The sequence below is a fragment of the Vibrio sp. 2092 genome (genome assembly GCF_033339635.1).
Lineage (GTDB): Bacteria > Pseudomonadota > Gammaproteobacteria > Enterobacterales > Vibrionaceae > Vibrio > Vibrio alginolyticus.
In genome coordinates this window covers 1-57,671 of record NZ_JAWOUY010000009.1, presented here as the reverse complement: position 1 = coordinate 57,671, position 57,671 = coordinate 1, and the positions used below count along the sequence as shown (strand labels likewise).

The following is a 57,671-nucleotide window of genomic DNA, read 5'->3' as shown; positions in this document are numbered from 1 at the left end:
GTAAACGATTTCAGCGCAAATGCACCAACGTAACCGCTACTGCCTGAAGAGCTCATCATGTTGAAGCCATTCTCTGCACTTGGCGTCCCCGTAAAGTTAGGCTCGCTACAGAGACTACTTTCTGCACCGTCACAAACAGGAACATCACCAGTGTTGTACGTATAGCCTGCCATTGGGAAAATTTGGAAGCCTGCTGGCTCAATCCCGAAATAACTTAGCGGCATAAAGGTACCAACGCTGTAGTTGGTTTGATCCGCGCCGTTTACATATTCATTTTTACCGAAGTTGAAGTTCACGATACCGACCGGAAACAACCACGAGCCACCAATACGCCACTCGCTCGCATCATCATTGATACGCAGGTTAATTTTGCGCGCTTGGTCAAGCGCAAGTGAGCCCGAGAATGAGATGTTTTGATCATCAAAATCGTAGTTGTTTGCGTACGACGCGCCAAATTTCGTGATGACTTTTGTTGGGTCATCCGCCAACTTGTTTTTATTGTCTTTTACTCGATGCTCGGCACCATGAGCCAGCGTACTGACCAACAAAGTCGTACACACTAACGCTAGTTTGTTTTTCATTTTTTAGTCCTTTGAGATGTTGAATACCCGCACTTAGCTGCGCAGATATTTTTTGAATCATCACTCACTGGATGTGACAGAAGCGCCCTAACTACCTTAGATGGCGTGACAGCATCCAGTGCAGGTAGTTAGGGTGGAATGGCCTGTAAGGAAGGCGTTTTAGCGATTAGGAATGATTAGTTTTTCCAGTTGTAGCTCATGCTCATGAAGTAGAGAGCAGGCTCATCAAAGCCAGCTTGTAAGCGTGGCGTTTCCGACGATTCCATCAAGATCGCTTCCAACGCGAAACCAATTGAGTTTTCTGAATCCAATTTGTAATCAATGCCTGTACCAATGCGGTACGCCTTGCCAGTAGGAACGGTAATGTCACCGTTTGATTGGCTTTCATACATGCTGGTATCGAATGCAAAACCTGCATTCCACATCATTTTTTCATTCAGTTTGTACTGAGTACCCAATGCGATTTGGTAAGTGTCTTGTGTCTCTACGCCCAGCGTGGTTGTGTATTCGCTCCAGTCTTGCCAGTTCACGTTCCACATCACCGCTAGGTCATCATTCACTTCATGGTAAGCACTGAAGATCAGTTGTTGTGGAGCAATGGAGTTACTATTGTCGAATTCAAATTCGGTTTCAGAAGAGTAAGACAACCCAAGACGCGTGCCTGGTGTTGCCTCATAAAGCACACCTACTCGGCCGTTGAGCTGAGTATCTTGGTCTTCGTCATTGAAGTTCAGGGCTCCCTTCGTTTCCACTTCATACATACCGTACTGAATGCCAAGCGCCGCACCCACAGACCAGTGATCATTGATGCGGTAAGAAGCGGAAGGTTGAATGGTTAAGGCTTGCGTCGTTGCTGTAGGAATATCTAAATGATTATTCAAAAGACCTTCGTACTCGAGGCCAAGACCGTAGTTGCCATACAGACCAATACCCAGCGTCCATTTGTCGTTTACTTGTTGGCTGTAAAATGCCGACGCCATAGGAACAAAACCAATCACGTTGCCCGCATCGCCAGTCATCGTGTCTAGTTGCGCGTCACCGTAAAGGCCAATCAGGTTACCAGAGAAAGATTTACCAGAAACATTCGCCAGACCAGCCGGGTTTGCTGTCATTACTGAGGCATCTTGCGCACGAGCCGCCATACCAGCGGATGCCAAACCAATATCCGATGCTGTTGTTTCGTAAAGGTATAACCCACCCGCTTGCGCAGCAGCACACGTCAGTAGAGAGCTCGCTACGACGATTTTTGAAAGATTTTTCATGCTAAAACCTATTATTTTTTGGGGAACCCACGCTGCGACGGTGGTTGTATATCAATGAAAGGCATTGGCCAATCGCACACAGCGTGGGGGTGTTGTGGAGTCAGTCAGTTGAAATCAGCGTTATTGCTCGCTCACCTCAAGTTCAGTGGGTTTCTTTCGCTTAAACTTCTCGCGCAGAGATTGCATCATCACGAAGAACACTGGCGTCAGTAACGTGCCTACAAACGTAGAGAGAATCATGCCGCCGAATACTGCAAAGCCCAGCGAGTGACGAGATGCCGCACCGGCACCCGATGCAATCACCAACGGGAATACCCCCCAGATGAAGGCGAATGCGGTCATCTGTACTGCACGGAAACGGATTCGAGCAGCTTCTTTGGCAGAATCAATGATGGATAAGCCCTTTTCTTCTCGCAGAACTTTGGCAAATTCCACGATAAGAATCGCCACTTTGGCGGACATACCGATCAAGATGACCACACCAATCTGCACATACAAATCGAACGGTTGTCCCACCAGCAGTAGCGTGCCCATTGCGCCGAGAATCGCGACTGGAACCGCCATCATTACCGCAGCAGGAATGGTCCAACTTTCGTACTGAGCCACCAAGAACAAGTAGGTGAACAGCAAAGACAATGCGAACGCGATTGGTGCCATGTTGCCTGCTTTCATCTCTTGGTAAGTCATGCCGGACCACTCGTACGAGTAACCACTTGGCAAAGATTCTGCAGCCAGTTTTTCAATGGCTTTTACAACATCACCCGAGCTGTAGCCTGGCGCTGGCGCACCGTTCACGGTTGCAGAACTGAACATGTTGTAGTTCGACAAGGTATCAGGGCCGAAGATCGGCTTCACTTTCACTAGCGTCGCCAGTGACACCATTTTTCCAGAGCTAGAACGAACAAACAGATGGTCGATGTCGTCGATGTTGTCACGATATTGCTCTTCTGCTTGTACTTTCACTTGGTACGAACGACCAAACAAGTTGAAGTCAGAAATGTAGGCACCGCCCAACTGCGCTTGCAGTGTGCTGAAGATTTCATTCAACGGTACGCCCATCGAAATCGCTTTATCGCGATCAATATCGATGTAACGTTGCGGAATATTCGCACGGAAAATCGAGAACGCACGTGCCACTTCAGGCAGTTGGTTGATTTGGGCAACAAAATCAGCGGTTGTTTTTGCCAACTCTTGTGGAGAACGGCCCAAGTTGTCCTGCAGCACAAGGTTGAAACCATCCACCGCACCCATACCTTTGATTGCCGGCGTCGCGAAAACGAACGAAGCGGCATCTGGCGTTGAGTTCAGCATTTGGTTAACTTTATTCATCAATGCGCGTTGGTGTAGCTCAGGGTCTTTACGTTTGCTCCAGTTATCCAGTTTGATGATCAACATGCCCGAGTTTGGAATCGACGCCATGTTAATTACCGAGAAGCCCGCAACCGAAACCACGTTCTCCACACCTTCCATCTGTTTTAGCTCATCAACGTACTTCTTCATTAATGGTGCAGTACGCTGCAATGCTGCTGCGTCTGGCAAACGCATTTCGACCATGAACACGCCTTTATCTTCGTTTGGTACGAAAGAGGAAGGTATGGTCATGAACGCAAATGCCAGCACCGCAATAAGCGCGCCATACACACCGATACTCAGCACAATACGACGGCTCAAGAAGCCAACTAAACCTTGGTATTTGCGCGTTATTGCTTCAAAACCTCGATTAAACGCACGCAAAGGCGCAATAGGTTGCGAGTGAGTAGATTTCAACATCAACGCACAAAGCGCTGGCGTTAACGTTAATGCGTTGATCGCAGAGATCAGCACCGACACACAGATGGTGACTGCGAACTGGTTGAACATTCGACCGGAAATACCCGGCAATAGCGCAACCGGTACGAATACTGCCAACAAAATAAGCGTTGTTGCCAATACTGGCCCCGTCACTTCTTTCATAGCTTGGATCGTGGCCGGAATCGGGTCTAAATGCTCTTCATGGATAACCCGCTCCACGTTCTCTACCACGATGATCGCATCGTCCACCACGATACCGATGGCGAGGATCAAGCCAAACAACGAGATGGTGTTAATGGTCATGCCCATCACGCCCATGATTGCGAAAGTCGCAATGATGGAAACCGGAATCGCTAAGGTTGGAATGATGGTCGCTCGCCAGTTCTGCAAGAAAACGTACACAACGAAGGTGACAAGAAGTACCGCAATCACCAGCGTCTCGTACACTTCATCAATCGATGTCTCTACGTATTCGGTAGAGTCATACGCGATGTCATAGACCAAATCATCTGGGAACGATTTCTCGTACTCTTTCATGGCCTCTTTCACGCGTTCCATCACGTCTAGCGCATTCGCTGTCGGCAACTGGTACAAGGCCAGAACGGCGGCTGGTTCGTTATTCATACGACCATCAGCTTCGTAACCTTGTGCGCCAACTTCGACACGAGCCACATCTTTCAAGCGAATCAGAGAACCTTTCTTGCTCGCACGGATGATGATGTTCTCGAACTCTTCCGCAGAAGTGAGTCGACCTTTGGTTTGCAAAACATATTGATATTGCTGATCACCCGGAGCTGGCATACCACCGATCTTACCCGCCGCCACTTGGATGTTTTGCGTTTTAATTGCGCCAATAACATCGCTAGCAGAAAGCTTCAAGGTAGCCAGTTTATTTGGGTTCAACCAAATACGCATTGAGTAGTCTTTCTTACCCAGCAGCGTAATGTCACTCATACCTTCGATACGTTTTAGACGCTCGACAATATTGAGATCCGCGTAGTTAGAAAGGTAGATACTGTCGTGAGACTGTTTCGGAGAACGCAGTGTGATAACGCCCAGCATGTCGGAAGATTTCTTCTTAACCGTCACACCGATTTGGTTTACTTCTTGTGGTAGAGACGACGTCGCCTGTGCCACCAAGTTGTTCACACGAACCTGCGCCATATCGCCATCTGCGCCCACTCGGAAGTAAATACGCAATGTGTATGAGCCATCGTTACCAATCACAGAAGACATGTAAATCATGTCTTCAACGCCGTTGACTTTGGCTTCTATCGGTTGTGCTACGGTCTTTTTAACCACGTCCGCGTTTGCCCCCGGATACATGGTGCTCACCGTAATTACCGTTGGAGAGATTTGAGGATACTCAGAAATTGGCAAGACTTTCAGGGCGATCATACCCATCAATGTCATCGCCAGTGAGATCACCAAAGCAAACTTCGGCCGATGAATGAAAAATTTACTTAACATCAGTACTCACTCAGCCTTGTTCACTCTGTAGCTCAACGTCTTTCACCGTTGCACCCGGACGCACTTTTTGTAGACCATTGACGATGACTTTTTCGTTAGCCGCCAAACCAGTCAGCACAGCACGTTTCACACCGTAGGTCTGACCGAGTTCAACGTTACGACGAGACACCACGTGATCATCACCAACCACCATGACGTAGTCACCCGCTTGGTCTTGCTGAACAGCCGCCGATGGGATAAGCAAACCATCAATGGTTTTGTTGCGCAGCTTGATGGTCAAGTTGCCATATTCACCCGGCATAAGCGCGTAAGTTGGGTTATCGAATTGTGCTTCTGCTCGAATTGAGCCTGTTTCTAAATCGATCTTGTTGCCAACGGCGTAGATCTTGCCATCAAGTGGATACAATGAACCGTCTGAAAGCGTCAGTGTTAAATCAACATCCAGTTTGTCATCGTTACGATGAGCCACATCAATGGCACTTCTTACTCGGCGGTAGAGCTTCTCATCCACATCAAAGCCAAAGCGAATTGGGTCGATTTGAGTGATCGAAACAAGAGGAACGAGTTGAATTTTCGAAATACGGTCACCCACTCGGAAGTTGCTGAAACCCACGCGGCCAGAGAAAGGAGCACGCACAGAGCTAAACTCAAGATCGAGCCTTGCTGAAACCAGCGTCGCTTTCGCCTCTTCTACCGAAGCAATCGCTGCGGCGTGCGCAGCAATGGCGTCATCGTATTGCTGCTCACTGATGCTTTTATCTTTGATGAGTTTCTTCACACGTTCTGCATCACGCGTAGTTTGAACGAGTTGTGCTTTTGCTTTTTGCAACGACGCTTTTGCATACGCCAGTGCCGCTTTGTAAGGACGGTCGTCGATTTCAAACAGCAATTGGCCTTTTTCGACCATATCGCCATCTTTAAAATGAATCGCGGTTAATTCGCCACCGACTCGAGGCATAATATCAACGTCATTTACCGCTTCAGTTCGACCGATAAAAGTATGATAAGGAGTGATTTTTGTTTCGGTTAGGGTAACGGTTTCAACAGAGGGTGCTTGGGCAGTTTTCGTTGCGATATCGCCAGTTTTGCATCCTGATAGTAATGCAGAAGATATAGCAATAGATACCAACGCAAATTTATATTTGGCTTTCATGATAAACCTACTTTATGTAGAAAGTGCCCTAGCCTAAATATTTAAATATATGGATAAACACACTTTCTATTCTGGAAATAAACGAGGGAGTTAGAATTGGTAGTTAAATTCGATACGGTGATCACCATCACCGAAATTAACGTGCTCATTCCAGTTTGCAAAGTAACGAATATTTGCGCGAGGATTAATTTGATAAGACAACGCAAACTCATGAGTTAAGATATTATCTTCACCCGCGTAATAAGTATCTTTATATTGACTAGACCCTGACAATGTATGCATATACATTGGGTTGTAGTTAATCCAGATTTTATCGGTTAATTCAATTTTTGAGTACATACCGACAACGGTGAAAGTACCTGGAATTTCATAACCTTTGTCATCACCACTAAAATCATTAGCAATAGTGACACCCGCACCAGCTAAAGGAAATAGCTGCAACATACCAAACTTAGGTAGACCTTGAATAAAGCTATAAGATGCATCTAATTTATCGTTATCAACGTCGTAGTTTACATCTAATTGACGGCCTAGACCTTTTGCGACTTCTACTTGGAAATTACGTAGTCGGAAAGAGTCAATGCTGTCATCAACGTTGCCATATATTGGATCGTCATTGTCGCGAATGCCAAATAGCTCACCACCAATGCCTTTCATTTCAATGATGTTCATCGCCATGGTACCAGGCTGGCTAGATTGGTAAGTTTGACCGATTTTGATGTTCGCGCCTTTATCAGTAATACCAAAGCCAGCTTGGGTGTATACCGCAAGTGGGTCAGACATATCTTGTAGTTCTTCGTTATTGTTTGTCTGCGCATAGGCAGAAGACGCGAGTTGTAGGGCTGCAACCATAATGGCAACAGACGGTTTCACTAAATTCATAAAACTGTATCCATTTTAATGATTATAAAATTATTCACGTCATGAGGTCATCATAAATAGCAAGCAACACAACTCGCTTTGGATAACATAAATTATCAAAGCAAATTCAATAATGACGAAACATTCGACGTTTTAATTAAAATAAAATAAAGCATCGTAAAAGTTCAATCACCGCTACTTATATCTTATATAACTTGAAATTTGGTAATAACAATGAAGAAGGAAATATTAAAACTTATGAAAATTCAATTATCATTAGAACGAATGATTAATTAATTTTACCATATAAATAGAGAGTGCAATGGATTTAGGTGATCGCGATCAATGTTTCATTTCGATCGTACAACACTCTTCAGATTAATTAGAACATTATAATAATTTTAAAAACCTTAGTTTGATTAGCCTAGCATCAGATTAGAATAGTAGGCCTATAATAAATAAAAAGGGAATCACTCTCTGTGATTCCCTTTTATTATCGAGCGATAAGGCGCCGATGCGTTTCGATAACTAAAACGCAAACAATTCGCACTATTGCAGTTTCTCTATTCCCATATTGAACAGTGCAAAACTATAAATATCTGCATTTGTCTCAATTATTTTACGCGTTGGTGTGCCTGCACCATGTCCTGCATTGGTTTCGATGCGAATTAAGGTCGGATTTGAACCCGCTTGCTTCGATTGCAACTCAGCAGCAAATTTGTATGAGTGAGCAGGAACAACACGGTCATCATGATCACCGGTTGTAATCAATGTTGCTGGATATTCCACCCCTGCTTTTACATTGTGCACCGGCGAATAACTTTTCAGATATTGGAACATCTCTTTACTTTGCTCTGCCGTGCCGTAGTCATACGCCCAACCAGCACCTGCGGTAAAAGTATGGTAACGCAGCATATCCAGTACACCGACTGCTGGCAGCGCCACTTTAAACAGCTCTGGACGTTGCGTCATAACGGCCCCCACTAACAAGCCACCATTCGATCCACCGTTAATGGCTAACTTGCTTGATGACGTTACCTCTTCATCAATTAGGAATTCAGCCGCAGCAATAAAGTCATCAAACACATTTTGCTTTTGCATTTGAATGCCAGCGTTGTGCCACTCTTTACCATACTCCCCACCACCACGAATGTTCGCTACCGCGTAAACACCACCAAGCTCTAACCAAGCCGCACGTGTCGGGCTAAAAGATGGCGTGAGGCTAATGTTGAAACCGCCATAACCATATAGAATGGTTGGTGCGCTGCCGTCCATCGGAGTCCCCTTTTTATAGGTGATGATCATCGGCACTTTTGTTCCGTCTTTTGAGGTGTAAAACACCTGGCGAGATTCATATAAAGCTGGATCAAATGGCGCTTTAGATTTGTAGTACACCTCGCTATCACCATCTTTGATGTTCAGACGATAGGTAGTGCTTGGCATCTTGTAGTTGGTGAAAGAGTAGTAGACTTCGGTTTCTTCTTTTTTCCCCGAGAAACCGTATGCGCTGCCAATATCAGGCAATTTGATTTCTCGGATGAGTTTGCCGTTCATGTCGTATTGCTTCACCATCGAGATCGCATCAACAATATAGCTCGCAAACAAATTGCCACCCGCGGTAGAAACACGTAACACGTTCTTTGTTTCAGGAATCACATCTTTCCAGTTTTTGGGCTGCGGCTGACTTGCATCCACCGTCACGACGCGTTTGTTCGGCGCATTAAGGTTCGTAACCAAGTACAGTTTCGTGCCTTGGTTGTCTATCACCCAAGTATCAGAACTGGTGTTATCTAAAATGGTTTTCAGCGGGCTATTTGGCTTACTCAGGTCTTTAAAGAACAGTTTGTTGCCCGACGTCGATACGCTGGCTGAGATAAACAAGTAGCGTTCATCTTCCGACGTGTAACCCCCAACGTAGCGATACTTTTCGTCCTTTACACCACCGAAAATTAATTGGTCTTCACTTTGTTTCGTCCCTAGCTTATGAAAGTAGAGCTTGTGTTGATCTGTCTTCGCGGAGAGTTCACTCCCCTGTGGCTTGTCATAACTCGAGTAATAGAAACCTTGATTGCCGAGCCAACTGATGCCGCTGAACTTAATATCCACCAGCGTTTCACCGACGGGCTTTTTGGTTTCTGTGTCTAACACAATGACTTTGCGCCAATCGCTACCGCCTTCCGAAATACTGTATGCGACCAAAGAACCGTCTCGTGAAAAGCTCACTCCCGCTAACGATGTGGTGCCATCCTCACTAAAAGTATTTGGATCGAGGAAAATTTCTGCGTCACCATCACCTAACTGCCGATAAAGCACATCTTGGTTTTGTAACCCGTCATTTTTGTAGAAATAAGTGAACTTACCCTCTTTGAACGGTTGGCTTTGCTTTTCGTAGTCCATGAGCTTAGTGATGCGCTCTTCAATCTGCTCGCGGTAAGGGATTTTCGCCAGATAATCAAACGTCACTGCATTTTGTGCCTTCACCCATTCTGCGGTTTCTGGACTGAGATCGTCTTCCAACCAGCGATAAGGATCACCCACTTTTGTACCAAAGTAGTCATCGACAACATCCACTTTTTGTGTGGTTGGATACGTGATGGCTTTCGGGGTTACCTGTTCAACCGACGATTGCGCCGCTTCATTTGCATGCGCCACAGACAACACACTTCCGAGTGCGAGAGCCGTTGCGAACGCTAGGGTGTTCTTTTTCATGAAATTCCTTTTTATTTTTCTGTTGTCTTTTTGTGCAATACATCAGAACTCTACTATATATCGACAAAATGAATCTAATTTCATTAAACGAGTTGTGAAAGCCATCCTAACTCCCTCATTTCCTGCCAGTTCTACAAACTAGTAAGTGGAAGTGTAGAACTTGGGAACAACACTGAAGAGCTACGATGGCGTTTACTCTCTTTCGTCTAAGTTAGCTCGATTTGGCGCAAAACCCCAGACTCAGAAGCGAAATCTTGGTCGTGACTAATCAGAACAAATCCACCTTTGTATACATTTAACGCTTGACTAAGCATTATTTTTGACTCGAGATCGAGATGATTATCTGGTTCATCAAGCAGCAGCAAAGGCTGGGAGTGTTGATGGCTGACGATCAGCATTGCGAGCTTCATCTTCTCGCCACCGCTTAGTACGCATCCCAACCGAAACACAGCGTCTCGACGAAAACCGATCCCCGCCAGTAAGGTTCTCGCTTCACTTTCCGTCATCTCTTGGCAGGTCTCCATTACGTTCTCAAGTAACGAAAGATTTGGATTCACTGCGCCAAAGTGTTGGTCGAGATAATACAAGGGTGTATTCACTTGCAGCTCACCACTCAGCAACGACAACTCGCCAAGCAACGTCTTTAACAAGGTTGACTTTCCGCAGCCATTTTTCCCTTTGAGATGGACTTTATCGTTCGCAAAAATCTGCAAAGTGATAGGAGTAGAATCCCCAAAAGGCAATATACCTTCTTGTATCGACAACACTTTTCTCGAACGGTTCGGATTATCTGCAAGATAAAACTTTTGCGCTTTGAGCTGCTCATGTCGCGATTGCAACGCCCGCTCTTTGGCTTGTAAATGCACTTGTCTGAGTTGCTCATTCTTATTGCGATTTGAGGCGCTGGCGGTCGCGCTATCCTTTTTGCCATCAAGCAAAATTTTGGGCTGACTGCCGTCTTTGCGCAGTTTGTTCCCTTGCGCGGCGCGTTGGTCTGCTTTTTCGCGATTTTTCTGGGCTTGCTCAGCTAACCGTTTTTTCTGTTTATCGACCTGTGCTAACTGCCTTTCGACCGCTTGTAGCTCAGCGCGTTTTTGCTCGGCATACACATCGTAATTTCCACCAAAAACTTGTAAGCCTAGGCCCGATAGTTCCCAAATTTCCTCCATCTCTCGTAGCAGCTCACGATCGTGACTGATGAGTAAAATCGCGCCACCGAAATGCCTCATAGACTCTATCAGCCATTGTTTCGCCTCGGTATCGAAGTGATTGGATGGCTCATCGAGAATCAAAAGCTCCGCTTCGTTTTCAAACAATTGCCATAACTGCAAACGCGCCAACTGCCCCCCACTGAGCCGAGCACAAGAGAAATCAGGGTCTTGCGGCAAGCCCATCGCAGCAAGCTGCTGTTTGAGTTTCTGTTCAATATCCCACTGTTCGCCAACCAGTTCGAACCAATGCTCAGAAACATCACCTTGTTCAATCTGCTTCAAAGCATGTAAGACCGAGTCTGTTCCCAGAAACTGGGCGATCGATTGCTGACCTGAAAGCAGATCAGACGGCTGCTGGCGATACATCATGAAAGAAGAGGGAGAAGTCACAACACCGCTGGCAGGCTGAGTTTCGCCCGCCAAAATGGAAGCCAAAAGCGACTTCCCGATGCCATTGCGCCCAACCAAACCAACACGTCGTTTAGTCATGGAACAAGAAATAGACTGAAATAGCGTCTCGCCATTATCAAACTGATGGCTAACATTAAAAGCTTGTAATACTGGCATAATTTGCCTCCTGTATGACAGGGACAACAACCGTAGCTATGATTTGAGATTGCAACAAAACGCGTGCACAAACGCATTAAGCTCTATGTAAAGCTCGACGATAAACGTCAAATCAAAAAGTCGTCTTGTTGCAAAGAAATATCGGAAAGTGAGCTACGCCTACTAACCCTGCAGATCCAAAAAATAAGTAAAAAATATGGATGACAGGTTTAGTTCTTCATGTTGGCGTAATCTCCTAGAGAAATGATGCGCAGAGTGTAGCGGCTTTTTTGTTCAAAAAGCAAGCTTTCTAACCAAATGAGTACAAAGAGAAAGTTTCACAGCAAGTTGTTATATCGTATTAACTTTTTAACAAAACTTTGAACAATTTCGAGATCTTATCAACACAATTTTTGCCCAAGCCATACTATGCTTAGGGTAAAGATAATCCACATAAGGGCGTGGTTATGAAATACAAACATATCCTTGTTGCACTCGAACTGTCAGATGAAAGCACCGTGCTTATCGACAGAGCGGTATCAATGGCAAACTATCTCGACTCCGATATCTCCTTTATCCACATTGATGGTACGCACGGAGAAATCTATCGTGAGCTTGTAGACATTAAAGAGAACCCGGATCAAAGGCCGTTGAATGAGCATTCAATGGAATGTTTAAGAACATTCAGTGATTACATGGACTACCCACTTAAACACTTCTTTGTAGGTACGGGTGATTTGGCTGATAAACTGGAAGTCACCATTAAAGAACAAGAAGTGGATCTGTTGATTTGTGGTCACCACCAAGATTTCTGGAGCAAGATTATTTCTTACTCGAGACACTTAATTAACAAGTCACCGGTGGATATTCTAGTCGTCCCTATTCATGATTAGTAAAACGTAACGCTTCCCAAAACCACCAATTTATTTGGTGGTTTTTTATTGATATTGAAACAGCTTAAACAGTTTTCCAAACTAGCTTGGCGATCATTTATGAGTTACATTTTCTAACCAACCCGCGCTCCTACTGGGCATGGTTATTTAGATAGCAAGGATCCCTATGGCAAATAAAAAAGTACTCATTCTCTTTGCTCATCCTTCCCAGCATCGTTCAGAAGTGAATACTCCACTTTTCAAAGAAGCTCAAAAAATTGAAGGCGTGACATGTGTTGATCTCTATGGCGAATACCCTCGTTTCGATATTAATATCGACCGTGAGCAGCAACGCTTACGTGAGCATGACGTGGTGATTTTCCAATTTCCACTATATTGGTATTCAACGCCTGCGATTTTAAAAGAGTGGCAAGATCTGGTTTTGGAATATGGCTTTGCTTACGGTACAGATGGCACAGCACTGCAAGATAAGACCATGCTTTGTGTGCTGTCTGCAGGGGGTAAAGAAGAAGCTTATAAGGCAGAGGGCTACAACCACTTTACGATTCGTCAACTGCTTGCGCCTATTGAACAAATGTCCGCACTGACCGGCATGAACTACATTGCCCCTCTCGCGATGTTTGGCGCACGTACAGCAGATGAAGAAGGGCGAATCCCTCGTCATGTCGAGCGGTACAAGAGCCTGCTAACAGCTTTAGTCGAAGATAGGTTGGATGTTGAAGCTGCGGCGTCATTAATCAAGCTTAACAGCGCATTGCCAGAGCTCATTAAGGAGGCTTCATGACAGGGATATTCTTACAAGCCTTCGTATATTTGATTGCTGCTGTAATTGCAGTCCCACTTGCTAAGCGTTTGGGACTTGGGTCCGTTTTAGGCTATCTCATCGCAGGTGTGGTCATTGGCCCAATTATCGGTTTAGTCGGTGAAGAAACAACAACAATCCAGCACTTTGCCGAGTTTGGCGTGGTGATGATGCTGTTTCTCGTTGGCTTAGAGCTCGAACCCAAAATGTTGTGGGCGATGCGCAATCGCTTAATGGGCTTAGGAGGTCTGCAAGTCGGCGGTACCGTCGCGGCGATTATGGGTATTGCCTTGTATTTTGACCAGCCTTGGACCATAGCCTTAGCCATAGGTTTGATCTTCGCCCTCTCTTCTACTGCGATTGTTTTGCAAACTTTTAGCGAAAAAGGATTAACGAAGACGGAAGGTGGACAAAACGCTTTCTCCGTGTTGCTTTTTCAAGATATTGCAGTGATACCAATGTTGGCGTTCATTCCTCTATTGGCCTTACCTGAATTAATTGAACAGGCACAGTCCGCGGCTCAAACAGCCGCAGCGCACCATGAAGAATTAAGCCTCGTTGCGGGGTTGCCCGGCTGGGCATACGGCATCGTAATCACAGCATCGATTGCAATCGTCGTCGTTGGTGGACACTTTTTAAGTCGACCTCTGCTCAATTATGTGGCTAGCTCTGGTTTGCGAGAAATCTTTACCGCAACTGCACTCATGCTGGTCATTGGTATCGCTGCACTGATGAGTTTAGTGGGCTTATCTCCTGCCTTAGGAACCTTCTTGGCTGGCGTTGTATTGGCGAACAGTGAATTCCGCCACGAGTTAGAATCCAATATCGAACCATTTAAAGGCCTATTGTTAGGTCTGTTCTTTATTACCGTTGGCGCAGGGATCAACTTCTCGGTCCTTTTTGGTGATTTCTGGTTGGTCATGGCATTGACCATTGGCGTGATGGTTTTGAAAGCCTTGGTGCTGTTTATTCTTGCACTGATATTTAGGGTGAAAGGCAGCAACCGCTGGCTGTTTACCCTAAGCTTGGCTCAAGCAGGTGAATTCGGCTTTGTGCTTCTAAGCTTTTCAGTGCAAAACCACGTCATCCCATTTGAACTTTCACAAACTCTTGCGTTAGTGGTTGCGATTTCGATGTTCCTGACACCAGGTTTGTTTATTCTGTTTGATAGAGTGATTCTGCCGCGCTTTGAAAGCCAGTCAAATGAACGCGAAAGCGATACGATTGAGGAAACAGGCACGGTGATCATCGCCGGCATCGGCCGCTTTGGACAAATAGTGAATCGCCTATTGGTATCAAACGGCGTGACTACCGTGGTACTTGACCATCAATCTGACCAAGTCGATAACATGCGCCAGATTGGCACTCGCGCCTATTTTGGCGACGCGACTCGACCAGATATGCTACATACAGCCGGCATTGAGCACGCCGCTGCGTTGGTTGTGGCGATTGATAACCAAGAATCGAGTGTAGAACTGGTGAAGTACGTTAAGCACACGTACCCAAAAGTAACAGTGATTGCACGTGCCTTTGACCGTGGACATGGCTATCTTTTGCGTCAAGCGGGGGCTGATATTATTGAATCAGAGACCTACCATTCTGCATTGGAGATGGGCGGTCACACAATGAAAGCCCTTGGCATTCACCCCTTCTTTGTTGAACAACAGAAGGCGACATATAAGCGTGTTGAAGCACGTAAGTCAGAAATACTTTACAAAGCTTGGGAGGATGATTCTGAAGGTGAACGCTATGACAACAATTTCCGACAACTGTTTATTCAGTTAGAGGAGAAAATGGCGGAAGAGATGCAAAAAGATCGTCATGACAAACTATCGCGGTCAGAACGTGGTTGGACACCGCCACCTAAAGGTTACGCCGATGATTTTAATGAAGATAACGTCCAAGAGCTAACACCACCAAGAGAAGAGCCTATCCAACGATAACGCACTCCATATTAAAACCTCCCACTTGGGAGGTTTTTATTTTTTCAGTACAGAGCCACACGCCGTGCAGGATAAAATGATCTTCTCGATATTACATAAGATCATTCATTAAAATCTCATACTCTTCGTTTGCTTCTTCCACTAAATGAGAAAGCTCTAACGCATCAGTAACTGCAAGATTGAACTGCCACGGAGTTGTGTCTTCTTTACCACAGATTCGAGTTTCACACCCACGACTCTCAAAAGACAAATCATCAAACTCTGTGGTGTGGCGCTCTTGAAGTTCAACAATCTCAACTTCTAATTTACCAACAGGGTTGACTTTAACGTGGGCATGTAAATCCGAACTGTTAGACAAACAATAAGCTCTATGAACCGCAATCATGGCCGCCTCCTTGGTCTGCCAACTGACAACTCAACATTGAGTGTAGACGAGGGATTTTGAACGTGGCGTGAAATAATAATGAAGATTGATCTGTCTCATTAGAACAGACAATTGTTGTCATGAAGGCATTAGCCAGCATGAATCTCATCTGATTTAAATTGTTCTGAGATCGTAATAGTTGGCATTTACCGAGACTTTCCCTATTATCGAAACAAAATTACTGTGGTCATTCTTTAGAGGTCAGTATGGAGCTTGAAGCCGTTGCTAAAGCACTAAAAGAGTTAGGGCATCCGACTCGTTTAAGTATTTACAAAGAAGTCGTCAAAGCGGGATACAAAGGTATCGCGGTAGGCGGCGTACAAGAAAAGCTTGGCATTCCAGCATCCACTCTCTCTCATCATATCTCGAGCCTTGCTTCAGCTGGTCTTCTCACCCAGCGCCGCGAGGGTAGAACCCTTTTTTGTGTTGCAGAGTATCAGTGCTTAGATGACGTCATTGGTTTTTTAAAAGCAGAATGTTGCGTTAACGAGTGCTCATAAATTTCTAGCAAAAACGAGAGAGTTTGAGTTTCTATTGAACTTCAGCAGAACGTGAATGACGATGAAAAACATACACACCGAAGTTGCTAAGCTCGGTGTGTACATCTTCTAGTTCGCGACAAGTAACATCGACGACTTAGATGGTACGATTAACTTACCGTCAGTTGGAATGATTTGTTCTGTCATCAAATCAACCCAATTGCCATCCGTTTTTAATGTCAAAGACTGTTGACGCTGTGATTTATTAAGCACCACAATACCTTTGTCACCTCGCTTAAGTACGAGCATGTCATCGTTACCTTCAAGAACACTCATCGGCTCGCCATGCGTCATATTATGGAACTGGATCATTTTTGCCATTCTCGGGTCGCTCCATGCACCTTGCCACCTTGGCTGACCATTTTTACCTTTAATACCGCTGGTGTTTAAGTCGGTATAAATCAACGGCACACCGCCATCTCGGCCTAGAATATAGGCATAAGCTAACCATTCGTTTTCCTCGTCCATGATGAGATCAAGAAAGACATCATTGTTAGGAATATCATGTGTGATAGCAAATGTAATCGCACGACCGGGGGACAAAGCCTGACCAAAACAATAGGGATCAATCAGAGACTTGAAGCTGCCCTTTTTAGCAAACGCCTTAAACATGGTTGAGAACAAAGGGAAATCGTACGCACCTAGGCGAGTTTCCTGTAGATACGGCTCAAGAAACAGCTGATACTCTTCTTCCGTCGCACCGCCATCGGTAATAATTTCACCAAATATATGCACATCCCGCGTGATGTCGTCTGTCCAAACACGCTTAAGATGCTCTAACGTCATGTGTTTCGCAGCGTCAATACGAAAACCTTTCACACCAATAGCTTTCAGCGCCTTTAGGTACGCTCGCTGCTGCTCAACGACATGGTCACAAACACGAAGAGTTGGCAAGCCAGGATCGGTTGGTCCACCTGTGATACGTCCGTTTTGAACCTGCCACTTATCTTTCCAGTCTTTGATGCCGAATGCTTCAACAAAGTCCTCTTCATCAAAAAGTGGTTGAGATAGATCGCCAAACAACGCTAGCGACTGATATTTCTGCTTGTTGTTCTGGTATTCCTCCAAGACCTCTTGTCTTGGGTACTGAAGGTCTCTGCGAAGGTGGGCCTCATTTGCCATATGGTTAAACACTACGTCGGCATAAACCCACACACCAACTTGCTCCAGTTCACGAACCATATGAATAAAATCTTTGGTATCACCCAAGGCATTGTCGATAACACGATAATCTTGTGGTTGATAACGCTGCCACCAGCGCTCATCGTGTGCGCTTTTCATTGGTGGCGAAACCAACACAGAGCCATAACCAAGCTTGCGGATTTCTTTTGCTCGTTGGGCAATGTCAGCATACTTCCAATCAAACGCATGTAAGATAACGTTTGCACCGAATGATTGTGTTTCCTGTGAGCCACTCATGTTGTTCTCCTGCTCGTTTCCACTCACGATTACTTGTTTGCATTTTTTTGTGAGTGAATTCAATAATCGAAATTATAAAAGCTATTCATCAGAGGCACTCACCCTTTTAGCACTAACTCAAGGCTGAAATCGAAGGCGTAGCGACTCATCCATTGCACAGCGATAAATCGTTCTGAGTGAATAACGGGCACACAACATACACCCCAAACAGCCCAGAACAAACCTAAGACATTGTTTTATTTAGCAAAAATATCAATCAAAAAAGATGCAACATAAGACCTACGTACGCCCTAAAATAGGCCCAAAGGATAAAAATAGCCAAGCCAACCCGTTGAGTAATCAATTGTTAATAAAACGAAACTGGCAGATGGATCACGTTTGGCGCGTTTCAAAAATCCAGTAAATCACCATACCTAGCGTTAAAAGACTAAAGATTTCTGTTTGTATCTGTCCCGAAATGACTTCAAAATGCGAAACTTAGCTTGTCTCTATGGGGTATGCTCTACCTTGGAGGATAATAATGAATATCAAAGAATTTTCTGACCTCGTCGGGCTATCTGCTCATACACTTCGATACTATGAAAAAATCGGTTTACTTAAACATGTCCATAGAAACGCGAGTGGACATCGAATGTATAGTTCGAAAGATCTAAACTGGATAAGCTTTGTTAAGCGTTTAAAAGAAACTGCAATGCCACTTGAAGAGATTCTAGAGTATGCCAAATTAAGGGAAGTCGGCTCTCAATCTGTACCACAACGTCAAGCCCTGTTAGAACAACACCAAGAAAACCTCAAACGCCACATTGAGCAACAGAAAAAGCACTTATCGGCTCTAGAAGAAAAAATTGCCTTGTATAAAAGCGGAAAAGTTCGTTGACTTAGAGTTAACTCTAACGATTAAGGTGTGTTTACGTTTATTCACTAGGAACATACCGATGGAACAATCACGCTTTAACAAAGGATTAGAACTACTCTCTCAAATTGATGGCGACGCTGGTCATAATGTCATCGAAACCTTACAAGATATTTGTCCAGATTTAGCTCAGTACACCATTGAGTATCCGTTTGGCGATATTTATGCTCGCCCGGGCTTAGACCTAAAATCGAGAGAAATCGCAACCGTCGCCGCGCTAACGGCAATGGGGAATTGCGCGCCGCAACTAAAAGTGCACTTAAATGCAGCGCTGAATGTAGGCTGTAGCGAGGATGAGATTAAAGAGATCATTTTGCAGATGTCCGTCTACGCAGGTTTTCCCGCGGCATTAAACGGCATGTTTGCATTCAAAGAAGTGCTAGCGGAAAGAGCAGAGTAATAACGACGTTGCAATCAATTTAACCGCAATTAAAAACGGCCCTTGGGGTTCGGGCCGTGATTAAAACAACGAGTGAATTAGCGCTCAGGAGTTTCAAGCAGTTTAACCGCGCAATCTACCGCGTTGTTAATCCCTTGACTGCTCTCCAACTTGCCTGAACTTGCAGGACCAAGGGCACAAGAATACAAAGCCAGCTGCTTATCGAACGGCAGATCCAACTGTTCATAGAGATTTTGTCGGATTCTTGCATGTTGTTCTGGTTCTTGGTTAGCAAGGCTAATCAACGTTTCATAAATAAGCGTTTTCATGTCTTTCCCTTTTCACTTTATTGCACGGGGTGCATATATATTGTATCCATTTGGGAAGCACAAATCAGAAGCTAGGTCACAGAACGCGTCGCTAAAAAAGTTTATGTGCGCGGTAAATTGCAATACAAATCTAAAGCCGTTTAGAAAAAGGGCAACTGATAACTCGATAAACCAGCCGATTAACTAGCATTCGCCGCTGTTTGTTTATAATCGTGTCCGATATAAACAAAAACGTCGCTGTATCAGCGACGTTTTATCTCGACTTTAGTTAATCGAACCTATTTAGTTGAAGTGCACTAGCATTTCAACGTCATCGCCTTGCTCTGGAGCCTGAAGAGCGAAATGCACGTACCCTGCTTCAGTAACAGGAATCGCAAGGTATTCATTGCTGCCTGCATAGTTGGACGCATACTCGTGCTGCTCTACTGTAGGCCAATGCTCCCTACTCGCGTATAGATCGACATTACCAGTTTGAGAGTGAGCCGTTAGCCATACACGAACCTCTTCAACACCTTCAGGCACATAAACTGCTGCATAACGCTGCTTGTGAACGGTAAGCATTTTGGCTTCACCAGACTCTAATACCACAGGTGCTAAATCATCTTGCACTTGGGTTGGCGGTGTTTGCGCTTCCACTTCTAACGCAGCCACAAGATTCACTGAGTCATAGCTATCACGTCCAGTTAAGCTGATGTAGTAACGACCCGCTTTAACGTAACCATCTTGCTCTGGTTCAAACACAATCTCTTCATTGCTGCCATCAGCATAATGACTCATTTCGAAATCATAGTAATGCGCGACTTTGTTGTAGCTCATGTAAAGATCCGCATCACCCGCACCCTCAATAGATACATTGAAGTTAACGGTGTTGGCTGGAACATCAACGTAGAACAGTTTTTCGCTGTATGCTTCGCCACTGAGCTGAAGGCTTTGGTTCGCCGTCAATTCAGTCACTTGTGCTTCAGGGCTTGTTGGTTCTGTTGGCTCTTCTGGGTCTGTATCAGGTTGCTCAGGTTCCACTTTTAATGTGTCCAACCAACGTTCAAACTCAGCATCGTATTGTTGACCTAAAGACGTCACCTGCTGTGCCCATTGTTCGAACTGGCCAGAGCGCGACAATGCCAACAAGCTTTCGACGTCTTGTGGATGATTTTCTAACATGAATCGAACAGCTAGATAACCCCAACGATAGATACGATTGGTATCGTGAGAGTACGTGGTATCAAACACAGTGGAAAGGCTCAGTTTACCATCTGCAATCAGCTCAATCGCAGCTTGGTAACCTTGCTTGTAATGCATGTATTCAGCAAAACCTTCTAGCCACCAAACAATATGACCATGAGCCAAGTTATCGCTGAACGAACCGTATTGGTTAAATCGTGCATCTAAATAGTGCGTGTATTCATGTTCTAGGTTCAAGATAGAGAGATCTTCACCATTCGCGTAGCGATAAGCGACGAAACGCGCAGTATTGTCCGCTTTTGAAGGGTCACCTTCTAGGTACTGACCACCGTTGTCCGTTGTATTACCAAATAGGAATGAAGAGTAATCAACGTAACTAGTGTTACTCGCGAATACCGCCACTTCAACACGATCATTCAAATCATCAGCGACAGGTTGATTACCCGTATTCGCAACTCGATGGAAGTCGGCTTCTTTTGCCGCTAGCACTTCACACGCTTTCGCTGCTTGAGCATCGGTCAGATCCTCAGAGCGAATAATGGCAGGTCCCTGACATTCAAAACGATTTGGCATTACACGTGCAGCTAAATCTTGCTTGGCTTGCTCAATATTCAGACCATTTAGGCCTTCTGGTGCGTAGTAGCTCATCATTTCAACGGCAGCAAGCCATAGTTTGTCATGCTCACTACCCAGTGGATAACGCTGCATCACCTGTTGCATTACTGCCAATGCTTTGCGTTTGGTCTCCTGATCTGGGCTCGCGAGCAAACGACCAGTTTCACGTAATGCATTGAAAACGATAAAGCTTGCATCCGTATCTAATGCCCAAGCATTATCAGATGCGAATTTCACCAACGTATCAATATGGTGTGTATTGTTTGCCATGTATCGGTAGAACGCATCGTTCGCCGCATGGCCTGCCATAGAGCGGAACAAGTTGTTTAAACCATCGACCCATTGCGTGTCCTGCGCGGTTTCACGATTAAAGTGCATCAACGCGGCCATCATGCTATCCATGGTCAGCGGCAACTGCTTAACGTTATCAACCATCAAAGTCAGGCTCTTCATTGCACCAACTTGTTCACGACCTTGATCCAAAGCATGAGGGTTGTTTAGGAATAGGTTCGTCGACTGAGCAAAACGCTGACTCAACGCTTGCGAAAACTCGGGTGTACCAGTACCAGCGTTGTAGCGAACGTAGTAGGCCGCTCGAATAAATTCGCCTAGGTTCTCTAGAATACGAGCTTGATCTGCTTCACCACGATAGCGAGCGATTTCTTGATCCAGCGCGACTTGGATACGGCTTAGGCTCGCTTCACTATAGATATCATTCAGCGTTTCTGAAGGTGCTGAAAACCAAGCGTGGTAGCAATCATACTCAGCACCAGAAACGGCAGTAGCCAGATCTCGCGATTGTTGTAAATCAGCAACAGCACACTGATTTTGTGCAAAAGAGAAGCCAGACACACTCGCTAGCATACAAGCAAGCGCCAAACGATGGCGCGGGAAAAAACGGATATGAGACATAACAACACTCATTGATTATTAACATACATTGAGTGGGGGTTTATATTCTTTACAGCTCAAACAGTGAAATCAGTGTCATAAAATTTATGAAACCGCTCCCAAAAATAGGTCTTTTACTCTAATTAAATGGGAGCAATCCCACTCCCAAAAAACTCACAATTATCAATAAAAACATTAATTTACCTTTTTCTAAATAACGACTTTATGAGGAAAATTGCCCTTAAACGCCCCCCTTAACTCTTCCAGATAGAGTTCACGACAATCAAAGGTTCTAAATTAAATTTTGATGCTTGATACCATCTATTTTTATTTGTGACTCATTCCCAATAAGTCATAGAGTGCATATCAAAAGGTTGGCATTAATGGTAAATTCTCCGCCAAATCAAACACATTTACTCCTCCAGTCATTGATGAGTGAATAAAGCAGATATTTGGCTAGGGATAATACATGTCACTTTGGGGATTTTTGGGAGCGGGGATTGCCTACTTCATGACAACGTTTGCCTTTGTTTTTGGCGGCATTTTTTGGTTATGTGCTGAAGGTAATACATTAAGAGAAACAAAGCGCCAATCATCAATAATGTCCGGGGTTATTGCTTGTACTATTGGAACTTGGGTGCTTGCTTTTGGTGTTTACGTTTACGGTTACTTTTGGGATAACTCTTCTCACTATTATTTTTATTTGCTCGCTCCATGGGGACTTGCCATTTTTGGGGTAAAACTTCGTAACCGCTGGGTTAAGCAATACGCGCGTGTAAAACACGCAAAAGAAGAACAGTGGCAAAAGCGCTGGCGAGAATTATTAGGGGAAGATACTGAAGAGCTTCAACCATATACACATGATTACGAGCTCTACTCGGGCATTTGGCAAGCCAATGAAGCGCTCCAAGAACAGTGTTTTGCAGCCCTTCCTCACGGGAAAGCAGTCTACGAGAGAGTGAAAGCCTTCCAAACGATGGCCTCCCACGCTGGTGACATAAACAATCAAGTTTTGCTGAGTAAACTCGATCAACTAGAGGATGAAATCATTCAAGTTCTTGAGCAACACTCGCAAAAGAAAGTAAGCATTGAAACTGGCGCTGGTACTTTACGCAAAGAGTCAAAACGCAATGTTTATCACCATGAGAATGGCCCAACAGAAGAGCAACTGTACGACTCAATCAACCTCCAACATGATTTGGATCGAGAGCTACGCAACATTATCTATGATCGGCTCGGTTACGATGGCGAAGATGAGTACTTTTTCCTCCAAGCGCCACTCGAAGAGCTTACCGAGAATGAAACCGCAATCAACTGGATGCTCTGGGGGTTAGTAAGCGACCATTTTGCTGTTGACCCATACCAAACGGCGTTGGATCTCAGCCTAATGAATGCGGAACCAAGATGGGGGCAAAATGAACGGTTTGTAATGATTACGGCTCAATAAACGCAAGTACTAAGTCTAACTTTAATACAACCTATTCTGAGACCACCCTCGCGTTGGTTAACTTAGCCAATAAGCGGCCAACGCGATCGCGCATTTCACGTCTATCGACAATCATATCTAGCGCACCATGCGCTAGTAAAAATTCACTTCGCTGAAACTCGTCTGGTAACTTTTCACGTACCGTTTGCTCAATGACACGTCTTCCCGCAAAGCCAATACTTGCTTTAGGTTCACCAATATTGATGTCTCCTAACATGGCTAAACTCGCCGAGACGCCACCATAAGTTTGGTCCGTCAATACTGAGATATAGGGTAATCTGTGCTCAGATAAGTGGTTTAACGCGGCGCTGGTTTTTGACATTTGCATGAGTGCCACCAAAGACTCTTGCATGCGCGCCCCTCCGCAAGCGGAAAAACATACTAACCCAGATTTTGTATTAATTGCGCTTTCAACTGCTCGGACAAACTTCTCGCCAACCACTGCGCCCATCGAGCCTGCCATGAAAGAGAATTCGAATGCACACGCAACAACAGGCAGCCCCAATAACTTGCCCTCCATCACCACCAACGCATCTTTTTCTCCAGTCGTTTTCTGTGCTAAAGCAATTCGCTCTTTATATCGCTTTAAGTCTTTAAAACCCAAAATATCTTGTGGCTCCAACTCACTTGCCAACTCTTGTTGTGTTCCATGGTCCAGAAAAGAGATCAACCTTTGACGCGCAGCCATTCTCATGTGATATGAGCATTTAGGGCATACTTCCAAATTTTCTTTTAACGCGGCACGATAAAGTATTTGTTCACACTCAGGACACTTTGTCCAAACGCCCTCAGGGATAGACGCTTTGCGCGAACCTATTATATTTTTATTCTCAAATAACCGTTCTAACCAGCTCATAAATTCACCACTATTGATTACGTTCTAGCGCGATATCTCGTTGTTTGTTCGCTTAAACTTGTAAATAAAATTGTATGTAACTTAGTACAGGGATAAAGTGCGATATGCTGGCTTGATAATCCAATAAAGTGGGATAATGAAATGTTTGATAACGTTGACCAAATCTGGTTAAAAAGTTTTCACTGTGTTTATGAGAACAACAGCTTTAAGCGAGCCGCTGAGTGTTTGAATATACCAACATCAAATATCAGCCGACACATTGCCCTGCTTGAAGAAAAGTTAAACATTAGGTTGTTCAATAGAACAACAAGGCGAATGACGCCTACCGAGGCTGGAGAAGAGCTCTATAGCAGCACTCGTCCGTTATTGGAGCAACTCAACGCCGCACTAGAAACGGTAACGCGCCACTCGCACACGGTAACAGGGGAACTGCGAATTCTTATGCCAGACACACCTGTACTGGCCAAAGCGGTTGTCACCTTTTGCACGCAATACCCGTCAATCTCTTTGTCTTGCGATACAACGCTAAACCCTAAAGATGATGTTATTGACAGCTTTGATGTCATTTTGAGTTTTCATAGAGGGACTTTGTCAGACAGTAACTGGGTGGCGAGAGAGATAAAACGCTGGCCCAGTGCCATTTTAGCCGCGCCTCAACTAATTGAGAAATACGCCACCCCTTACAAAATTACGGATCTAAGTCATGTTCCCTGCATCACGACGCTTACCGCAGTAAATGGTGCACCATGGGTATTCAGAAACCCTGTTGGGGGCCATATTACTCAAACTGTGCAATCTTCATTCAAAGTAAACAGCGGTCATCTCGCCAGATATGGCGCGTTATTAGGGCTTGGATACGCAATATTGCCAATTGAGTCATGCCAAAATGAAATCAAAAATGGTGAGCTAGAAATCGTCACTCTAGAGTACGAACCTGAGGATTTAGTGCTTTACGCCTTTTACTCGTCTAGAAAACATGTAGCTAAGAAAATATCTATGTTTGTTGAACATTTAAAGCAAAACGCAAAACTCAACGCCTAGCTAAGCTTTACTCAACTAATTTATCGTATTCTGTTTTATCGTCTAGAAAGGACAAACACCGCTAAGCGATTTGAGACTCGATTTTTTCAAATAAAAAAGCCAGCAATTAACATTTACTGGCTTTTTATTAAAGAGGGTCAGTTGGCGTTTAGATTCTAAACGCTCCTACGTGACGATCGAGTGTTCGCGATAGCTCCGCGAGTTGTTGACTTGATGCTTCTAGTTGCTCACTCGCTGTTAGCGCACTTTTCACTGAGTGGCTGACGGTATCCATGTTCATATTAATTTCGTTTGCTACCGTTGATTGCTGTTCTGTTGCGGTTGCTACTTGAGTATTGATATCTGAAATAGTCGTCACTTGTGCAGCTATTGCTTCTAAAGCCTGTCGAGCTAACTCAGTTTCTGCCGTTCCTTCTTCAATAAGAGTCTTACTATTACTCATTGAATTCACCGCACTTTGAGCTTCAGTTTGTAGCTGATGAATCATATTGTCAATTTCATCGGTAGAATGAGCCGTTTTAGTCGCTAGGTTGCGAACTTCATCAGCGACTACTGCAAAACCTCGGCCGGCATCACCAGCGCGTGCCGCTTCGATAGCCGCATTGAGAGCCAATAGATTGGTTTGCTCCGAAATACCTCTAATCACCTCTAGAATACTACCAATCGACTGAGTATTTTCAGCAAGACTCACGATAATGTTGGAAGTGCTGTTCATCTCGTTTTCAAGATTAGTCATCGCCGTTTTGGTTCTTTCTAGCGTCGTGTAGCCATCTTGCGCTTCATTACTTGCTGCACTCGCAGCATTTGCCGCTCCGGCAGCATTGGAGGCAATTTCATTGACCGTCGCAATCATTTCGTTCATGGATGTGACAACCAGCATGGTTTGCTCGTTCTGCTCTTGCCCTCTTGTGAGCGCTTGTTGAGATTGCCCACGCAAAGCGACAGCTGAACTATTAAGCTCCACACCAGTATTTACAACTTGTGTAATAATCTCATGTACTTTCCCAACAAAAACGTTGAAAGCAGAAGAAATTTGCGCGACTTCGTCATTACCTTTCGCTGGCAAACGAACGGTTAAGTCTCCGTCTCCTTTTGAGATGTCTTGTAGAGCGTCTTTAAGCGCAGAAAGCGGTCTCATCAGTTTATTTAGCAGAAGTGACAGAATCAAAACACACATAACGAAGATCGCCACCATAGAGATCAACTGGTAAGTAATAATTCCATTCGTCGCTTGGCTCACTTCGGTAATAGGAATACCAATATCAAAAGTACCGTATAACTGACCATCCACATAAATTGGTGCCATGATGTCAAACACCCATACTTTCTGGACATCGGCATACCACTTTGAGTACTGTTGAACACCTCTCGTCGCGCCTTCAACAGTATATTCATCGTTATAGGTTTTGTTCAGCTTGTGCTTATCACTGTGGGCTACTGCCGTTACGTTACGGTCAATTACAACGGCATAACTCACGTCTGAACGTTGTTTCAGCCCCTCAACAAGCGATTGTAAATCTTGCATTGGATTGGCTGAGTTCTCCAAAATATAACTCGCATTTCCCGCTAGAAACTCAGCTTGAACTTGGGATTTGTTTAAGATGATGTCATCGATTTTCTGACTCGAAATTAGGTACGTTGATGCCATACTCGCCACGACAGCAATACCAAACATGGCGCAGACTGCTAATAAGATGATTCTTTTCATTATAATTGTCTCAATACAATTCAATTGATGCTCATTAATCGAGCGCTAAGCCTTTCTTCTCCAAAACCAACCAAACTGCATTTTGGGTCTGTTTGGCAGAGCAAGACATAACTTTATAACTATGTATCTGCTTGGTTCCCGATTACTTTAGACAGAAGGAAAAAAAGTCTTCAAAACGTCACATTTCTACGAGGTTTGGCGAAGGGACGAGTACGCAAAAGGAAACGTTTGCATAGTTAAATTTAACTATGCGACCAAATTGGTATCGAACATTAAAGAAAAGAGTTCTAATTAGCGTTTTGCCGTCGGGAGCGCTGTGGTCAGTGCTCCCGTTTTATCATTTAGTATCTCAGGTTCAGATATTAGAGCCACAATTGCAGCGGTTGTAATCCGAGATGCTTGGTGAAGCGAGAATGACTTGGTTTGTAGATATGGCAGCGATGTCGGATCGAGTGATTCTCAATCAAGAACCGGCAGCAAAACATGCAAACCAAGGCATGAAGCCATTACCCATACAAAAAGAAAGGAAAAGAGTCTTTATCACAGAGTTTAACTCGTCAGCGATATGTATCCATGCATACCCATGTATAAACCAACTGCACTGATCAAGACGCCCGATAAGTAAGGAGCTCGACGTGCAACATCATTCAAACCGCTCCATTTAGATGTCGCTTTTTGCACGCCCACTGCTGCCACAACGCCAACTGCAACCAGAGTCAAGGCTAAGCCAATACTGAATGACACAACTAAAGTCGCACCAAGAGTCATTGCCTTAAGCTGCAAACAGATAAGCAAAACCGTTACCGCAGCAGGGCATGGAATCAAACCACCCGTTAATCCAAACAGCAGAATTTGCCCATTCGTCACGTCTCGATTCTCAAAGCGTTTTTGAATGTCTAAAGCGTGAGCGCGTTCGTGAGCATCTTGATATTCCTTATCTTCGCTTTCTAAATGAGAACCAGGACGAAAATGTACATCAAAGTCATGGGTATGATCATGGTGCCCGATGCTCAAAGTGACAGAAAGTCCATTAGAGACTTCAATGCAAGACGCCGATTCCAAGTATCCATCACGCTCTATAAAGTGATAAATATCAGCAGGTTGATAACCATCACTCGATACCGAAACCTTGATACCTTCAGCAGTTAAAGGTTTACCGCTGAGTGTTCGCAACTGGAAACGGTGATGCTCCCCTTCCTCTGTAATCGAAAGCGAAACATGCCCATGTCCTGTATCCACAACTTGCGTCGTCCAATCGCGAGCATGATCCTGAGCTTTGTTCCAAGCTCGCTCATCGCTCCATGTCCGCCAAAACATCCATACGCCGGTTGTCACGATAATGACCCCAGAGATAAGTTGCATCCATGGTTCAGCCGCTTCAGCGGTGAATTTTTGGCTAATATACATCCCGCCAACAGCGATTAACCATACAATTGCAGTGTGAGAAAGTGTGGCAGCTAAACCCAGCATCACGGCTTGTTTGACCGTTCCTTTCACCGCGACAATGAACGCCGCCATCATCGTTTTAGAGTGCCCAGGTTCTAAACCATGCAAGGCGCCAAGCAAAATGGCACTGGGAATAAAGAACCACCCATTACCTTGTTGTAGTAACGCGACAAAATCCATTGTTGTTCTCTGTTATTGATTCTAATTTATCGCAAACTATACTCCCCCCTAGTATTAAATACTACCCCCCAGTATAAATTGAGTGCTACATTATCAGTTAGAATAACTCGGCCCGTAACTTAAAGAAGATAAGACATGTCGCATACAACCAGAGATCAAAAGAAGCTCAACACTCGAGTCAGTAAAATACAGGGTCAGGTGAATGGACTTAAAAAAATGCTGGAAGAAGAGCATGAATGCCAAGATGTGTTGCAGCAGATTGCCGCTATTCGGGGAGCAGTAAATGGTTTGATGCGAGAAGTAATTAAAGGTCACTTACTTGAACACGTCGTACTTGAGGAAGACAAAACTCAACGTGAAAAAGATATGGAAGTCGTATTAAAAGTACTGGACTCTTATATAAAGTAACCCTACTTCGCTAGAGTAAAATCACTAGAGTTAAACTCGAATAGAACCTTTATAGGTAATCGCTTACTAAGCGGGAAATAACAATTCCATTTCATATTGATTAAGTTGAAAACGGAACCTATATCGGTTCAATTTAAATAGTTTATTTATAAGAACTAAAACGGCCCAAACATAGGGCCGTTCATATTATTAACAATCTCTAAACCATCTGATAAAAATACATGTTGTGATAGGTTTTTACTTTATGGAAGAGTACAAGTAAACCTTTATACCTCTTGTAATTCGACGTGCTTAGCGCTGTAAGATTTTGTAAATGCAACACACCCCAAAAGTACAGCAAGTGGTAACACGGGATCAAAGATTGAACCATGAGATCCGAAGAATAAGTTAAGAATCATGACTAATGAACCACCAATAGCCCAAGCAATTGTTGTTGGAATAGTCCAAATAATGAGTTGTTTCTTAACCTCAGTCACCCCCATTAATCGATTAACAATATGGAATAGCGAGTCATTAAAGTAGCCAGCAAATAGAGATCCCATCGTAGCTGCCGTCGCTGCGAATAAAAGGTTAACGTCAGGAATATTCACTAAAACTGGGGCAGATATAGAAGCAGCGGTTATCATGGAGACTGTACCAGAGCCCTGAATAATACGAACTAACGTCGCAATAATAAATGGAATCATAACCGCAGAAATAGGAAGCCCTGCAACTTGGTTAGCAATCTCTGCGCCCGCACCCGTTTCACGCAATACGGCACCTAACGCGCCACCAGCTCCTGTTACTAACAAAATGATGCCACAAGTGGAGATTCCTTGTTCCATCTTTTCATTCGCTTCTTCTTTGGTAAGGTTATTACCCAAAGTGTAAACCGCTAATAACGTCGCTATTGATAGTGCAATAGTAGGGCTGCCGATAAAAGCGATAAATTGACCAAATGTTGTTGCAGTCAGCCCTTCGAAACCGAAAGTCCCCTCTAATAAACCCATCACTGATTTCGCAAGTATAAGTAAAATAGGGATAATAATTGGAGCGATAGATTTACTTAAAGATGGTAGGTCTTTCGCTTCTTTACTTGCAATGTACTCTTTGTGATCATTAATCAGTTGCTCACTAGACTTCGAGAAATGTTCGGTTGGAATGAATTCAGGAAACTGTTTTTCTAACCATCTTGCATACCAAACAATACCCATGACACAAGGCGCTGCGATCATCAAACCAAAACCTAACATGCTGGCAAGATCGACACCAAAGATACCAGCAACTCCCAAAGGCCCTGGAGTCGGCGGAATAGCGTGATGCGCTACGACCAAGCCGCCCGCCAGAGCAACCGTAAGCGTTAAAATCGAGCGATTGGACGTTTTTGACAAAGACTTCGCTATTGGATAAAGAATGATAAGCGCGCTATCCACAAAGATTGGGATGCTAACAATATAGCCAGTTACAGCAAGAGCGGCCTCTTCTTTCTTTTTTCCTAACCACTTTATAAAATTATAGGCAATACTTTCTCCTGCTCCAGAAGCCTCTAAAATAGCCCCCATCATAACGCCGAGACCGATGACAATCCCTATACCGCCTAATGTTCCACCAAATCCTTTGCTAACGGTCGCAATCGTGTCGTCAACACTTAACCCACCAATAATACCTGCGATACATGCCGCAATTAACATCGCAATTAACACATGTACTTTTGTACGTAACACAAGAAAAACAAGGACTGATACGGCTACTATTAGTCCAATTACTGAGGTTGGTAACATTAGACAATCTCCATATTGTTAACAGAAATAAATTGTTGTAATACATCCTTGAAATTACTGTCTGCTTTAAATCCAAGCTCCAGTTCTTTAGTACAATCAATTTTTTGTGGCCAACTACTCACAATACGATCAATACCCGCATCATGCTCATAGGTAATATAATTAGAAAGTTGTTTACCCATTAGAGTGTCCATTGTTTGAATCATCTCAGCTGGTGTAGTTTGAATACCAGGTAAATTAAGCGTTCTATAGGACAGATTATTTAACTGCTCATAAGGCATTAGCCCTGCATATTGAATATTGTCCACCACTCTAGACGGGCTCGATATCCAAAGTTTTAGCGTAGGGTCTACAGGACAATTTGATTCTTGAGCATTCAAAGGCTCACGAATAATTCCGCTTACGAAAGAGCTAGCGGCAAGGTTTGGTTTCCCAGGGCGAATACAAATAGTCGGTAAACGTACGGATACAGCTTTAACAAAGCCTTTACGGGCATAGTCGTTCACCAATAACTCACCTATAGCTTTTTGCGTCCCGTAGGATGACTGAGGATGAAGTGCTGTTATTGGTGTAATCGTTTCCGGAAGATCACCACCAAATACAGCTAAAGATGAAGCAAACGTAAAACGAATATTAGGGTTTACTTTACGGCAACGCTCAAGCAATAACTGTGTGGTCGTCAGGTTTACAGCTACGCCTAAATCAAAATCTTGCTCAGCATGGCTCGATACAATTGCCGCTAAATGAAAAATGTGTGTCGTTTCGGCAGTAATAACTTGGTCTATATTTTCTCGCTTTGTCATATCCATGACTAAAGAAACGACTCGGTCATCAATGCCCTCTAAGCGCGACTTTTGAATGTCGACAATAGTAATACTTTCAGCTTTGTTTTCTTTTAGTAGTGATTTGGCAAGTAGGGTTCCGAGAAAACCCGCCCCTCCAGTTATGATAATATTCATAGTCACGACCCTTTGTTTTTGTAATTGGTTTCAAGTTATTTATGGATAGAAATTAAAATTGTTATAGGTATGGTTTAACCCAACTAAGGCCTAGCTGCGTGCTATGCCTTGGGTTGTATTCACAACCGATCCAGCCTTGGTAACCAGAGTCATCCAAAACATTGAATAGGTGTGGGTAATTCAGTTCGCCTTCCGATGGTTCGTGCCTTTCAGGCACAGAAGCAATTTGAATATGGCCTGTGTATGGCGCCACATCTCGAATCAACGTACTCAGATCACCGTCCATAATTTGTGCGTGATAGAGATCGAGCTGCAATTTCACGTTTGGACGAGCCACTTGTTTGATGAGTTCCACAGCTTCACGTTGATGTGCAACAAAGTAGTTCGGTACATCGCGATTGTTGAGTGGCTCGATCATCAGCTCAACACCTTGCTCGGCAAACTTATCCGCTGCATAACGAATGTTTGAGATAAAGGTTTCAATATGCTGATCACGAGTGAAGCGTGAATCAACAATGCCAGACATAGCGTGAACCTTTTTACAGTTCAGTGCCTTGGCGTACATCAGCGCAGTCTCGACGCTCGTTTTAAATTCATCCTCACGCCCCGGAATAGCTGCAAAACCTCGTTCACCTGCATCCCAATCACCTGGAGGCATGTTGAATAACGCTTGCTCAAAACCAAACTGCTGTATCTTGCTTGCTAGTTCTTGCGCTTCGAATGCGTATGGGAAAAGGTATTCCACCGCTTTGAAGCCCGCTTGGTGTGCTTTTTCGAAACGATCTAGAAAAGGAACTTCTGTGAATAACATTGTCAGATTTGCCGCGAATTTAGCCATTACTTACCTCTCCCTTTTAGGTCTTGAATCTCAGTATCCGTTAAGTAGCGGATGTTGCTGTCTTTAAGAATGAACGCTAGCTTCGCTGTCTCTTCTAGCTCTTCTGCGTTATCCACTGCATCTTCAAAGTCCGTACCCGTGATCACTGGACCATGGTTCGCCAGGAGGAAAGCTCGGTAGTCACTTGCCCGCTGCGCAAGTTCTTCAGCAATCTGAGGGTCGCCCGGGCGCAGGTACGGAATCACTGGCAGTTCGCCAATGCGCATTACAAAGTAAGGTGTGAAAGCTTTGATGGCATTCTCGCGATCTAAACCTTCAAGACAAGAAAGCGCCGTCAAGTAAGTAGAATGTAGATGCACAATCGCATTACACTTTGAGTTATTTCGATAAATCGCCAGATGAAAAGCCACTTCTTTTGATGGCTTTTCACCAGAGATATGGTTGCCATCAATATCCACAACCGAAAGCTCTTCAGCAATCAAGCGGCCGAACGAAGAACCAGTTGGCGTTGCCAGAAAGTGTCCATTAGGCAGTTTTAGAGAAAGGTTGCCAGCGCCGCCAGTCGCATAGCCACGTTCAAACATAGAGCGCGCCATAGTGACCATTTGCTCTCGCAGTTGTTGTTCTGTCATCAATTCTTTATTCATCACAACCTCACCTATTCAAAAAACGACTGTGCTTTGGCAAAGAAGTGTTCATCGCCGAAGTTGCCCGATTTCAGAGCCAAAGAAAGCTCGCCTTCAAGTGACTTCACCCAAGGTACACCTGGTGCGATTTGAGGACCGATATGAAAACCTTTTACGGCTAGGCTTTGGGTTACAACCCCTGAGGTTTCCCCACCCGCAACGATGAAATTTTTCACACCGTGCTGCTGAAGTTTGATTGCAAGTTGGCTAAAGAATTGTTCAACCGCGTGACTTGAAGAATGCGCGCCAAACTCTTGTTGAATCGCTTTTAACGCCGCTGCATCTGCGGTTGCGTAAACCAGTGGTGCGAACTCGCTTTCGATGTTGGTCATGACCCAATCAAACACTTGATTTGAGTAATCTTCTTCCGTCAAACACGCCTTCACATCAATAGCAAAGTGTGGCGCTTTTTCTTTGTAAACAGCGACCTGTTGGTTGGTCATGACAGAACAAGATCCAGATAACACAACGGTTGGTGCCTTTTTAGGGTTCCCCTCTTGCTTCGCATCACTTTGATCTTCAAGGTTCTCTATCCAGTTCTTAGCAATACCCGCAGCCAAACCAGAACCACCAGTTACCAGTTTTAGAGACTTCGCCGCTTTGCCAAGTGTGACAAGATGCTCTGCATTGAATGCATCAACCACTGCATAGCGGTTGCCTTGTACTTTTAGCTCTTCAAAGCGCTCAATTACCGCTTTTGGACCTTGTTCAATTATTTGGAAGTTCACCAGGCCAGATTTGCCTTGAGATTGAGCATCCATCATACGAACTAGGCTTGAATCAGTCATTGGGGTCACAGGGTGATTACGCATACCCGAGTCGCTTAGCAAGTCTTGGAATACAAATAGATGGCCGTTGTAAACTGTGCGACCATTCACTGGTAATGATGGGCATACAATGGTGAACGCTTCACCTAGCTCTGCAAGCAGTGCATCCGTTACAGGACCAATGTTACCTTCTGCTGTGCTGTCAAACGTTGAGCAGTACTTGAAGTAAAACTGCTGACAGCCATTTGCTTGCAGCCACTTAAGCGCAGCTACTGAATCCTCGATTGCCTCATCTACAGGACAGGAACGAGATTTAAGACTGATCACGACCGCATCTGCGTTTACATCAATCTCTTCTTTTGGAATACCGTTAAGCTGAACTGTGCGCATGCCGTTTTCTACAAGAAAACCTGCGATGTCTGTTGCGCCAGTAAAGTCGTCTGCGATAACGCCTAATAACATCATTTTTTCTCCGTTTTACGTGCGCTTACTTCTGTTTGTTTTCTACACCTGGAAGCTCAATACCATCAAAAATCTTGATAACGGCACTGTCGTCCTCCTGGCCAAAACCAGCATTGCTTGCACTCAAAAACATGTTTAGTGCTGTGCTTGATAGAGGAAGTGGAAATTTGAGATCTTTTGCTGTGTCCGATACGAGGTTTAAATCTTTCACAAAGATGTCGACCATAGATTTAGGGGAGTAATCACCATCAACTACATGCTTCATGCGGTTCTCAAACATCCAAGAGTTACCCGCTGCATTCGTCACCACGTCGTACATCAGGTCAAGAGGAATGTTTGCACGTGCCGCTAATGCCATTGCTTCAGCACTAGCTGCGATATGAACACCTGCTAGCAATTGGTGGATAATCTTCACAGTTGCGCCTAGGCCAATCGCTTCACCGATGTTGTAGACTTTAGCTGCCGTTGCGTTGAGTACTGGTTCAAGTGCATCAAATGTGCTTTGCGCTCCCGACGCCATAATAGTCATCTCACCTAATTCTGCTTTTGCAGCACCACCAGATACCGGTGCATCAAGCATCACAAGATTGTGTTCTGCCAATTTCGCTTCAATTTGTTTTGCGTCTTCTGCTGAGATGGTTGCTGAAACCATTACTGGCGTATTCGGCTTAAGCGCTGTAGCAAGACCGGTTTTGAACAAGACCGTGTTAACTTGAGCTGCGTTCACAACAAGAACTAGAACCGAATCAAGCTTATCTGCAAACTCAACTGCATTTGTAGAAACAGCTTTTGCACCGAATGAACCTAACTCTTCAAGCGCTTGAGAATTTAAATCGAAACCATAGACATCTAGGCCTGCACGCACACATGACTTTGCGGCGCCCATTCCCATAGAGCCTAAACCGATAACACCTACAGATTGAACTTCACTCATAAAAACAATGCCTTCTGGTCTATTAAACTTTGTTAATTCTTGTTTGGTTGATGTGATTATATGTGAAGATTAATACTAAGACCTCGCTTTGAATCACATTTTTTCACACAAATTAACAATGTCGTGATATATACCTCTTTATGGGCAGAGATATTCCGAGCAGTTAACACAAGCGAAGGCTGTTCTTACAACGTTGAGAACATAATTCACAGATATTCACAACAAATGAAAAGATTGGTAGGATACTGAAAAACAAGAATATAGAAGTGAAACTATGATCCCAGCAGAACGTCAAAGAACCATATTATCCCTGTTATCACATCAAGAAGTGTTAAGCATTTCAGATTTAACCGACCACCTTGGCGTATCACATATGACCATTCGTCGTGATATCGTGAAGCTTGAATCCTCAGGTAAAGTCGTTTCTGTTTCTGGTGGAGTGCAACTCGCTCAAGCTCTACATTCCGAACTTTCCCATGATGCGAAGGTCGAGCAACAAGCGGATGAAAAAATTCAAATTGGTAAGCTGGCGGCTACGTTAATTGGTCAAGACGCTACGATTTACTTGGATGCGGGAACAACCTCTCTAGAAATCGCCCATCAAATAGCAAATCGTAATGATCTTTTAGTGATCACCAATGACTTCTCTATTGCTGCTTTCCTTATGACGCACAGTGAATGTGAGCTTTACCACACTGGGGGAAAAATTGACCGCGAGAACCAATCCACCATTGGAGGAAAAGTCGCAGAGTTCTTGAATGGGCTAAATATTGATATCGCCTTTATTTCGACTTCATCTTGGAGCTTGAAAGGCTTATCAACACCTAATGAAAATAAAGTTCTCGTTAAAAAAGCAATCATCAAGGCGGCACAAACCAATTATCTGATCTCAGACTCAACTAAATACGGTCAGATAGCGAGCTTTCATGCATTAGACATCGAGCAATTGGACGGAATTATTACCGATCGAAACCTATCCGAAGTGGTCACTCAAGAATTAACGGATAAAGGATTACGTGTGTATAAAGAGTAACACTACCTAAACATCTGAGTTCGCGTAACTTTTATACTCGTTAATTTATAGATGCTTCCAATATACATAGACCGTGCTGTGTACTTTCTGGCAGAAAACACATCCTTTTGTTTTCTAAATTACCAAATTACTGATTACATCTGGATATGGAAGCTCACTTCGCTTTATCGCTGCTCGTCACTTGTCATCAAAAATCAAATTCACCGCAATTGCAATCAAAACCAAGCCTGAGATAGGCAGTAAGACACCCAATGGTGAGCGCTCGATGTAAGGCAGATTCTCTGCAATCAATAAACCCCACTCAGGTTCTGGCGGCTTAACGCCAAGTCCGATAAAACTCAGAGAAGTCAGGCTAAGCGTAATGTAAGGCAAACGCAGAAACGCGTGGCGAATCAATGGCGGCAGCACATAAGGCAACAAGTAGTAACGGAGTACTCGCCACTGACTGGTTCCCCAAATGGGCGCAAGATGCGTGTAAGGCTGCGCTTTGGCTTCCATCAACAAACTTGCACAGTGCGCCGCTAATGGTGCCCATGACACCATAACAATAGCAATCAAGGCACTGTTTGGGTTCATTCCCGTTAGACCAGCAATCAGCAGACCCGCCACAATGTATGGCACACCTTTGGTGATCTCAATTAAGCCTTGGCTATAACGAGTCACAAAGCCGAGCAGCAAACCAATCACCAAACTAAGGGAGGTTGCGATGATGCCCATTTTGATTGTCGACATCATACCGCCGCCAACACGAGCAAGCAGATCTCGCCCGACCGCATCGGCACCAGACGGTGCTGCTAAGCTTGGCGATTCAAGGCGGGTAAATTGGATAGTGTAAGGATCGCGCATTAAGGCCCATCCCGCACAACCAATCAGCAAGGCAAAGATTGTCGCACTGACGATGCGTTTGGTGGTGCTTTGGGTAAAACGGAACGTGCTGTGACTGCTGATCAACTTACCACTTGTGACACTGTGCCCGAGTAACCAGCGTTGCAATAAGATGCTCGCACTACTGATCAACATCGAGAACACCAGCAACACCAACAAACCACCTTGCAGCATCGGCAGATCTTGTGACTTCGCCGCGCCTAAAATTAGTCGTCCGATACCCGGAATGGAAAACACTTGTTCCACAGCAACCGCGCCGCCGGTTAAACCAATCACCGTCATTGCGATTTGAGGAATCAAGTTACTAACGGCACGCCACAAGGCAAAGCGTAAGATTTGAAACTTACTGACGTTCGCCGATAGCCAAGTGATCACCCAAGGCTCATCTAGTACACGCTTGAGGCTGTCATTGAGCAAGCGCCCGAACAAACCAGCCGCAGGCAATGCCATTGCCAAACTTGGTAACCAGAGGTTTTGCACGCCCTGCCAACCATAAGGTGGGAACCAACCCAACCAGATGGAAAACACCATGATCAGCAATGAAGCAATCACGTATTCCGGCAATGAAACCAACACCGAACTGAGCGTGTCATGATGTTTGTCTAAACGATTCTGTTGCCAACGACGCACAGTGTAAAACACGCTCGCCATGCACATTACAAATGCCATGCCTAGCGCTGTAAGCATCAGTAATAGCGACGTTTTTGCGGTTTGTTGAACGCTCTCCATCACGGATGCGCCACTCACCCAAGAGACACCTAAGTCACCTTGCATGGCAAGCGTCAACCAATCCCACAGTCGCTCAGCAGCGCTGCGGTCAAGTTGAAGATCTTCTCGAATTGCTTGCAGAGCTTCTGCCGTCAGCAATTGTTGAGCACCCGCACGAGCACGGAGGATTGATTGGCTTGGGTCGATACCGGCAATATCCGGCATCAAACCCACCAGCACAACCACTACCCCGAGTGACAGGAAGCGCGACAAAAAACGCGTAAACCATTCAGGCATACAAGCGCTCCAACGAGAGCGCATGTTGGCAACAGACGACATCGAGTTAGTTCACCTCAGTAAACTGGTCGATCAGGCGACGCTCACGTGGGTCACGTTGTGCGTTCTTCACGCGGTCACTCTCACCTTGGATTACACGCTCGTGAAGCAGTGGAATCACAGCGTATTGCTCAAGGATTTTGCTTTCTGCTTCGATGATCGCTTGTTGGCGTTTCTCACCCAAAGGCTGACGATCAGCGTGTTTCAATGCTGCGTCCACCTCTTCTGAGCAGAACTGCCCTAGGTTGTAAGAACCTTTACAGCTAAAGTCACTTTGCATATACGCCACTGGGTCACCAGAATCCAGCACCGTTGCACGTGACAACAAGAACGCATCGAACTTACCTGCTAGTGCATCGTTTTCGATTTGTGCATATTCACGAACGTCTAGTTCAACCACAAAGCCAGCCGCTTCAAGTTGTTGCTTTAGCAGCACCGCCACTTCTGGCAACTCAGCACGGTCGGTAAACGTACCAATGGTGATCTTCTCCCCATTCGCGTGGCGCATTTCCATGGTTTCCATACGAGGGTTCGCGTCACGAATTGGTTGAGCCCATGCCAATGCTGGACCTAACAGACCTTTCGCTGAATCGGCGTGGTTCTCGTAAACCGTTTTGATGATTTGCTCACGGTTAACCGCTTGAGCCGCTGCTTTACGCAAACCGAACTGGCTAAACACATCTGATTTATTGTTTAGGTAAAGCGTGTTGGTACGCGGCATTGCGACTTCGTGCAGCTGTGAAGATTCCATCATCGCGATTTGCGAAACAGGAACGGCTTCCACTACATCCGCCTCACCAGTACGCAGTGCTGCAGCACGAGCAAAACCGTTTGGTACGTATTCAGCAAAGATACTGTCTACTTTTGCTTTTTCACCCCAGTAACCGTCAAAACGCTTCAGTTTTGCGCTGGTTGTCCCGTTGATTTCTGTCAGAACGAATGGGCCCGTACCTGCTTTGATTGGCACAACACGACCGTTTTCTTGATATGCAGCACCAGAAAGGATCGCTAGCTGTGGGCTAGAAAGACGGCTTGGCAACAGTGGATCGTTAAAGGTCGTTTTGATTTCAACAGTGAAGTCGTCCAATGCGCGAACTTGCCATTCGATACCGTCCAAGATGCGTGGTTTAGGTGCGGCATCTAATGCTTTTTGTAGAGAGTTCACAACCGCGTTGGCATCAAGCTCAGAACCATCGTGGAATTTCACGCCTTTACGTACCTTAAATTGCCACGTCATTGGGTCAACTTGTTCCCACTCTGTTGCCAGCATAGGCTCTGCTACCGACTGATCGTTTAGGTTCACTAGCGTTTCTGCCGTGCTCCAACGTGACAGTTTGAACGCGTCATCTGAAAGTGGTGACAAACCTGTGCGTGGTGGTTGCATCATGGCAACGCGAATTTCCGTTGCTTGCGGTGCAGCTGCTTTTTCCGCTTCTGGCTTGCTTTCGCCAGAGTCAAAACAACCGGTCAGCAGTGCGCTTAAAGCCAGCGACAAAGCTAACTTGGGAGTACTAAGGTGCATAAGAAACCTCTCCAATGGTTTTTGTGAATTCATTACTTTTGTGTTGAGCGCTCATCAAGGCTCTCGTGATCAAGTGTGATGGGTTATTTGTCACGTTTTGTGCCGTGCCGTGCTCGACAACGCGTCCTTTGTCTAACACTAGGATTTCATCGCATAGGGTTTGTGCCGCATCGAGGTCATGTGTCACCAAAATCAGGCGCATCTGACGACTCTTTTGAATGCCTGCCAACAAGTCGAGAATCTGTTTACGACTGACGGGGTCTAGGCTGCTGGTTGGCTCATCGGCAACCAACACACAAGGCTCAACAATTAAAGCTCTGGCGATAGCCACACGTTGCGCTTGCCCAACTGATAGTTGCTGCGGGTTACGATCCAGCAATGTGAGATCCAAACCGACATCCGCCAAGACCTTTTCCACCTTCTCGTTAAGTTCTTGCGTTAAACCAATGTTGCTCAAAGGCTCCAGTAAGATCTGGCGAACGGTGTAATAAGGATTCAAGCTCGATTGCGGCTCTTGCGGAATCAATTGAATGTGCTGACACAACTCTTGGCGCTGCTTAGCCGAGCTACGCGATAGCGGATAACCACACACATACACTTCACCAGATGTGGGTTTACGAAGACCGAATAGAAGCTCAATCAAGGTCGATTTACCCGCACCAGAAGGACCAACAATCGCAATGTTCTGTGTATCAATGGCAAGATCCAATTGTTCGAGCGCCTTAAACGGTTTGCCCCCTAACCAACTTGGTTTGGAGTAATAGTGAACACTGGCTTGCGCAAAGCGAACTTCCGCCGATTTAGGCTGCATGTGCCCGCTCAAGTTGTGCTTAGTCAAAATAGGCTCCAGAGATGAGGTTAAGGCAGCAGTTGCGCAAGTTGTTGACAGAAAGGATGCGAACTTTGCTGAATGGCTTGCCATGGTGCGCCATAAGCCACCATGGTGTTGTCCGCAATCACCAAGACTTTGTCACACGCCAAAGCCGCAGATAGATCGTGCGTGATCAACAAACCACTGATGTTGCGTTGCTGAACACTGCTGCGGAACAACTCAAGGATCTCCGCTTCGGTGATTGGATCGAGCGCACTGGTGGGCTCATCTGCGATGATCAAGTTGGCACTACCAAGCAACGCAATCGCAATACAAATACGCTGACGCTGACCACCAGATAACTGGCTTGGATGCTGCGCTAATGCTGCTTTTGGATCCGTAAATCCGAGTTGAGACAACAAGGTCGTCACCGTTTCTCGGTTTGCTGAAGACAAGCGTGTTTTGTTGCCTGTCCATGCCAAACACAGTTGTTGCTCGACAGAGGCCAATGGATTCAGTGCTTTAAGTGCATCTTGGAAAATGACCGCGGGGCGCTGCGGTTGACTACGTTGCAGTATGGCAGTTTGTGCGACTTCACTGCTGTTAAGCTGGATACTTCCGTCGACCCAAATATCAGACGGCAAAAAACCTGCGACGGCTTTCGACAACATGGATTTACCAATGCCGGAAGGTCCCATAATGGCAAGAACTTCACCTTGAAACAGCTCAAAAGAAATGTCTTTGAAGAGTGTGCGTTCTGAGTCTGTAAGGCTGAGATTATTAACGGAGAGTATTGGTTGAGAAATCACGGCATAAACTAAATGTAATAATATAACATCACAGATAATATCATGCGGGTTAAAGCAAGGAAACCAGTCGGAAAGGTTATTTCATCACCTTTTTCAGATTTATCAGCAAGGGCAGATGGCTCCACCCTTGTTTTAAGAACATCTAAATTAGGTCGTTTGTGACAGTGTGAATTAAAGACACTTTTGTTTAACTTGACCGAGGTATGGGAACAAGAAGACAAAACGCCCAACGTAGAACAAAGTGAATGCCAGCCACAAACCGTGATTGCCCCAATATTGCACCGCAATAAATTGGGTCACTAAGAACAACACCATGGTTAGAAAGGTAGAGTTACGCACTGGTCGCGTCGTCCCTGTACCGGTAAAGATGCCGTAAAACGTAAGACCAAAACCAGCAACCAACGGGAATGCCAATAACCAAGGGCTCATGTCTAGATACAGCTCAACAAGGTTTGGCAAAGTGGTAAATAACGACACCACTTGATGTTTGAACAGCACCAGCAGCAAGGTCAAGACAACAACGAACGCCGCGGTCCATTGCGTGTTTAGCTTAATCACGTTATCAAGCAATGTAGGATTCTTCTGCCCTACGGCTTTACCTGCGAAGACGCTCGACGCATTCGCCACACCGTCGAACATGTAGCTGACGATAAAGGTCACTTGCATCAAGATTGCGTTCGCAGCGAGCACATCAGAGCCTAGCTGAGAGCCCACACGCGCCATCATGTTGAAGAACACCAATAGACACACTGTTCGAAGCAACAGATCCATATTGGAAGACGCGATAACTTTGAGATCTTTACGCGTCATTTTTGCTGTTTGAATGTAATCAAACAGCGGGAAGCGACAAGTTTTCAGCACCAGTACCGCACCAATAACAAACGTCGAGATTTGCGCGATAAGTGTCGCCACCGCAACACCAGCAATGCCCATATCGAAGTACAACACAAAGACGATATCCAGCACGATGTTCAGCACGTTACCAAACACTTGCGTGAGCAAGGTTTCTTTGGCTTTCGCCTGCCCCATCAGCCAACCAATCACGGTGTAGTTCAGCAGTACAAACGGTGCACCAAAGATCATGATATCGAAGTAAATCTTCGCGTTTTCGGCCACGACTGCATCAGGGGAGATAATCAGCTCTGCCCCCATCCAAATCACGGACTGCAACGCAATGAAAATCAAGCCAAGGCAAAGCGAAAGCACGAAAGGACGAAATAAGCTGCTCGCTTGATCTTCTGGGCTATTTTTACCTAATGCGATTGCACTTTGCCCCGTAGTACTTACGCGGAAAAAGCCAAACAACCAATACAAGGTGTTCATGATGACGGTGCCGATCGCCACACCACCAATCATCTCAGCCACACCGAGTTTACCGATCACCGCGGTGTCCACCGCCCCCAACAATGGTTGGGTAACAGTAGAAACAATGAAAGGAAATGCGATTTTAAAATAGTCTTTATGAGTCAGGGACATCTTAAATTATGAACGGGGTTAATTTTTATAAGGTCGCTATCATATGCGAATGGCGCCCGAACATGAACCAAAGTTCGCCAGCAAGGAATAGCATTGATAATTGATACAACCAGCAAACGTATTCTCATACCAAAGCTTGAAATAGGATAACGACTTATGAGAAAAGCCAAGTTAACTGCATATAAATGAGTTTCTAGTTTGGAAAGATTAGCGTTTGGTGGAGCATGGCAAATCAGAATGTATCTGCCATGTCATAACGGTAGTGATTGGTGAAAAGAGACCGTACAGATGATATTTAATGCTTGTGGGTTTCATCTGACAATGTTTAGGTCGATACCAAGCCTTATGTTCTGTAAAGCACCTTCACAACATGCCAACCGAACTTGGTTTTAACTAAATGCGGCGTTAACACTTCGCCAGAAAAGCACACTTTGTCGAATTGAGGTACCATTTGACCACGGCGGAATTCACCAAGGTCACCACCGCGTTTGCCTGACGGGCAAGTTGAATACTTCTTCGCTAATGTCTGAAACTTTGCGCCTTTTTTCAGTTGCTTGATTATGTCTTCCGCTTGCTCTTTGTGCTTCACAAGAATATGTAATGCGGCTGCTGTATTTGCCATTGTTCTATCTCTCACTATTCTGGTCGCGCAAGTGTACCCAATCCTTTTTAACAGACCAAACATTTCTTAATAATAGCTCAGCGGTAAAGGCCCCAATACACGAGGAATATAAAATCGTCTACATAATGAGTTTAAAATACAAACAAGTTTTGCTCAGTTAATCACTATGTCTCTTAAAGATTGTCTAAAAAGCTCACATTTGTCTCTCCGATGGTTGAAGCCTTCGTCTGATAATATTAGATTAGACACAATTCGGTGGTGTTTATAAGGTTATTTTCATGGCAAAAGTCGTTAGCAAAGCGAATCAATCTCAGGGCATGTTGATGTTTAAGCTCACCCTGCAACAGAGTTTCGCTATCGGTACGCTAAAAGTCCGTGAAATCGTCCCGTACATGCCAACGACAAAGATCCCTTACTCGCATCATCACGTCATTGGAACCGTTACGATACGTAACTTAACAGTACCAGTGATCGATATGTCAGCGGCTGTTGGCTTTCGTCCTATTAGTGAAGAAGAATATAAAAGCTGCTACTTGATCGTGACAGATTGCTTGCGAACCGTGGTTGCGTTTATGGTTCGTAGTATAGAGAAGATCATTGAGTGCGATTGGAAAGCTATTGAAACACCACCTCCGAGCGCTGGAAAAAATATTTTCGTGACTGGAATTACTCGCTACGAGGACAAAACTGTTCAAATGCTGGATGTGGAGCTGCTACTTTCCAAAATTTATCCGCAGTACGAGAATTCAAAGATCCCAATGCTGACAGATATTGAGCGAGAACGCCTAAAAGCACTCAGTATTCTATTGGTGGATGACTCTTCCATCGCTCGTAAACAGCTGTGTGACGCACTCGATAGCATCAATATTGGGTATCAAATCTGTAAAAATGGTTTAGATGCATTGGAACTGATGAAAAGTGACGCTGCGGCTCATCGCCCAATTGATATTCTGGTCAGCGATATTGAAATGCCCGGATTAGACGGTTATGAATTAGCATTTGAAGTTCAGAATAATTCCTCTCTGAACCATTCATACCGCATTTTACATACATCGTTATCGAGCGAAATCTGTGTAGACAGAGCTCACCAAGTTGGCGCGCATGAGGCACTTGAGAAATTCAATGCAGGAGAACTAATCGAAGCGATGCTTCGCGGAGCAAAAGAGCTAGAAGCCAAAGCTATGACTTCTTAACTCTTATTGGACGAGTTGATTTGAGAATATAATGCAGTACTTGTCCTATCCCTGATGCTCACATCCGCTAATTTCTCAGCTCACTTCTTTGGCATCGCGTAACTACGAGAAACGAATTCCGTCTCTTTGACTTGGTGAGCATGATTAATATAAGAAGCTAGGCTGTAAAGTACATTCGCTAATAAGTTCGCGTAACGAAACAAAATAGGTGCGGGCTGCTTCTTACCTGTATGTTCAACGGCAACTAATGCTCGTACCGTTTTTTTAGCTTGGCAACGGCACAAATGCAATTGACTGGCTGCCGGGTGCCCTCCGGGTAGAACAAAGCCTTTGAAGCCGCCATCAATACGTTGCTTGAGCAAAGCATAATCGGCCTTTAACTCTTCAACTTCCGTCTCTGTAATCGCTAATTTTCCGCGAACCGAACCATTTAGATGATAAACATTAGGCTGCATTCTTGTCAGTATATCGCGGCTAAACTCGTCCAACTCCATAGCGAGAACAAGGCCAATACGACTACAAAGTTCATCTGCTGTAATTTCAAAGTCACAAACCGGACTGTCCTCGTAAATAAACGGATAGCAAATCTCGCTCAATTCCTTGCTTACAGGTTTCATGCTTTTGTTCCAATATAAAAAAGGGAGTCAGTATAACCTAACTCCCTTTAAACGTTCATTATGCCAAATGATCGACATTCATATGATCGGTTTACAATCAGGCACTTTCGACTTTCTTGTGACCTTCTTGAAGGTGAACAAAATCTACTAAATCATCACCAGACACTTGATACGCCTGACCAAAACCTTTAACAAATAGCCCCGATTCTGGCTTTAAGTTGAACAAAACGAAATCCTCTAGCTGGCTTAGACCATCAATAATCTCACCAAAACGCTCTTTCATTTGTTCAACAACTTGTTGCCACATCTCTGTGTCTCGCTCAACTACATTTGCTACCGCATCAAAAGTTAAGCGCTTACGAGCAAACAGCTGCTTTGAAGACTCTTCATCTTCGATCATCATCAATGAAACATTTGGATTTTCTAAAAGGTTACGGGCATGACGAGCGATTTTAGAAATGAGAACGAAATAACCTTCCTGGTTTTGGACATAAGGCGCGTAGCTTACATTCGGGCGACCTTCTGCATCGATAGTTGCAAGCTGAAGTGTACGGCGCTCCTGACGAAACTCTTTGATCTCTGGCCCTAAACGACCTTGCAAACGCTCTTGTTTAACTTGTTGATCCATATTGATACCTGACTTTACTAATTAGTATTCGAGTTAAGCCTCGATTATGTTTGTGATTACTTTTTTAATTCGGCTTGTAGGGCGCGAAATGCGGTGACTTGCTCTTCAATCAACTCGCGCTTTTCGTTACGGCCTAAATAAACCTTGAAAATATTGCTTCCGCACTCCGAGAAAAAACCAAAATAGTGACTCTCTCTACCCATAAACGGTTTACTGACTAATGCGACATTTTTAACGTTATCTAATTTAAGGTGGCCGTGCAGTTCACCTTCTCTACCCATTAAATTGTAATAGCCACGCGCCACTTTTCCTTTTGGAAACGGCGCTTTAACTTCAAAGATAGAACCAAAAGAGTGGACGATGGTCGTCACCGGGCCAAAACCAACCAAACTTTCTAGGATGCTTTGCGCTTGCTCTCCTGGTGCAATAGCCACCATTTCCTGAGGTAGAGCCGCAACAACCTCAAACTCGGAAATGCCAAGACGCTCTGCCATCGCAGCTGGCAATAATTGTGGTTCTTGCTCTAGTAATACTTCAACTTGTTGCTTGATTGATTCCATTGTGTCTTCCGTTTTTGTTCAATTTGTTTTCATTAATTATTGGATGCTTTCGGTACGGTTTCGTTCATCTCTGATGTGAGTACCTGAATACAACTTTGAGCCAATGACACTGCCCAGAAGCTGCCTGCAAGAGTAAGGACTGCGCTACGTTCATGTAGCTGTACTAAGCCTTTCGCTTGCCACACTTTAAATAGAGGCAATAAAAACACGAACGCGTCCTCCCCCATAAATGATGGAAGTTGATTTGCTTGAACAATGCCACGGTCAAACGCAGATTTGAGTGCAGAAAAAAGTGGTTCTAGAGGGCTTTGTTTCATCATCATCGCGATGGTGCTTTGACCTTCTTTGACCGCTTTAATATAGGTCTCTAGTGTGCGGTGTTGCATCATCCCGTAGCCACCGATATTACCTCCAGCACCACAGCCAATTGGCAATACCTCTGCATAAGTCTTGGCTAAACTATTGTATAAACTACGCTCGCGGTTATCGATTGCCCAATGGTTCACGCTAAGTTGCTTCATATGGTGTTTGGCCATAAAGTTCACACCGAGCTCATACATTCCCGCTTTTTCTGGTGTGGTCGCAGGTGGCGGGATTTTTCCCTTCTCTACGAGGTTGAGCATGGGAGCTGACCCACCAACCACTAACTGATACAAATCCAGTCCGTGTGCGCCAGTCGAGAGGAAATCATTTAGATCTTGCTCTAACACTTCTTTGGTTTGATAAGGTAAGCCATAGAGTAAATCGATAATGACCGGAATTTTGTCTTCTTTGGCGATCTCGCTCACTCGTTTGAGGACATCTTCCCTATCATCTAAACGTTTTGCGCTGCGGCGCACTTGTGTATTAAAACTTTGCACACCAAAAGAGAAACGATTAAACCCACCGTCTAAAGCGCCTTGATACAACTCATCAGAAAAACGATTGATGCGACCTTCTAAGGTGATTTCGCAGTCTGCGGCCAAAGGAAAGTGGTCTCGGATAGCCTGGCCTAACACACGAACCTGTATTGGAGATAAATCCGTTGGCGTTCCGCCCCCGATATATACGGCGTGAAAAATACCATTTTGTGTCCAAGGTAATGCCGCTTTCTCTCTAAGCTCCTGCATTAATGCTTCAAAGTACTCATCAACCAGTGTGCGACTTGCAGCATTTTGAAAGAAGTTACAAAAAGTGCAACGAACGCGACAAAACGGAACATGAATATAAAGACAGCGCTTATTGGTCGCTTTAATTGAGTTAGCCGTAATACTCGAAAAAATCGCCTGTTGTTGAGACGAGGGCACAGGTACGCTCGCTCCCCCGGCATGTGCAGAATGCTTCTTAACAAAAGCAAATCGCAATGGATCAGGACTATCACTGCCCAACACTGATTCATCAAGCTTATCGATATCGACGCTCATATATACTCGCTTAACTCCCATCATGTAAGGGATGGAAGCTGATCTTAAAAATTCTGCAAGAATCATAATTTGAGCGTAATGATAATGCAATTGATAATTGATCTTATTTCCATTGTAAGTAATAATCTGCCCAAGTTTTCATAGTTTCCCGAGATATTCCGTGAACGTACAAAGATATGTCATTGCAGGAGGTGCTTCCCTTGCCATCCATGCCGCACTTCTTTTTGTTTCTCAAGAGACAAAGGTGTTCGCGATGCCGGCTGGAAACCCAGCAAGTTCGGTAAGTCTAAATCTTGTGTCTGCTCCTCCCGCTGTCGAAAAATCTACACCAGAAAATGTAGCGCCACCAAAAGAGCAGCAGCCTCAAGACCAACCTGAACCAGAAAAGAAGATTGTAAAAAAACAGGTCGTCAAGAAAGACGCTGTTAAGAAGAAGGTAGTAGAGAAAAAACCTGAACCGGTTAAACAATCTAAACCTAAAGCGGTCGAGCCCACCAAAACCGTAACAAAGCAAAAGGTTCAGCCCGAAGCGAAACCAAAGAAAAAAACGGAACCAGTGAAGAAAGAGACGGTAGCTCAACAATCCGCACCTGCGAGCCAATCCAAAGGGGCAACGTCTCAGCCTGTCTTGGTCGACAAACCAACGTTTGTGAGTCAACCAACACAACCCCGTTACCCAAGATCTGCACAAAGACGCGGTATTGAGGGTGTAGCCTTGTATGAGATATGGCTAGATGAGAATGGTAACCAGATTAAACAGGTTTTGATTGAGTCTTCCGGCACAGAGTCGCTAGATGCCTCAGCACTTCGTGCGATCAAACAGTGGCAATTTACACCACATATTTCAGGTGGGCTAAAAGTCGCTCACCGAGTACAAGTACCTGTTCGTTTTAAGTTGGATGGATAATGGAACAACTACAAGAATTACAAACTCAATTTGGGCTGATGACATGGCCTTTGATCATTTGCTCAGCTCTAACCGTGATGATCATCGCCGAGAGATTATTCCATGTGTTAATTAGCCTTGGTGTAGGAAAGCGAGCCATTCGCCAAAAGCTCACAGGATTAGACCCAACAGATGGGAGCGAGCTTGAAGCACTTGCTGAAGAGTTGTCGAATAAGCGGCCGCTTCTGTACCGTGGTGTTGCGATGTTGCTTGCTCATCATTCTTTCTCGAAATCTTTAAGAGAAGATGCCGCAGGTATTTGGCTGCAAGAAAAACGCCATCAGCTGCATTCCGGCCTTCGTTTGCTGACGCTGATTGGTGTCATCAGTCCTTTAATTGGCTTGCTTGGTACGGTACTTGGCTTAATTGACATGTTCAAAGGCATCGCGGTTTCAACGGGGAATATCACTCCGAATGATTTGGCTGACGGCCTAGGTCTTGCTATGCGCACCACTGCCGCGGGTCTCATTATCGCACTTCCTGCCATTTCAGGAGCGCAGATCATTGGTTTGTGGGCGGATCGTGTAATCGCCAAGCTTGAGCACACTTTAAACTACGTCAACTTATGGCTTGAAGGTATCTCGTTACAGCATGTCTCGCCAGACCACTCAAAAGTAACACTGCGCTCTTCTGAGAAGATTGAGGCTGCAACTCAATGATTAAAACACCACAAGAAAATAGTCGTAACGGTTTAACCCCCGATTTAACACCGCTGTTAGACATTATTTTTATCGTCATGGTTTTCCTGATGTTAACCGCAGCGGTCAAACTCGATTCATTAGACGTCAATTTACCGAGCACAGAATCTCAGGCTGTTGCAGATGTCGATAAGCAATCCATCACGGTAAATATTCTTAAAGACGAGCCTTACTGGGCTATTAACGGCAAGACATATATCGATTGGGACAACTTTACCCTCGCGCTGTTAGAAGAGAGTAAGTCAAGCGATAAACCGATTGTAATTGGAGCAGAAAAAACCGCGAATATTCAGTCGCTAGTACAACTTCTCGGCTTTTTACAAGAAAACGGAATTCAAGCAACTCAGTTACTCACTGAAGAGCCATCATAAAAATAAGTAAGATAGAGATCCTTTCAAAATGAAGAACACACGCATCACTATTCATGCTGTTGTCACGGCAGCTATTTCCCTACTTGCGAGTAGTCAACTTTTTGCCAATGAAACGCCATCCTCAGAGCGCGTTGTTAGCGCAGGCAGCGCCGTCACTGAACTCTTGCTTGAACTCGACGCTAAAGATAGCTTGGTTGCTATCGACGTCACCAGTCAATTACCAAAAGGAATGGAACTGCCTAAAGTGGGCTACCATCGTCGTCTTTCAGCGGAGGGGTTGCTCGCCTTACGTCCGACAAAAGTCATTGGTTCTGATGAGATGGGGCCGAAAACAACATTGAGCCAATTGAAATCGGCTGGCGTAGATGTAGAAATTGTTAATACTGATGCAAATGTCGAGGGCCTTTATCAACGTATTGATCAAATTGCGAACCTTATGGATCGCAAGGCTCAAGCTGAAAGCTTAAAGCAAGATGTCCAGGCGCAAGTACAAGCACTCAATGCAAACCAACCTGATCAAGCGAAGAAAAAGAAAGTGCTCTTTCTGCTGATCCATGAAGGGCGACCTGCAAATGTTGCGGGCTCACAAACGACACCCGATGCAATTATTCAACTCGCCGGCGGACAAAACCCAGCCGCTACACAACTCTCGTCTTACAAGCCTCTATCCACAGAAGCGATGGTAGAGATGCAGCCTGACGTGATTCTTGTTAGTGGTCGCAGCTATGAAACGTTGGGTGGTGCCGATGCAATTTTAAAAGCAATGCCGCTTCTTGCTGCAACACCCGCTGGAAAGAACAAAGACATCATAACGATTGATGGCCATGCTCTGGTAGGTGGTTTGGGCCTTAAAAGCCTTGCAGAAGCTAAACGCTTGAATGCACTGCTTTACCCATAGAGACATGACATGTTGTTAAGACGCATCCCCCTTTCAACGACGTTATCAGTGCTTAGTGGATTTTTAGCATTTATTGCTATCGCCTCTATTACCGTTGGCCCAATGAACATTAGCTTTGCTGACAGTTTGCGTAGCCTAACGGGAGGCAGTTCTGATCTCGCTCCTCACATTCAGTTGGTCATTAACGAAATCCGATTGCCTCGCACCATTTTGTGTATGTTCATCGGCGCCATTTTAGCAATTTGTGGTGTGGTTATGCAGGGCTTGTTCCGTAACCCATTAGCCGAGCCTGGTATCATTGGTGTGTCTGCTGGCGCTGCTCTTGGTGGTGCATTCGCTATTGTTGTATTTGCTGAATTTAGCCAAAACTATCCGCAACTAATGAACTTAGCGGCTCTGCCTCTTTTTGCTTTCCTTGGCGGTGCACTAACGACTATTCTCGTTTATAAACTCGGCACAAGTAAGTTTGGTACCTCAGTTACAATTATGTTGTTAGCCGGCGTTGCCATCAGTGCGCTCTCGGGTGCTGCGATTGGCTACATGAACTTTATCGCAGATGATCAGATGCTGCGAGACTTGACGCTTTGGTCGATGGGCTCATTAGCTGGTGCAAATTGGTCAGGGATTGCTCTATCTGCTGTAACACTCGTCATCCTATTACTCTGGTTCCAGAAGAAGTCGATGGCGCTGAATGCTCTGTTGTTAGGGGAATCAGAAGCAAGACACTTAGGAGTTCCGGTTCAAAAACTCAAACGTCAGCTTATTTTACTTTCTGCACTGGGTGTTGGTATTACGGTGAGCATCAGTGGTGCAATTGGCTTTATTGGGCTCGTGATTCCTCACTTAGGGCGCATGCTCGCTGGGCCTGACCATCGAACGCTATTACCAATATCTGCCTTAATGGGAGCACTGCTTCTTACTGCCGCAGATATGTTTGCTCGTGTTGCCGTGGCACCAGCTGAATTACCAGTTGGAATCGTGACCGCATTGATTGGCGCGCCCTTTTTCATCTACTTATTGTTCCAGCAAAAAGGGAAGATTTTGTAATGAACCAGATCGTTTTATCGGGGAAAAACATTTCGATGACGTATGGCAACCGTGTGGTGCTCAATGACATCAACATTGATATCCGAGCTGGTGAAGTGACCGCCCTACTCGGCCCCAATGGCGCAGGTAAAAGTACTTTGCTCAAGCTTCTATGCGGTGAGATCTCTTCGAATCATCACATCACCTACTTCGGTAAACAAAAGCATGATTGGGAGCCTGAAAAAAGCGCCAAACATATTGCAATGCTCCCGCAGCACAGCACCTTAACCTTCCCATTTCTAGCCAGAGAAGTAGTAGAGCTGGGGGCAATACCGCTATCACTGTCCAATAAAGAAACCACTAAACTGGCTTTACATTACATGGAACAAACCGACGTATTGCATTTAGCAGAAAGCCTGTACCCGTCTTTATCTGGTGGAGAAAAGCAACGACTGCATCTAGCACGAGTGATGACACAACTACATCAATCTGGCGAAAAACGAATCTTAATGCTTGATGAACCTACCTCAGCGTTGGATCTCGCCCACCAACACAACACGTTAAAGATTGCTCGTGAAACGGCAAAAGCACAAAACGCAGCGGTGGTTGTGGTGTTACATGACTTGAATCTAGCCTCTCAGTACGCAGACCGCCTTGTACTCTTGCATAACGGGAAACTAGTTTGTGATGACACGCCATGGAATGCACTAACGTCAGAGCGCATTGAGCAAGTTTATGGCTATCGATCTATTGTGACAAAACATCCGACGCTAGACTTCCCTCAAGTGCATGCCGCAGCATAAAGCGTATCTCCTCTAAGCCGTCTCTAAAACACTTCGATACGACAAAGGCCCGCAATATGAGAGTTGCGGGCCTTTGCTTTGATAGTGGCAGAATTTGGTGCTTTAAAGGCTATTACTTGCTCATTTGGATCAATGATCGACCAATCAACCACTCAAGCTCTTTGTCACCACCCGCACCAAACTGGCTTTCAACCATTTTGTATAAGCGGTCAATACCATTAGCAGCAAATTCTTGCGCATTTTCAGCGGTGACAATGTGATGGAATAGCAGTCGTAAAATCGCGAGGAATTCAGCATCTTCCAGCGCTTTAATCCAACTTTGTGAAAATGCATTCAATCCTTTATCAAACTCTAAGTGTTCAATAAACATTTTAAAGATACGGCCATCCAGTGCGGCGGTGAAGTCCGTTTTCTTAGGGAAGTGATGGCTAATACCGGTACGCGATATACCTGTCTGCTGGCTTAGCGTCGTGTACGACATTTTGTCGTAACCTAATCTGAGTAGCTGATCAATAACGGCATCCATGATCTTTTGGATAGTGATTTCGGTATCTTCTTTACTACGCTTTGGCATATTTTAAGCTCTTCTCTTTGTAAATCCATCTAACTCACTATTAAATGAGGCCAGAATGAAATCATTCTTAGCATTATACCCGGCTCGCCGATGCGGTTCGATTAGCGAAAACCTAGAAATCAGGTTGCTAAACGCTGCACTTGAAAGCGCTTTGGGTATATGTATTGCGACTATTTAATATCATGTCGAGTTCCAAACCATAACGTCTTTACACTGCGTAATGTGTAATTTTCAGTTATGTTTTTGTCAATACATGCTACTCAAAATAAGGCGAAAAGTTAGTCTCATCAAAACCTTGCGCCAATTATTCATCGAAACTATTCAAAGACCAAGAATGATAATTATTAAAAATAATCAATCAAGAAATAGTCTTATAAATTAACCATTAGTTCAACTGGACTGAGCAAAATCTCGTCACTATGTTCGTTAATTGATTTTAAATGTTGATATATATCACATTAACGTTCTTGATGATTTAGTAATCCAATCTTTAACCCTTACTTAACAAGTGCCTATTCTGTTCCTTTTTTACGCAAAAGTCGTCATTTTTGTAGATACAGATCAAATACCTGATAGAATACCCTTAGTATTTACAAGAGGATTCGTTATGAGTGTCGAATTAGAAAAAAACCAAGTATGTGAGGCCTGCGGCTGTGCTGGCGAGATAGGCTTTATCATCAAAGAAGGTGACGAAGTTGCCGACGTAACGGTTTTCGCACAGACAAAAACAGAGCTAGAGTCTGAACTACAAAAATACATCGAGCTCGCTAAATCAGTATGTGCTGATGTTGAATACAATGTTTCAGAAATAACCGAAGAATCGAACCAAGCGACGGCTCGATTCAAATTTGAAGTAAGTGCTGAAAAACTTATCTTTGAATTAAAAACTCGCTCACTCGCGCGTTAATGAAAAAAGCGAGCATGATGCTCGCTTTTTATTTTTCCAATCTCTTAATCTTAAACCGCTCTAAATGAAACAGACAACTTCGGCGCGTTTATTTATCTTTTTTGAACACGACCCACTTTAACGAGCCATTGGTTTCAAAATCGTTCTCAGCGGCACACATCAGTAATACGCCTTCAACATTAATCACGGCCCCTGTGGTGTAGGCTTTATCATCGTAGTAACAGATACGCTGACCTACCTTACCGTCAGCAACTATTAGCGCTTTGTTTTCTGGTGTACTGTATGATTTAGCAAAAACGGAACCCGACAGCAGTACTGCAAAAACACCAGCGGTAAAAATAGATACACTTTTTAACTTCATGAAAATCTCCCTCAAACCTCAATAATACTAACAAGGACCCTTGTGAAGTTCTTGGAAGAATCTCATATTATTCAAATATCTACTGATATTTTTCTCACCTCTACACTTGGGTCTGCTTCACATTCAATCATTTAATTTATCTCATTTTAGTAAGCTTGAAGTTACTTAGCGCAGTAAAGAAGCGCACACTTTTAGCGTGCATCTCTAATTTGAATATTTAAGTTATGAATCAAAAACTGTGAGCAAAAAATGCATAATAGGTTTATTTAAGTATAAGATAAGCACCTGTTGATCTCGGTATTTAACTAACTCTTTGACTATGCGTTTTGTTTCCCTATGCCTTACTTCAATCCTACTCTGCTCATCTCCTTTGGCATATGAGCTAGATTACTATTCTAAGTTTGGTCACATCGATAATTACGGCAATCTTGATCTTAGAAACAAGCCTTACACCCAACTACCCTCTGGCCTAGTGGTAAAGGGCAACTTAAACATCTCACAAACCCCTATCAAAACCTTGCCTAAAGGGCTTGATGTTGAAGGCAGTCTGGAAGCAACTAACAGCGCACTCAAAGTTATTCGCTCAGGAACAAAGATAAAAGGCTATGCAAACCTACTAGGTAGTAAGATCGAAAACTGGCCTAAAGGCATCAAACTAGGCGGTTACCTAAATCTGACAGATACACCGTTAAAAGCGCTTCCAGCTAAACTTCGAGTAAAAGGTGATCTAAGTGTTATTCGCACTCCCATTTCTGATCTTCCTGAAGGATTGGTGGTTGATGGTAATCTCTATATTGGAGGATCAGCGCTGAAAGTATTTCCAGACACAATGACGGTGAAAGGGAATATCTATTTAGGTGGTAACAGGATCACAAAATGGCCCAGCAATTTAACCCTTGGTGGTGCCGTCGCACCTTAAAGAGCAGATAAACAAAAGCCCCGGCAGACCGAGGCTTTAAGGCATTCTGAATCAACGAGTTCAGTGACGAAGATTACTCTTGGTTATTCACAGGATTAGCATAGCTCGCCACCAAATAAGGTCTTGCGCCTTCAGGTAGCTGATCCAACTTATCCGCGAGATGACGCTTAACCGCTTCCGTAATGATGCTCGAATCTTCATGCCCAGCAGCTAACAAGTTGATTGGGTACAACTTGTAGTTGTTGTGAATTTGGCGGTCGATTTCACCAGCAAGAGATTCCGGCGTTTCAAACTCTTGCTCAATCACATCACCAAACGCAACATGTACACGGCCTTTATAGCCAACGATACCTTGAATGATACTTTCGATATCTTCAAATTCGCCTTTTTCATAGCGGCCATTTTCTGCTTTTTCGTACAGCTCTTTTGCTTTGGCAATGTCACATGGATCATTTTCATAGGCAATCGAGACTGGAACGATTTTCAGAGAACGCGTGTACTCACCAAAGCTGATCTTTTGTTTACGACCTTCAACATGGAACATTTTTAAAATCGCAGGATCAGTAAAGTCGTTTCCATCTTTAGCACGACCTTCCTTTTGGGCAATCCAAATTGAATTGCCAGTATCAAGCGAATGTTTGATATAGCTTGACAATTGTCCCAATGCTTTCATCATTTCTCTAGGCGCTTTAGCAGAGCGCTTAACGATGAAGCTCTTATTGAGTCGCATCAATTCTGTCGCACATGGCTTCTTCAGCAGGTTATCGCCAATCGCTATACGAACTGTACGGTGCCCACTTTGGTACAAGCCATAATTTACGAGCGCAGGGTCCATCGCAATATCACGGTGGTTAGAAACGAATAGGTATGACGTGTTTTTATCCAGCTTATCCAAACCAGAAAAAGTGACGCCATCCGTTGTCTTATTCAATGTATCTTTCAGATACTTCTTCACTTCAATCTGAATTGCTTCGACAGAATCAAGCTTGCTCCACTTAGCTTTCAGGTAGATACGCAGGATCGGGCTCATTAGCGTTTTGAACCACGCTGCTTTATTAGCAAAGCGATGTTCTAGGATAGCAGTGATAAATTCATCATCTTGGATTAGACGATCCAGCGCTGCTGGAATTTCTTCGTCGTTGTAAGGACGAATTTCAATATAAGGATCGGTATTGGCTGTCATTGTTCATTACATATCAAAAAAAGCTGGCACATTTTACGCATAGTTTTGCTGACAAGCAGCATTTCAACCCATACTTTTAACATGGTCATACCAGTTAAGCCACCATTTATCATGCTAAAAAATTCTCTCAGCAGGTTGGAATCGTATGGGTTTAACGTTACCCTTAGCGCCAAAAAACACTGGTACTCATAATGAACTACGCAATTGAATTTCACGACGCTAAATACCCCTTTCTTGATGTAGCTGCGCGTAAAAAAGCACTGAAGCACAGTCTACTATCTGTCATCGAAGGGTTAGCCGTCATTAAATTGGGTAAGCAGGAGTATGCCATTGAACCAGGCCAATATTTTTGGATTCCTCAAGGATGTTTGAGCTCCCTCACCTTTTTACCTAATTCTCGTGTATATCGTTGTGATTTTTCTGTGCGTTTAAATGACGAGTTCTCACAACAGGCGGGCTTTGTGAAGCCTTCACCGCTACTAAAAGCGCTCGTCGAGAAGCTAGCAACAACAGCCGAACGCTCGGATCTGCAAACCGATCTACTGACAGTAGTAAGACATGAAGTATTGACGCTGTCTCCTAAACTAGCGCACTCAACGTTAACAAGAGCCATCAATCAGTGGACTCCTGGCTGTGACATGAATATTTCTAAAGAGCTTTGCTTGGTACTAACACTACGTGAAGCAAGAAAAATGAAACTGTCGGGGAAGAAGGAAGAGCAAATTGTTGACTCTCTTTTTGCTGGTAACACCGAAGAATATGAACAGCTTTGCTTTTTAGTCTTTGGAGAAGCGCTATAACTGCTCTTCAACAAGCTACGTGTTCAGCATTACGTAGAATTACGGACACAGAAAGTAGATTTGACCCGTCCTGATATGGGTTGACACTTTTTAACTAAAACGCTCGATGTACTTCATCGGGCGTTTTGTATTTTAAAG

53 protein-coding genes (1 of these 53 running past the window's edge) are annotated in these 57,671 nt (G+C 44.5%); 20 read left to right on the top strand and 33 right to left on the bottom strand.

The annotated features are described in order from the left end of the window. The 7 genes from R7P80_RS16155 to R7P80_RS16125 form a co-directional block, all read right to left on the bottom strand. A protein-coding gene (locus tag R7P80_RS16155) for a hypothetical protein (protein WP_005385112.1) crosses the window boundary here: on the bottom strand, positions 1-581 show its 5' portion. Its footprint begins 217 nt before the window's first position; only the first 581 of its 798 coding nucleotides appear in the window; it begins with the start codon at positions 579-581; the stop codon falls past the left edge of the window. Between the two features lie 176 nt (positions 582-757). Continuing rightward, complete coding sequence (locus R7P80_RS16150) at positions 758-1,843, bottom strand: OmpP1/FadL family transporter (RefSeq protein ID WP_225491752.1); 1,086 nt, start codon at positions 1,841-1,843, stop codon at positions 758-760. Between the two features lie 120 nt (positions 1,844-1,963). After that, positions 1,964-5,104, bottom strand: coding sequence for an efflux RND transporter permease subunit VmeQ (vmeQ, locus tag R7P80_RS16145; protein WP_225491753.1), 3,141 nt, complete (start codon positions 5,102-5,104; stop codon positions 1,964-1,966). A 10-nt stretch (positions 5,105-5,114) separates the two neighbouring features. Next, the gene (gene vmeP, locus R7P80_RS16140) at positions 5,115-6,257 is read right to left on the bottom strand and encodes an efflux RND transporter periplasmic adaptor subunit VmeP (protein WP_005391278.1); all 1,143 of its coding nucleotides are present in this window, start codon (positions 6,255-6,257) and stop codon (positions 5,115-5,117) included. Positions 6,258-6,347: 90 nt separating this feature from the next. Then, positions 6,348-7,139 (bottom strand): hypothetical protein, encoded by a 792-nt coding sequence (locus tag R7P80_RS16135; protein ID WP_225491754.1) that lies wholly within the window; start codon positions 7,137-7,139, stop codon positions 6,348-6,350. 528 nt (positions 7,140-7,667) lie between these two features. Continuing rightward, a complete protein-coding gene (locus tag R7P80_RS16130) occupies positions 7,668-9,827 on the bottom strand; it encodes a prolyl oligopeptidase family serine peptidase (protein ID WP_225491755.1) in 2,160 nt (719 codons plus the stop codon). Positions 9,828-10,033: 206 nt separating this feature from the next. Continuing rightward, positions 10,034-11,605, bottom strand: coding sequence for an ATP-binding cassette domain-containing protein (locus R7P80_RS16125; protein ID WP_225491756.1), 1,572 nt, complete (start codon positions 11,603-11,605; stop codon positions 10,034-10,036). Between the two features lie 446 nt (positions 11,606-12,051). Here R7P80_RS16125 and R7P80_RS16120 point away from each other — a divergent pair, with 446 nt between their 5' ends. The 3 genes from R7P80_RS16120 to R7P80_RS16110 all read left to right on the top strand — a co-directional run bounded on the left by R7P80_RS16120 (position 12,052) and on the right by R7P80_RS16110 (position 15,222). Continuing rightward, positions 12,052-12,477, top strand: coding sequence for a universal stress protein (locus tag R7P80_RS16120; protein ID WP_225491757.1), 426 nt, complete (start codon positions 12,052-12,054; stop codon positions 12,475-12,477). 166 nt (positions 12,478-12,643) lie between these two features. Next, positions 12,644-13,261: an NAD(P)H-dependent oxidoreductase gene (locus R7P80_RS16115; RefSeq protein ID WP_047101696.1), complete on the top strand. Its 618-nt coding sequence runs from the start codon at positions 12,644-12,646 to the stop codon at positions 13,259-13,261. Continuing rightward, positions 13,258-15,222: a monovalent cation:proton antiporter-2 (CPA2) family protein gene (locus tag R7P80_RS16110; protein WP_005375390.1), complete on the top strand. Its 1,965-nt coding sequence runs from the start codon at positions 13,258-13,260 to the stop codon at positions 15,220-15,222. The genes R7P80_RS16115 and R7P80_RS16110 overlap by 4 nt, the downstream gene beginning before the upstream one ends. 91 nt (positions 15,223-15,313) lie before the next feature. Here the strand turns inward: R7P80_RS16110 and R7P80_RS16105 are convergent, their stop codons facing one another. After that, entirely contained in the window at positions 15,314-15,607 is a 294-nt protein-coding gene (locus tag R7P80_RS16105) for a hypothetical protein (RefSeq protein WP_225491758.1), read from the bottom strand. Positions 15,608-15,852: 245 nt separating this feature from the next. Between R7P80_RS16105 and R7P80_RS16100 the strand changes: the two genes are divergently transcribed. Beyond that, entirely contained in the window at positions 15,853-16,146 is a 294-nt protein-coding gene (locus tag R7P80_RS16100) for an ArsR/SmtB family transcription factor (RefSeq protein ID WP_005375388.1), read from the top strand. 108 nt (positions 16,147-16,254) lie between these two features. On the opposite strand, the gene R7P80_RS16095 is transcribed toward R7P80_RS16100, so the two are convergent. Next, positions 16,255-17,604 (bottom strand): alpha-amylase family protein, encoded by a 1,350-nt coding sequence (locus R7P80_RS16095; RefSeq protein ID WP_054578668.1) that lies wholly within the window; start codon positions 17,602-17,604, stop codon positions 16,255-16,257. Positions 17,605-18,124: 520 nt separating this feature from the next. On the opposite strand from R7P80_RS16095, the gene R7P80_RS16090 reads away from it, so the two are divergent. Together R7P80_RS16090 and R7P80_RS16085 are read left to right on the top strand one after the other, a co-directional pair. Then, a complete protein-coding gene (locus tag R7P80_RS16090; protein ID WP_005375386.1) occupies positions 18,125-18,481 on the top strand; it encodes a MerR family transcriptional regulator in 357 nt (118 codons plus the stop codon). Positions 18,482-18,539: 58 nt separating this feature from the next. After that, positions 18,540-18,917, top strand: coding sequence for a carboxymuconolactone decarboxylase family protein (locus R7P80_RS16085; RefSeq protein ID WP_005375385.1), 378 nt, complete (start codon positions 18,540-18,542; stop codon positions 18,915-18,917). A 77-nt stretch (positions 18,918-18,994) separates the two neighbouring features. Here R7P80_RS16085 and R7P80_RS16080 read toward each other — a convergent pair whose 3' ends face one another. After that, entirely contained in the window at positions 18,995-19,225 is a 231-nt protein-coding gene (locus tag R7P80_RS16080; protein WP_005375384.1) for a PAS factor family protein, read from the bottom strand. Positions 19,226-19,507: 282 nt separating this feature from the next. Then, positions 19,508-21,934 carry a M9 family metallopeptidase gene (locus R7P80_RS16075; protein ID WP_085569320.1) on the bottom strand — a complete coding sequence of 809 codons (2,427 nt, stop codon included), beginning with the start codon at positions 21,932-21,934 and terminating at the stop codon, positions 19,508-19,510. A gap of 448 nt (positions 21,935-22,382) precedes the next feature. Here R7P80_RS16075 and R7P80_RS16070 point away from each other — a divergent pair, with 448 nt between their 5' ends. Next, positions 22,383-23,360: a hypothetical protein gene (locus tag R7P80_RS16070; RefSeq protein ID WP_225491759.1), complete on the top strand. Its 978-nt coding sequence runs from the start codon at positions 22,383-22,385 to the stop codon at positions 23,358-23,360. 31 nt (positions 23,361-23,391) lie between these two features. On the opposite strand, the gene accD is transcribed toward R7P80_RS16070, so the two are convergent. Continuing rightward, positions 23,392-24,255, bottom strand: coding sequence for an acetyl-CoA carboxylase, carboxyltransferase subunit beta (gene accD, locus R7P80_RS16065; RefSeq protein WP_017821534.1), 864 nt, complete (start codon positions 24,253-24,255; stop codon positions 23,392-23,394). A 141-nt stretch (positions 24,256-24,396) separates the two neighbouring features. Between accD and R7P80_RS16060 the strand changes: the two genes are divergently transcribed. Then, positions 24,397-25,296, top strand: a complete 900-nt coding sequence (locus tag R7P80_RS16060) for a LysR family transcriptional regulator (RefSeq protein ID WP_005375376.1) — start codon at positions 24,397-24,399, stop codon at positions 25,294-25,296. 148 nt (positions 25,297-25,444) lie between these two features. Here the strand turns inward: R7P80_RS16060 and R7P80_RS16055 are convergent, their stop codons facing one another. Then, entirely contained in the window at positions 25,445-27,004 is a 1,560-nt protein-coding gene (locus R7P80_RS16055; RefSeq protein ID WP_031778895.1) for a methyl-accepting chemotaxis protein, read from the bottom strand. Positions 27,005-27,553: 549 nt separating this feature from the next. Then, the gene (locus tag R7P80_RS16050) at positions 27,554-28,630 is read right to left on the bottom strand and encodes a nickel/cobalt efflux protein RcnA (protein ID WP_042521547.1); all 1,077 of its coding nucleotides are present in this window, start codon (positions 28,628-28,630) and stop codon (positions 27,554-27,556) included. Between the two features lie 135 nt (positions 28,631-28,765). On the opposite strand from R7P80_RS16050, the gene rcnR reads away from it, so the two are divergent. After that, a complete protein-coding gene (gene rcnR, locus R7P80_RS16045; RefSeq protein WP_005375370.1) occupies positions 28,766-29,038 on the top strand; it encodes a Ni(II)/Co(II)-binding transcriptional repressor RcnR in 273 nt (90 codons plus the stop codon). Between the two features lie 266 nt (positions 29,039-29,304). Here the strand turns inward: rcnR and R7P80_RS16040 are convergent, their stop codons facing one another. From R7P80_RS16040 to ltnD, 6 genes are all read right to left on the bottom strand, one after another. Continuing rightward, positions 29,305-30,798 carry a GntP family permease gene (locus R7P80_RS16040; protein ID WP_005375369.1) on the bottom strand — a complete coding sequence of 498 codons (1,494 nt, stop codon included), beginning with the start codon at positions 30,796-30,798 and terminating at the stop codon, positions 29,305-29,307. Next, the gene (gene denD, locus R7P80_RS16035; RefSeq protein ID WP_017635260.1) at positions 30,798-31,757 is read right to left on the bottom strand and encodes a D-erythronate dehydrogenase; all 960 of its coding nucleotides are present in this window, start codon (positions 31,755-31,757) and stop codon (positions 30,798-30,800) included. The genes R7P80_RS16040 and denD overlap by 1 nt, the downstream gene beginning before the upstream one ends. A 61-nt stretch (positions 31,758-31,818) precedes the next feature. Next, positions 31,819-32,595 (bottom strand): 2-oxo-tetronate isomerase, encoded by a 777-nt coding sequence (gene otnI / locus R7P80_RS16030; protein ID WP_047101720.1) that lies wholly within the window; start codon positions 32,593-32,595, stop codon positions 31,819-31,821. Beyond that, complete coding sequence (locus tag R7P80_RS16025) at positions 32,595-33,242, bottom strand: aldolase (protein WP_005385078.1); 648 nt, start codon at positions 33,240-33,242, stop codon at positions 32,595-32,597. Before R7P80_RS16025 ends, otnI begins: the two co-directional genes overlap by 1 nt. 11 nt (positions 33,243-33,253) lie before the next feature. Then, positions 33,254-34,510, bottom strand: a complete 1,257-nt coding sequence (gene otnK, locus R7P80_RS16020) for a 3-oxo-tetronate kinase (protein WP_033906866.1) — start codon at positions 34,508-34,510, stop codon at positions 33,254-33,256. Between the two features lie 25 nt (positions 34,511-34,535). After that, entirely contained in the window at positions 34,536-35,444 is a 909-nt protein-coding gene (ltnD, locus tag R7P80_RS16015) for an L-threonate dehydrogenase (protein ID WP_213893300.1), read from the bottom strand. 274 nt (positions 35,445-35,718) lie between these two features. On the opposite strand from ltnD, the gene R7P80_RS16010 reads away from it, so the two are divergent. Further along, positions 35,719-36,477: a DeoR/GlpR family DNA-binding transcription regulator gene (locus R7P80_RS16010; RefSeq protein WP_005375354.1), complete on the top strand. Its 759-nt coding sequence runs from the start codon at positions 35,719-35,721 to the stop codon at positions 36,475-36,477. Positions 36,478-36,654: 177 nt separating this feature from the next. On the opposite strand, the gene R7P80_RS16005 is transcribed toward R7P80_RS16010, so the two are convergent. The 6 genes from R7P80_RS16005 to ppiC form a co-directional block, all read right to left on the bottom strand. Continuing rightward, positions 36,655-38,409, bottom strand: a complete 1,755-nt coding sequence (locus R7P80_RS16005) for an ABC transporter permease subunit (RefSeq protein WP_390509592.1) — start codon at positions 38,407-38,409, stop codon at positions 36,655-36,657. A 4-nt stretch (positions 38,410-38,413) separates the two neighbouring features. Continuing rightward, complete coding sequence (locus R7P80_RS16000) at positions 38,414-39,928, bottom strand: ABC transporter substrate-binding protein (protein WP_025768505.1); 1,515 nt, start codon at positions 39,926-39,928, stop codon at positions 38,414-38,416. Next, entirely contained in the window at positions 39,918-40,766 is an 849-nt protein-coding gene (locus tag R7P80_RS15995) for an ABC transporter ATP-binding protein (protein WP_225491760.1), read from the bottom strand. Before R7P80_RS15995 ends, R7P80_RS16000 begins: the two co-directional genes overlap by 11 nt. A gap of 20 nt (positions 40,767-40,786) precedes the next feature. Beyond that, positions 40,787-41,548, bottom strand: a complete 762-nt coding sequence (locus tag R7P80_RS15990) for an ATP-binding cassette domain-containing protein (RefSeq protein WP_225491761.1) — start codon at positions 41,546-41,548, stop codon at positions 40,787-40,789. Between the two features lie 171 nt (positions 41,549-41,719). Beyond that, positions 41,720-43,024 carry an MATE family efflux transporter gene (locus R7P80_RS15985; protein ID WP_225491762.1) on the bottom strand — a complete coding sequence of 435 codons (1,305 nt, stop codon included), beginning with the start codon at positions 43,022-43,024 and terminating at the stop codon, positions 41,720-41,722. Positions 43,025-43,367: 343 nt separating this feature from the next. Further along, the gene (gene ppiC / locus R7P80_RS15980) at positions 43,368-43,709 is read right to left on the bottom strand and encodes a peptidylprolyl isomerase PpiC (RefSeq protein WP_081007916.1); all 342 of its coding nucleotides are present in this window, start codon (positions 43,707-43,709) and stop codon (positions 43,368-43,370) included. Between the two features lie 215 nt (positions 43,710-43,924). Here ppiC and R7P80_RS15975 point away from each other — a divergent pair, with 215 nt between their 5' ends. Next, complete coding sequence (locus R7P80_RS15975) at positions 43,925-44,839, top strand: chemotaxis protein (protein WP_005385059.1); 915 nt, start codon at positions 43,925-43,927, stop codon at positions 44,837-44,839. Between the two features lie 80 nt (positions 44,840-44,919). Here R7P80_RS15975 and R7P80_RS15970 read toward each other — a convergent pair whose 3' ends face one another. The 4 genes from R7P80_RS15970 to hutW form a co-directional block, all read right to left on the bottom strand. After that, complete coding sequence (locus R7P80_RS15970) at positions 44,920-45,456, bottom strand: ATP:cob(I)alamin adenosyltransferase (protein WP_005375333.1); 537 nt, start codon at positions 45,454-45,456, stop codon at positions 44,920-44,922. A 97-nt stretch (positions 45,457-45,553) separates the two neighbouring features. Continuing rightward, entirely contained in the window at positions 45,554-46,084 is a 531-nt protein-coding gene (hutZ, locus tag R7P80_RS15965; RefSeq protein WP_222716848.1) for a heme utilization protein HutZ, read from the bottom strand. Positions 46,085-46,140: 56 nt separating this feature from the next. Beyond that, the gene (gene hutX / locus R7P80_RS15960; protein ID WP_005385051.1) at positions 46,141-46,644 is read right to left on the bottom strand and encodes a heme utilization cystosolic carrier protein HutX; all 504 of its coding nucleotides are present in this window, start codon (positions 46,642-46,644) and stop codon (positions 46,141-46,143) included. A gap of 32 nt (positions 46,645-46,676) precedes the next feature. After that, a complete protein-coding gene (gene hutW, locus R7P80_RS15955; protein WP_225491763.1) occupies positions 46,677-48,047 on the bottom strand; it encodes a heme anaerobic degradation radical SAM methyltransferase ChuW/HutW in 1,371 nt (456 codons plus the stop codon). A gap of 160 nt (positions 48,048-48,207) precedes the next feature. Between hutW and R7P80_RS15950 the strand changes: the two genes are divergently transcribed. From R7P80_RS15950 to R7P80_RS15925, 6 genes are read left to right on the top strand one after another with little or no spacing between them, the layout of a single operon-like run. Next, the gene (locus R7P80_RS15950) at positions 48,208-48,954 is read left to right on the top strand and encodes an energy transducer TonB (protein ID WP_064354554.1); all 747 of its coding nucleotides are present in this window, start codon (positions 48,208-48,210) and stop codon (positions 48,952-48,954) included. Further along, the gene (locus R7P80_RS15945) at positions 48,954-49,652 is read left to right on the top strand and encodes a MotA/TolQ/ExbB proton channel family protein (protein WP_225491764.1); all 699 of its coding nucleotides are present in this window, start codon (positions 48,954-48,956) and stop codon (positions 49,650-49,652) included. The genes R7P80_RS15950 and R7P80_RS15945 overlap by 1 nt, the downstream gene beginning before the upstream one ends. Beyond that, positions 49,649-50,062, top strand: coding sequence for an ExbD/TolR family protein (locus R7P80_RS15940; RefSeq protein WP_005375322.1), 414 nt, complete (start codon positions 49,649-49,651; stop codon positions 50,060-50,062). Before R7P80_RS15945 ends, R7P80_RS15940 begins: the two co-directional genes overlap by 4 nt. Positions 50,063-50,090: 28 nt before the next feature. Beyond that, a complete protein-coding gene (locus tag R7P80_RS15935; protein WP_005375320.1) occupies positions 50,091-50,960 on the top strand; it encodes a heme/hemin ABC transporter substrate-binding protein in 870 nt (289 codons plus the stop codon). Between the two features lie 9 nt (positions 50,961-50,969). Beyond that, positions 50,970-52,007 (top strand): FecCD family ABC transporter permease, encoded by a 1,038-nt coding sequence (locus tag R7P80_RS15930; protein WP_005375318.1) that lies wholly within the window; start codon positions 50,970-50,972, stop codon positions 52,005-52,007. Continuing rightward, positions 52,007-52,789 carry a heme ABC transporter ATP-binding protein gene (locus R7P80_RS15925; protein WP_053303821.1) on the top strand — a complete coding sequence of 261 codons (783 nt, stop codon included), beginning with the start codon at positions 52,007-52,009 and terminating at the stop codon, positions 52,787-52,789. Before R7P80_RS15930 ends, R7P80_RS15925 begins: the two co-directional genes overlap by 1 nt. 112 nt (positions 52,790-52,901) lie before the next feature. Here the strand turns inward: R7P80_RS15925 and R7P80_RS15920 are convergent, their stop codons facing one another. Beyond that, positions 52,902-53,363: a TetR/AcrR family transcriptional regulator gene (locus R7P80_RS15920; protein WP_005385033.1), complete on the bottom strand. Its 462-nt coding sequence runs from the start codon at positions 53,361-53,363 to the stop codon at positions 52,902-52,904. A gap of 607 nt (positions 53,364-53,970) precedes the next feature. Between R7P80_RS15920 and R7P80_RS15915 the strand changes: the two genes are divergently transcribed. Then, a complete protein-coding gene (locus R7P80_RS15915) occupies positions 53,971-54,270 on the top strand; it encodes a YfcZ/YiiS family protein (RefSeq protein ID WP_005375307.1) in 300 nt (99 codons plus the stop codon). Positions 54,271-54,358: 88 nt separating this feature from the next. Here the strand turns inward: R7P80_RS15915 and R7P80_RS15910 are convergent, their stop codons facing one another. After that, positions 54,359-54,631, bottom strand: coding sequence for a YnjH family protein (locus tag R7P80_RS15910; protein ID WP_170890007.1), 273 nt, complete (start codon positions 54,629-54,631; stop codon positions 54,359-54,361). Positions 54,632-54,950: 319 nt separating this feature from the next. On the opposite strand from R7P80_RS15910, the gene R7P80_RS15905 reads away from it, so the two are divergent. Beyond that, complete coding sequence (locus tag R7P80_RS15905) at positions 54,951-55,550, top strand: hypothetical protein (protein ID WP_005375305.1); 600 nt, start codon at positions 54,951-54,953, stop codon at positions 55,548-55,550. A gap of 73 nt (positions 55,551-55,623) precedes the next feature. Here R7P80_RS15905 and R7P80_RS15900 read toward each other — a convergent pair whose 3' ends face one another. After that, a complete protein-coding gene (locus R7P80_RS15900) occupies positions 55,624-56,733 on the bottom strand; it encodes a 1-acyl-sn-glycerol-3-phosphate acyltransferase (protein ID WP_005385027.1) in 1,110 nt (369 codons plus the stop codon). Between the two features lie 191 nt (positions 56,734-56,924). Between R7P80_RS15900 and R7P80_RS15895 the strand changes: the two genes are divergently transcribed. Then, the gene (locus tag R7P80_RS15895) at positions 56,925-57,533 is read left to right on the top strand and encodes a hypothetical protein (RefSeq protein WP_064354553.1); all 609 of its coding nucleotides are present in this window, start codon (positions 56,925-56,927) and stop codon (positions 57,531-57,533) included. The last annotated feature ends 138 nt before the right edge of the window (positions 57,534-57,671 follow it).

What these genes read in the sequence shown, in the direction of transcription:
- R7P80_RS16150 (WP_225491752.1), bottom strand. Translation starts at nt 1,843, where the DNA reads ATGAAAAATCTTTCAAAAATCGTCGTAGCGAGCTCTCTACTGACGTGT.
- vmeQ (WP_225491753.1), bottom strand. Translation starts at nt 5,104, where the DNA reads ATGTTAAGTAAATTTTTCATTCATCGGCCGAAGTTTGCTTTGGTGATC.
- vmeP (WP_005391278.1), bottom strand. Translation starts at nt 6,257, where the DNA reads ATGAAAGCCAAATATAAATTTGCGTTGGTATCTATTGCTATATCTTCT.
- R7P80_RS16135 (WP_225491754.1), bottom strand. Translation starts at nt 7,139, where the DNA reads ATGAATTTAGTGAAACCGTCTGTTGCCATTATGGTTGCAGCCCTACAA.
- R7P80_RS16130 (WP_225491755.1), bottom strand. Translation starts at nt 9,827, where the DNA reads ATGAAAAAGAACACCCTAGCGTTCGCAACGGCTCTCGCACTCGGAAGT.
- R7P80_RS16125 (WP_225491756.1), bottom strand. Translation starts at nt 11,605, where the DNA reads ATGCCAGTATTACAAGCTTTTAATGTTAGCCATCAGTTTGATAATGGC.
- R7P80_RS16120 (WP_225491757.1), top strand. Translation starts at nt 12,052, where the DNA reads ATGAAATACAAACATATCCTTGTTGCACTCGAACTGTCAGATGAAAGC.
- R7P80_RS16115 (WP_047101696.1), top strand. Translation starts at nt 12,644, where the DNA reads ATGGCAAATAAAAAAGTACTCATTCTCTTTGCTCATCCTTCCCAGCAT.
- R7P80_RS16110 (WP_005375390.1), top strand. Translation starts at nt 13,258, where the DNA reads ATGACAGGGATATTCTTACAAGCCTTCGTATATTTGATTGCTGCTGTA.
- R7P80_RS16105 (WP_225491758.1), bottom strand. Translation starts at nt 15,607, where the DNA reads ATGATTGCGGTTCATAGAGCTTATTGTTTGTCTAACAGTTCGGATTTA.
- R7P80_RS16100 (WP_005375388.1), top strand. Translation starts at nt 15,853, where the DNA reads ATGGAGCTTGAAGCCGTTGCTAAAGCACTAAAAGAGTTAGGGCATCCG.
- R7P80_RS16095 (WP_054578668.1), bottom strand. Translation starts at nt 17,604, where the DNA reads ATGAGTGGCTCACAGGAAACACAATCATTCGGTGCAAACGTTATCTTA.
- R7P80_RS16090 (WP_005375386.1), top strand. Translation starts at nt 18,125, where the DNA reads ATGAATATCAAAGAATTTTCTGACCTCGTCGGGCTATCTGCTCATACA.
- R7P80_RS16085 (WP_005375385.1), top strand. Translation starts at nt 18,540, where the DNA reads ATGGAACAATCACGCTTTAACAAAGGATTAGAACTACTCTCTCAAATT.
- R7P80_RS16080 (WP_005375384.1), bottom strand. Translation starts at nt 19,225, where the DNA reads ATGAAAACGCTTATTTATGAAACGTTGATTAGCCTTGCTAACCAAGAA.
- R7P80_RS16075 (WP_085569320.1), bottom strand. Translation starts at nt 21,934, where the DNA reads ATGTCTCATATCCGTTTTTTCCCGCGCCATCGTTTGGCGCTTGCTTGT.
- R7P80_RS16070 (WP_225491759.1), top strand. Translation starts at nt 22,383, where the DNA reads ATGTCACTTTGGGGATTTTTGGGAGCGGGGATTGCCTACTTCATGACA.
- accD (WP_017821534.1), bottom strand. Translation starts at nt 24,255, where the DNA reads ATGAGCTGGTTAGAACGGTTATTTGAGAATAAAAATATAATAGGTTCG.
- R7P80_RS16060 (WP_005375376.1), top strand. Translation starts at nt 24,397, where the DNA reads ATGTTTGATAACGTTGACCAAATCTGGTTAAAAAGTTTTCACTGTGTT.
- R7P80_RS16055 (WP_031778895.1), bottom strand. Translation starts at nt 27,004, where the DNA reads ATGAAAAGAATCATCTTATTAGCAGTCTGCGCCATGTTTGGTATTGCT.
- R7P80_RS16050 (WP_042521547.1), bottom strand. Translation starts at nt 28,630, where the DNA reads ATGGATTTTGTCGCGTTACTACAACAAGGTAATGGGTGGTTCTTTATT.
- rcnR (WP_005375370.1), top strand. Translation starts at nt 28,766, where the DNA reads ATGTCGCATACAACCAGAGATCAAAAGAAGCTCAACACTCGAGTCAGT.
- R7P80_RS16040 (WP_005375369.1), bottom strand. Translation starts at nt 30,798, where the DNA reads ATGTTACCAACCTCAGTAATTGGACTAATAGTAGCCGTATCAGTCCTT.
- denD (WP_017635260.1), bottom strand. Translation starts at nt 31,757, where the DNA reads ATGAATATTATCATAACTGGAGGGGCGGGTTTTCTCGGAACCCTACTT.
- otnI (WP_047101720.1), bottom strand. Translation starts at nt 32,595, where the DNA reads ATGGCTAAATTCGCGGCAAATCTGACAATGTTATTCACAGAAGTTCCT.
- R7P80_RS16025 (WP_005385078.1), bottom strand. Translation starts at nt 33,242, where the DNA reads ATGAATAAAGAATTGATGACAGAACAACAACTGCGAGAGCAAATGGTC.
- otnK (WP_033906866.1), bottom strand. Translation starts at nt 34,510, where the DNA reads ATGTTATTAGGCGTTATCGCAGACGACTTTACTGGCGCAACAGACATC.
- ltnD (WP_213893300.1), bottom strand. Translation starts at nt 35,444, where the DNA reads ATGAGTGAAGTTCAATCTGTAGGTGTTATCGGTTTAGGCTCTATGGGA.
- R7P80_RS16010 (WP_005375354.1), top strand. Translation starts at nt 35,719, where the DNA reads ATGATCCCAGCAGAACGTCAAAGAACCATATTATCCCTGTTATCACAT.
- R7P80_RS16005 (WP_390509592.1), bottom strand. Translation starts at nt 38,409, where the DNA reads ATGTCGTCTGTTGCCAACATGCGCTCTCGTTGGAGCGCTTGTATGCCT.
- R7P80_RS16000 (WP_025768505.1), bottom strand. Translation starts at nt 39,928, where the DNA reads ATGCACCTTAGTACTCCCAAGTTAGCTTTGTCGCTGGCTTTAAGCGCA.
- R7P80_RS15985 (WP_225491762.1), bottom strand. Translation starts at nt 43,024, where the DNA reads ATGTCCCTGACTCATAAAGACTATTTTAAAATCGCATTTCCTTTCATT.
- ppiC (WP_081007916.1), bottom strand. Translation starts at nt 43,709, where the DNA reads ATGTTTGGTCTGTTAAAAAGGATTGGGTACACTTGCGCGACCAGAATA.
- R7P80_RS15975 (WP_005385059.1), top strand. Translation starts at nt 43,925, where the DNA reads ATGGCAAAAGTCGTTAGCAAAGCGAATCAATCTCAGGGCATGTTGATG.
- R7P80_RS15970 (WP_005375333.1), bottom strand. Translation starts at nt 45,456, where the DNA reads ATGAAACCTGTAAGCAAGGAATTGAGCGAGATTTGCTATCCGTTTATT.
- hutZ (WP_222716848.1), bottom strand. Translation starts at nt 46,084, where the DNA reads ATGGATCAACAAGTTAAACAAGAGCGTTTGCAAGGTCGTTTAGGGCCA.
- hutX (WP_005385051.1), bottom strand. Translation starts at nt 46,644, where the DNA reads ATGGAATCAATCAAGCAACAAGTTGAAGTATTACTAGAGCAAGAACCA.
- hutW (WP_225491763.1), bottom strand. Translation starts at nt 48,047, where the DNA reads ATGAGCGTCGATATCGATAAGCTTGATGAATCAGTGTTGGGCAGTGAT.
- R7P80_RS15945 (WP_225491764.1), top strand. Translation starts at nt 48,954, where the DNA reads ATGGAACAACTACAAGAATTACAAACTCAATTTGGGCTGATGACATGG.
- R7P80_RS15940 (WP_005375322.1), top strand. Translation starts at nt 49,649, where the DNA reads ATGATTAAAACACCACAAGAAAATAGTCGTAACGGTTTAACCCCCGAT.
- R7P80_RS15935 (WP_005375320.1), top strand. Translation starts at nt 50,091, where the DNA reads ATGAAGAACACACGCATCACTATTCATGCTGTTGTCACGGCAGCTATT.
- R7P80_RS15930 (WP_005375318.1), top strand. Translation starts at nt 50,970, where the DNA reads ATGTTGTTAAGACGCATCCCCCTTTCAACGACGTTATCAGTGCTTAGT.
- R7P80_RS15925 (WP_053303821.1), top strand. Translation starts at nt 52,007, where the DNA reads ATGAACCAGATCGTTTTATCGGGGAAAAACATTTCGATGACGTATGGC.
- R7P80_RS15920 (WP_005385033.1), bottom strand. Translation starts at nt 53,363, where the DNA reads ATGCCAAAGCGTAGTAAAGAAGATACCGAAATCACTATCCAAAAGATC.
- R7P80_RS15915 (WP_005375307.1), top strand. Translation starts at nt 53,971, where the DNA reads ATGAGTGTCGAATTAGAAAAAAACCAAGTATGTGAGGCCTGCGGCTGT.
- R7P80_RS15910 (WP_170890007.1), bottom strand. Translation starts at nt 54,631, where the DNA reads ATGAAGTTAAAAAGTGTATCTATTTTTACCGCTGGTGTTTTTGCAGTA.
- R7P80_RS15905 (WP_005375305.1), top strand. Translation starts at nt 54,951, where the DNA reads ATGCGTTTTGTTTCCCTATGCCTTACTTCAATCCTACTCTGCTCATCT.
- R7P80_RS15900 (WP_005385027.1), bottom strand. Translation starts at nt 56,733, where the DNA reads ATGACAGCCAATACCGATCCTTATATTGAAATTCGTCCTTACAACGAC.
- R7P80_RS15895 (WP_064354553.1), top strand. Translation starts at nt 56,925, where the DNA reads ATGAACTACGCAATTGAATTTCACGACGCTAAATACCCCTTTCTTGAT.